This is a genomic window from Methylobacterium sp. EM32, assembly GCF_040593685.1.
In the GTDB taxonomy this organism is placed as follows: Bacteria; Pseudomonadota; Alphaproteobacteria; order Rhizobiales; family Beijerinckiaceae; genus Methylobacterium.
On the sequence record NZ_JBEXZS010000192.1, the window covers coordinates 1 to 54,572 of the forward strand.

At 70.9% G+C, this 54,572-nt stretch carries 47 protein-coding genes and 1 pseudogene; 24 read left to right on the plus strand and 24 right to left on the minus strand.

The features are described 5' to 3' along the window. Nucleotides 1-163 precede the first annotated feature (163 nt). The 6 genes from ABZT49_RS25220 (at nucleotide 164) to ABZT49_RS25245 (ending at nucleotide 7,399) form a co-directional block, all read left to right on the plus strand. Entirely contained in the window at nucleotides 164-1,399 is a 1,236-nt protein-coding gene (locus ABZT49_RS25220; RefSeq protein ID WP_355290075.1) for a GTP-binding protein, read from the plus strand. Between the two features lie 261 nt (nucleotides 1,400-1,660). Next, nucleotides 1,661-2,725 carry a molybdopterin-binding protein gene (locus tag ABZT49_RS25225; RefSeq protein ID WP_355290077.1) on the plus strand — a complete coding sequence of 355 codons (1,065 nt, stop codon included), beginning with the start codon at nucleotides 1,661-1,663 and terminating at the stop codon, nucleotides 2,723-2,725. Then, nucleotides 2,722-4,695, plus strand: a complete 1,974-nt coding sequence (locus ABZT49_RS25230; protein ID WP_355290079.1) for a molybdopterin biosynthesis protein — start codon at nucleotides 2,722-2,724, stop codon at nucleotides 4,693-4,695. The genes ABZT49_RS25225 and ABZT49_RS25230 overlap by 4 nt, the downstream gene beginning before the upstream one ends. A gap of 2 nt (nucleotides 4,696-4,697) precedes the next feature. Continuing rightward, nucleotides 4,698-5,261, plus strand: a complete 564-nt coding sequence (mobB, locus tag ABZT49_RS25235; protein ID WP_355290081.1) for a molybdopterin-guanine dinucleotide biosynthesis protein B — start codon at nucleotides 4,698-4,700, stop codon at nucleotides 5,259-5,261. Further along, nucleotides 5,245-6,498: a gephyrin-like molybdotransferase Glp gene (gene glp, locus ABZT49_RS25240; protein WP_355290083.1), complete on the plus strand. Its 1,254-nt coding sequence runs from the start codon at nucleotides 5,245-5,247 to the stop codon at nucleotides 6,496-6,498. Before mobB ends, glp begins: the two co-directional genes overlap by 17 nt. A 118-nt stretch (nucleotides 6,499-6,616) precedes the next feature. Continuing rightward, nucleotides 6,617-7,399 (plus strand): transporter substrate-binding domain-containing protein, encoded by a 783-nt coding sequence (locus tag ABZT49_RS25245; protein WP_355290085.1) that lies wholly within the window; start codon nucleotides 6,617-6,619, stop codon nucleotides 7,397-7,399. A 118-nt stretch (nucleotides 7,400-7,517) separates the two neighbouring features. Here the strand turns inward: ABZT49_RS25245 and ABZT49_RS25250 are convergent, their stop codons facing one another. The 5 genes from ABZT49_RS25250 to ABZT49_RS25270 form a co-directional block, all read right to left on the minus strand. Then, nucleotides 7,518-8,003 (minus strand): hypothetical protein, encoded by a 486-nt coding sequence (locus ABZT49_RS25250; RefSeq protein ID WP_355290086.1) that lies wholly within the window; start codon nucleotides 8,001-8,003, stop codon nucleotides 7,518-7,520. A gap of 108 nt (nucleotides 8,004-8,111) precedes the next feature. After that, nucleotides 8,112-8,906 (minus strand): pentapeptide repeat-containing protein, encoded by a 795-nt coding sequence (locus ABZT49_RS25255; protein ID WP_355290088.1) that lies wholly within the window; start codon nucleotides 8,904-8,906, stop codon nucleotides 8,112-8,114. Nucleotides 8,907-9,057: 151 nt separating this feature from the next. Beyond that, nucleotides 9,058-12,246 carry an efflux RND transporter permease subunit gene (locus ABZT49_RS25260; protein WP_355290090.1) on the minus strand — a complete coding sequence of 1,063 codons (3,189 nt, stop codon included), beginning with the start codon at nucleotides 12,244-12,246 and terminating at the stop codon, nucleotides 9,058-9,060. 14 nt (nucleotides 12,247-12,260) lie between these two features. After that, nucleotides 12,261-13,463, minus strand: a complete 1,203-nt coding sequence (locus ABZT49_RS25265) for an efflux RND transporter periplasmic adaptor subunit (RefSeq protein ID WP_355290092.1) — start codon at nucleotides 13,461-13,463, stop codon at nucleotides 12,261-12,263. A 252-nt stretch (nucleotides 13,464-13,715) separates the two neighbouring features. Next, nucleotides 13,716-14,102 (minus strand): hypothetical protein, encoded by a 387-nt coding sequence (locus ABZT49_RS25270; protein ID WP_355290094.1) that lies wholly within the window; start codon nucleotides 14,100-14,102, stop codon nucleotides 13,716-13,718. Between the two features lie 142 nt (nucleotides 14,103-14,244). Between ABZT49_RS25270 and pcaF the strand changes: the two genes are divergently transcribed. The 3 genes from pcaF (at nucleotide 14,245) to ABZT49_RS25285 (ending at nucleotide 17,947) form a co-directional block, all read left to right on the plus strand. Further along, a complete protein-coding gene (gene pcaF / locus ABZT49_RS25275) occupies nucleotides 14,245-15,459 on the plus strand; it encodes a 3-oxoadipyl-CoA thiolase (RefSeq protein WP_355290096.1) in 1,215 nt (404 codons plus the stop codon). 376 nt (nucleotides 15,460-15,835) lie between these two features. Next, complete coding sequence (locus ABZT49_RS25280) at nucleotides 15,836-16,777, plus strand: helix-turn-helix transcriptional regulator (protein ID WP_355290098.1); 942 nt, start codon at nucleotides 15,836-15,838, stop codon at nucleotides 16,775-16,777. Nucleotides 16,778-16,894: 117 nt separating this feature from the next. After that, entirely contained in the window at nucleotides 16,895-17,947 is a 1,053-nt protein-coding gene (locus tag ABZT49_RS25285; RefSeq protein WP_355290100.1) for a KpsF/GutQ family sugar-phosphate isomerase, read from the plus strand. 409 nt (nucleotides 17,948-18,356) lie between these two features. Here the strand turns inward: ABZT49_RS25285 and ABZT49_RS25290 are convergent. The 6 genes and pseudogenes from ABZT49_RS25290 to ABZT49_RS25315 form a co-directional block, all read right to left on the minus strand. Further along, a pseudogene (locus ABZT49_RS25290) lies at nucleotides 18,357-18,500 on the minus strand (nuclear transport factor 2 family protein); the annotation flags it as partial. 86 nt (nucleotides 18,501-18,586) lie between these two features. Beyond that, entirely contained in the window at nucleotides 18,587-19,165 is a 579-nt protein-coding gene (locus tag ABZT49_RS25295) for an NAD(P)H-dependent oxidoreductase (protein ID WP_355290102.1), read from the minus strand. 57 nt (nucleotides 19,166-19,222) lie between these two features. After that, nucleotides 19,223-20,548: a TRAP transporter large permease subunit gene (locus tag ABZT49_RS25300; protein ID WP_355290104.1), complete on the minus strand. Its 1,326-nt coding sequence runs from the start codon at nucleotides 20,546-20,548 to the stop codon at nucleotides 19,223-19,225. Then, nucleotides 20,545-21,144, minus strand: a complete 600-nt coding sequence (locus tag ABZT49_RS25305) for a TRAP transporter small permease (protein WP_355290106.1) — start codon at nucleotides 21,142-21,144, stop codon at nucleotides 20,545-20,547. The genes ABZT49_RS25300 and ABZT49_RS25305 overlap by 4 nt, the downstream gene beginning before the upstream one ends. A gap of 40 nt (nucleotides 21,145-21,184) precedes the next feature. Next, nucleotides 21,185-21,346, minus strand: a complete 162-nt coding sequence (locus ABZT49_RS25310) for a hypothetical protein (protein ID WP_355290108.1) — start codon at nucleotides 21,344-21,346, stop codon at nucleotides 21,185-21,187. After that, nucleotides 21,330-21,977 carry a glutathione S-transferase family protein gene (locus ABZT49_RS25315; protein ID WP_355290110.1) on the minus strand — a complete coding sequence of 216 codons (648 nt, stop codon included), beginning with the start codon at nucleotides 21,975-21,977 and terminating at the stop codon, nucleotides 21,330-21,332. Before ABZT49_RS25315 ends, ABZT49_RS25310 begins: the two co-directional genes overlap by 17 nt. A 184-nt stretch (nucleotides 21,978-22,161) precedes the next feature. Between ABZT49_RS25315 and modA the strand changes: the two genes are divergently transcribed. Further along, on the plus strand, nucleotides 22,162-22,944 hold the full coding sequence (modA, locus tag ABZT49_RS25320; RefSeq protein ID WP_355290111.1) for a molybdate ABC transporter substrate-binding protein: 783 nt from the start codon (nucleotides 22,162-22,164) through the stop codon (nucleotides 22,942-22,944). A gap of 57 nt (nucleotides 22,945-23,001) precedes the next feature. Here the strand turns inward: modA and ABZT49_RS25325 are convergent, their stop codons facing one another. Beyond that, entirely contained in the window at nucleotides 23,002-24,003 is a 1,002-nt protein-coding gene (locus tag ABZT49_RS25325; RefSeq protein WP_355290113.1) for a 4-hydroxyproline epimerase, read from the minus strand. 315 nt (nucleotides 24,004-24,318) lie between these two features. Between ABZT49_RS25325 and ABZT49_RS25330 the strand changes: the two genes are divergently transcribed. From ABZT49_RS25330 to ABZT49_RS25345, 4 genes are all read left to right on the plus strand, one after another. After that, nucleotides 24,319-25,029 (plus strand): carbonic anhydrase, encoded by a 711-nt coding sequence (locus tag ABZT49_RS25330; RefSeq protein ID WP_355290157.1) that lies wholly within the window; start codon nucleotides 24,319-24,321, stop codon nucleotides 25,027-25,029. A 170-nt stretch (nucleotides 25,030-25,199) separates the two neighbouring features. Beyond that, nucleotides 25,200-25,466 carry a hypothetical protein gene (locus ABZT49_RS25335; RefSeq protein ID WP_355290115.1) on the plus strand — a complete coding sequence of 89 codons (267 nt, stop codon included), beginning with the start codon at nucleotides 25,200-25,202 and terminating at the stop codon, nucleotides 25,464-25,466. Nucleotides 25,467-25,675: 209 nt separating this feature from the next. Continuing rightward, nucleotides 25,676-26,947 carry a multidrug effflux MFS transporter gene (locus tag ABZT49_RS25340; protein ID WP_355290117.1) on the plus strand — a complete coding sequence of 424 codons (1,272 nt, stop codon included), beginning with the start codon at nucleotides 25,676-25,678 and terminating at the stop codon, nucleotides 26,945-26,947. Between the two features lie 147 nt (nucleotides 26,948-27,094). After that, nucleotides 27,095-27,625 (plus strand): DoxX family protein, encoded by a 531-nt coding sequence (locus ABZT49_RS25345; RefSeq protein ID WP_355290119.1) that lies wholly within the window; start codon nucleotides 27,095-27,097, stop codon nucleotides 27,623-27,625. A gap of 52 nt (nucleotides 27,626-27,677) precedes the next feature. On the opposite strand, the gene ABZT49_RS25350 is transcribed toward ABZT49_RS25345, so the two are convergent. Next, nucleotides 27,678-28,844: a PAS domain-containing protein gene (locus ABZT49_RS25350; protein WP_355290120.1), complete on the minus strand. Its 1,167-nt coding sequence runs from the start codon at nucleotides 28,842-28,844 to the stop codon at nucleotides 27,678-27,680. Between the two features lie 393 nt (nucleotides 28,845-29,237). Continuing rightward, nucleotides 29,238-29,951 (minus strand): response regulator transcription factor, encoded by a 714-nt coding sequence (locus ABZT49_RS25355; protein ID WP_355290122.1) that lies wholly within the window; start codon nucleotides 29,949-29,951, stop codon nucleotides 29,238-29,240. A 309-nt stretch (nucleotides 29,952-30,260) separates the two neighbouring features. Here ABZT49_RS25355 and ABZT49_RS25360 point away from each other — a divergent pair, with 309 nt between their 5' ends. The 4 genes from ABZT49_RS25360 (at nucleotide 30,261) to ABZT49_RS25375 (ending at nucleotide 34,617) form a co-directional block, all read left to right on the plus strand. Further along, nucleotides 30,261-31,358, plus strand: coding sequence for an extracellular solute-binding protein (locus ABZT49_RS25360; RefSeq protein ID WP_355290124.1), 1,098 nt, complete (start codon nucleotides 30,261-30,263; stop codon nucleotides 31,356-31,358). 136 nt (nucleotides 31,359-31,494) lie between these two features. Beyond that, nucleotides 31,495-32,406 carry an alginate O-acetyltransferase AlgX-related protein gene (locus ABZT49_RS25365; protein WP_355290126.1) on the plus strand — a complete coding sequence of 304 codons (912 nt, stop codon included), beginning with the start codon at nucleotides 31,495-31,497 and terminating at the stop codon, nucleotides 32,404-32,406. A 368-nt stretch (nucleotides 32,407-32,774) separates the two neighbouring features. Further along, on the plus strand, nucleotides 32,775-34,160 hold the full coding sequence (locus tag ABZT49_RS25370; protein ID WP_355290128.1) for an MATE family efflux transporter: 1,386 nt from the start codon (nucleotides 32,775-32,777) through the stop codon (nucleotides 34,158-34,160). Between the two features lies 1 nt (nucleotide 34,161). Continuing rightward, nucleotides 34,162-34,617 carry a MaoC family dehydratase gene (locus ABZT49_RS25375; RefSeq protein WP_355290130.1) on the plus strand — a complete coding sequence of 152 codons (456 nt, stop codon included), beginning with the start codon at nucleotides 34,162-34,164 and terminating at the stop codon, nucleotides 34,615-34,617. A gap of 262 nt (nucleotides 34,618-34,879) precedes the next feature. On the opposite strand, the gene ABZT49_RS25380 is transcribed toward ABZT49_RS25375, so the two are convergent. Continuing rightward, nucleotides 34,880-35,434 carry a sugar O-acetyltransferase gene (locus ABZT49_RS25380; protein ID WP_355290132.1) on the minus strand — a complete coding sequence of 185 codons (555 nt, stop codon included), beginning with the start codon at nucleotides 35,432-35,434 and terminating at the stop codon, nucleotides 34,880-34,882. Between the two features lie 86 nt (nucleotides 35,435-35,520). Between ABZT49_RS25380 and ABZT49_RS25385 the strand changes: the two genes are divergently transcribed. The 5 genes from ABZT49_RS25385 (at nucleotide 35,521) to ABZT49_RS25405 (ending at nucleotide 44,272) form a co-directional block, all read left to right on the plus strand. Continuing rightward, nucleotides 35,521-36,078 carry a TetR family transcriptional regulator gene (locus tag ABZT49_RS25385; protein ID WP_355290134.1) on the plus strand — a complete coding sequence of 186 codons (558 nt, stop codon included), beginning with the start codon at nucleotides 35,521-35,523 and terminating at the stop codon, nucleotides 36,076-36,078. A gap of 62 nt (nucleotides 36,079-36,140) precedes the next feature. Further along, nucleotides 36,141-37,979 carry a molecular chaperone HtpG gene (gene htpG / locus ABZT49_RS25390; protein ID WP_355290135.1) on the plus strand — a complete coding sequence of 613 codons (1,839 nt, stop codon included), beginning with the start codon at nucleotides 36,141-36,143 and terminating at the stop codon, nucleotides 37,977-37,979. Nucleotides 37,980-38,607: 628 nt separating this feature from the next. Next, a complete protein-coding gene (locus tag ABZT49_RS25395; protein WP_355290136.1) occupies nucleotides 38,608-39,582 on the plus strand; it encodes a CoA ester lyase in 975 nt (324 codons plus the stop codon). 282 nt (nucleotides 39,583-39,864) lie between these two features. Next, the gene (locus ABZT49_RS25400) at nucleotides 39,865-41,091 is read left to right on the plus strand and encodes an efflux RND transporter periplasmic adaptor subunit (RefSeq protein WP_355290138.1); all 1,227 of its coding nucleotides are present in this window, start codon (nucleotides 39,865-39,867) and stop codon (nucleotides 41,089-41,091) included. A 1-nt stretch (nucleotide 41,092) separates the two neighbouring features. Further along, nucleotides 41,093-44,272 carry a multidrug efflux RND transporter permease subunit gene (locus ABZT49_RS25405; protein ID WP_355290140.1) on the plus strand — a complete coding sequence of 1,060 codons (3,180 nt, stop codon included), beginning with the start codon at nucleotides 41,093-41,095 and terminating at the stop codon, nucleotides 44,270-44,272. A 12-nt stretch (nucleotides 44,273-44,284) separates the two neighbouring features. Here the strand turns inward: ABZT49_RS25405 and ABZT49_RS25410 are convergent, their stop codons facing one another. The 9 genes from ABZT49_RS25410 to ABZT49_RS25450 all read right to left on the minus strand — a co-directional run bounded on the left by ABZT49_RS25410 (nucleotide 44,285) and on the right by ABZT49_RS25450 (nucleotide 52,593). After that, nucleotides 44,285-45,757 (minus strand): PAS domain S-box protein, encoded by a 1,473-nt coding sequence (locus ABZT49_RS25410; RefSeq protein ID WP_355290142.1) that lies wholly within the window; start codon nucleotides 45,755-45,757, stop codon nucleotides 44,285-44,287. A 252-nt stretch (nucleotides 45,758-46,009) separates the two neighbouring features. Beyond that, nucleotides 46,010-46,411, minus strand: a complete 402-nt coding sequence (locus tag ABZT49_RS25415) for a transposase (protein ID WP_355290144.1) — start codon at nucleotides 46,409-46,411, stop codon at nucleotides 46,010-46,012. An 898-nt stretch (nucleotides 46,412-47,309) separates the two neighbouring features. Continuing rightward, a complete protein-coding gene (locus ABZT49_RS25420) occupies nucleotides 47,310-48,257 on the minus strand; it encodes a class I SAM-dependent methyltransferase (protein ID WP_355290146.1) in 948 nt (315 codons plus the stop codon). Nucleotides 48,258-48,369: 112 nt separating this feature from the next. After that, a complete protein-coding gene (locus ABZT49_RS25425; protein ID WP_355290147.1) occupies nucleotides 48,370-48,918 on the minus strand; it encodes an alpha/beta hydrolase in 549 nt (182 codons plus the stop codon). 57 nt (nucleotides 48,919-48,975) lie between these two features. Further along, nucleotides 48,976-50,067 carry a UV damage endonuclease UvsE gene (locus ABZT49_RS25430; protein WP_355290149.1) on the minus strand — a complete coding sequence of 364 codons (1,092 nt, stop codon included), beginning with the start codon at nucleotides 50,065-50,067 and terminating at the stop codon, nucleotides 48,976-48,978. A gap of 118 nt (nucleotides 50,068-50,185) precedes the next feature. Next, nucleotides 50,186-51,022 carry a hypothetical protein gene (locus ABZT49_RS25435; RefSeq protein ID WP_355290151.1) on the minus strand — a complete coding sequence of 279 codons (837 nt, stop codon included), beginning with the start codon at nucleotides 51,020-51,022 and terminating at the stop codon, nucleotides 50,186-50,188. 109 nt (nucleotides 51,023-51,131) lie between these two features. Continuing rightward, nucleotides 51,132-51,530 carry a DUF3618 domain-containing protein gene (locus tag ABZT49_RS25440; RefSeq protein WP_355290153.1) on the minus strand — a complete coding sequence of 133 codons (399 nt, stop codon included), beginning with the start codon at nucleotides 51,528-51,530 and terminating at the stop codon, nucleotides 51,132-51,134. Continuing rightward, entirely contained in the window at nucleotides 51,527-51,952 is a 426-nt protein-coding gene (locus tag ABZT49_RS25445; protein WP_109974023.1) for a phage holin family protein, read from the minus strand. Before ABZT49_RS25445 ends, ABZT49_RS25440 begins: the two co-directional genes overlap by 4 nt. Nucleotides 51,953-51,966: 14 nt before the next feature. Next, nucleotides 51,967-52,593 carry a hypothetical protein gene (locus ABZT49_RS25450; protein ID WP_355290155.1) on the minus strand — a complete coding sequence of 209 codons (627 nt, stop codon included), beginning with the start codon at nucleotides 52,591-52,593 and terminating at the stop codon, nucleotides 51,967-51,969. 414 nt (nucleotides 52,594-53,007) lie between these two features. Between ABZT49_RS25450 and ABZT49_RS25455 the strand changes: the two genes are divergently transcribed. Then, complete coding sequence (locus tag ABZT49_RS25455) at nucleotides 53,008-54,426, plus strand: trehalose-6-phosphate synthase (RefSeq protein ID WP_093568457.1); 1,419 nt, start codon at nucleotides 53,008-53,010, stop codon at nucleotides 54,424-54,426. Nucleotides 54,427-54,572: the final 146 nt, after the last annotated feature.

The window sequence follows — 54,572 nt, forward strand, 5'->3', positions numbered from 1 at the left end:
GGCGAGGGCGAGGCGGAGGAGAGCGGGCATGCGGCACAGTCCGGGCGGGGAGCCCCCCGGATCTACGCGCCCGGGTCCCGGGCCGGGAAGGGGCCGGAACGCCACGGGCCCGACGCCTTGACAGAATATGCAATGTTATATTGTTACAAGCATGGAGGTGCCCATGCCCGACGTTCTCCCACAAGCTTCCCGCTCACAGGATTCCCGCCTGCCCGTCACCGTCCTGTCCGGCTTCCTCGGCGCCGGCAAGACGACGCTGCTCAACCACGTGCTGGCCAACCGCGAGGGCCGGCGGGTCGCCGTCATCGTCAACGACATGAGCGAGGTGAACATCGATGCCGACTTGGTCCGGGCCGGCGAGGCCGGCCTGTCGCGCACCGACGAGCGCCTGGTCGAGCTGACCAACGGCTGCATCTGCTGCACCCTGCGCGACGACCTGATGCGAGAGGTGCGCCGCCTCGCCGAGGAGGGACGCTTCGACGCGCTCCTGATCGAGAGCACCGGCATCTCCGAGCCGCTGCCCGTCGCCAGCACCTTCTCGTTCCGCGGCGAGGACGGGCTGTCCCTGTCCGACGTCGCCCGCCTCGACGCGATGGTGACGGTGGTCGACGCCGTGAACCTGCTGCGCGACTACGGTTCGCACGACTTCCTGCGCGACCGCGGCGAGATTGCGGGCGAGGAGGATGCGCGCACCCTGGTCGACCTCCTGGTCGAGCAGATCGAGTTCGCCGACGTGGTGGTGATCAACAAGGCCGACGACGTCGGCCCCGGGCAGCGCGACCTCGTGCGCAAGGTGGTGCGCGGCCTCAACGGCGATGCCCGGATCGTCGAGGCCGGGTTCGGCCGGGTCGCCCTCGACACCGTTCTGGAGACCGGGCTGTTCAGCGAGGAGAAGGCCCAGGCCCATCCGCTCTGGTACAAGGAATTGTACGGCGCCGCCGAGCACGTGCCCGAGACCGAGGAGTACGGGATCGGCTCCTTCGTCTACCGGGCGCGCCGGCCGTTCCACCCGGCGCGCTTCGATGCCTTCACCAAGGCGACTTGGCCCGGGCTGATCCGGGCCAAGGGCCATTTCTGGCTCGCGACCCGGCCGGACTGGGTCGGGGAGCTGTCGCTCGCCGGCGCCGCCGCGCGGGTGGCGCCGCTCGGCCGCTGGTGGGCCGCGGTGCCGCGCTCGCGCTGGCCCGACCATCCCGACTGGCGTGACGTGCTCGCCCGCCACTGGAGCGAGGTGTGGGGCGACCGGCGCCAGGAACTCGTCTTCATCGGCGCCGGGCTCGACGAGGCGGCGATCCGGCAAGCCCTCGATGCCTGCCTCGTCGGACCGGAGGGCGGACCCGTGACGGCGGATAGGACGCTGCCCGATCCCTTTCCGGCTTGGCCTCAGCGCGCGGCCTGAGGTTTCGTCGCGCCCACGCTCGGGGACCGGCGTCCCGTAAGGCGTGGGCCGACCACGCCGCCGGACCGGCAGCCGGCGGCCCGCCGCGACATTTTCTCCGCCGTCTCCCGCTCCCGCAGCCGAAACCTTGATCCCGGCCGGCGCTTGCCGCATCGGCTCTCCCTCCCGGGATCAGGACCTACGCATGGCCTTGCCTCATATGGCTTCGCCTCATCACCCGGTCGCCCGCCGGTGACGCCGCGGGCGTCCACGACCGCGCTGATGCCGCTCGCCGAGGCGCTGGCGGCGCTCGCCGCCCTGGTGCGTCCGGTCGCGGCCGCCGACGCGAGCCCGGCCAATGCGGTCGGCGCCGTGGCGGCGCAGGATGTCGTGGTCGGGGCGGGCCGGCCGGCGGAGCGGCGAGCGCTCCGGGACGGCTGGGCGGTGGCGGCGGCGGCAATCGTCGGCGCCTCGCCCTACGCGCCGGTGCGGCTCGGGCGCCCCCCGGCCTGGGTCGAGGCCGGCGCGGCCCTGCCCGCCGGCACCGACGCGCTGCTGCCGCCCGATTCCCTCGGCGCCGATCCGCGGGAGATCGAGGTGGAGGCCGCGATCGGGGAGGGGACGCGGGCGCCCGGCACCGAGATGCCGCCGGGCACACGGCTGCTCGCTTCGGGCAAGCGGGTGAGCGCGCTATGCGGTCTCGCCCTCGCCGCCGCAGGGTTCGACCGGGTGTCCGTGCGCCGGCCGCGCCTGCGGCTGCTGGCGGCGGCGCCCGACACCCTGTCGCCGCTGCTCGCCGCCTGGATCGCCGCCCGCGGCGGAGTCACCGAGGCGGCGGCGCGACCGGCGGAGGTCGGTGATCTCGCCGCCGCCCTCCTGGCGCCGGGGACCGACGCCGTGATCGTCATCGGCGGCACCGGGCCCGGGCGGAGCGACGCCAGCGCCGCGGCGCTCGCGCGGGCCGGGCGGCTCCACGCCCACGGCATCGCCCTGCGGCCGGGCGAGAGCGCCGGCTTCGGCGAGGCGGCGGGGCGGCCGGTTCTGCTGCTGCCGGGCCGGCCGGACGCGGCCCTCGCCGCCTGGCTGGCGCTGGGCCGGCCGCTGCTGGCGGCGCTCGCCGGGGCCGGTCCCGATGCGACGCTCACGCTCCCCCTCACCCGCAAGGTGGCGTCCGTCATCGGCTTGACCGAGGTGGTGTTCCTGCGTCGCACGATCGCCAGTGCCGAGCCGCTCGGCGGGGCCGAGATCCCGCTCCATCGCTTAGGCCGGGCCGATGCCGCCCTGCTGGTGCCGCCGGCCCACGAGGGCTATCCCGCCGGGACCCCCGTCGAGGTGCTGCCGCTTTGACTGAATTCACCGCCGATTCCTTCCTCGCCCGTCTCGCCGCCGCCTCACGCCAGGAGCAGTTCCTGGCGGTGGTGAGCCGGGACGAGGCGATGGCGCGCTGGCGCGCGGCCGTGCCGCACGCGCCCCTAGCGCCCGAGACGGTTCCGCTGCACGAGGCGCTCGGCCGGGTGCTCGCCGCCGACATCGCCTCGCCGATCGACGTGCCGCCCTTCGACCGCGCCCTGGTGGACGGCTTCGCCCTGCGCAGCGCCGACACGGAAGGGGCGAGCGAGGCGGAGCCGCGCCGCCTCGTCCTGAACGCCGAGATCCTGGCCTGCGGCGTCGCCCCCACGCTCACAGTCGGCCCCGGCACCGCGACGCCGATCGCCACCGGCGGCGTGCTGCCCCGCGGCGCCGACGCGGTGGTGATGATCGAGGCGACCGAGTTCGAGGACGGGCCGGCACCCGGAATCGCCGTGAGCCAGCCGGCGGGGCCGGGCCGGTTCGTCGGCTATGCCGGCGCCGACATGGCCCGCGGCGAGACGGTGTTGCGCGCCGCCACCCTGGTCACCGCCCGCGAGATCGGCATCCTGGCGGCCTGCGGCCTCGCCGAGGTCGCGGTTTTGCGCCGGCCCCGGGTCGCAGTGCTCTCCACCGGCGACGAGCTGGTGGCGCCGGGGTCGAGCCTCGCGCCGGCGACGCTCTACGATTCGAACGGCGCCATCGTGGCGGCGAGCGTGGCCGAGAACGGCGGCGTCGCGGTGCCGGGCGGCATCGTGCCGGACGACGAGGCCGCGCTCGAAGCGGCGCTGAAGCGAGCCCTCGCCGCCTCCGACCTCGTCGTCCTGTCGGGGGGCACCTCGAAGGGGGCGGGCGACGTCTCGCACCGCATCCTGTCGCGGCTCGGCGAGCCCGGCATCCTGGTCCACGGCGTGGCGCTGAAGCCCGGCAAGCCGCTCTGCCTGGCGAAGGCCGGCGACGTGCCGGTGGTGGTGCTGCCGGGCTTCCCGACCTCGGCGATGTTCACCTTCCACGAATTCGTGGTGCCGCTGATCCGCGCCCTCGCCGGCCTGCCGGCCCGGGAGGAGGAGAGCGTGGAGGCGCGCCTGCCGCAGCGCCTGCCCTCCGAGCTCGGCCGCACCGAATACGTGATGGCGGCGCTCTCCCGCGGCAGCGACGGCCTGGTGGCTTTGCCGCTCGCCAAGGGCTCCGGCGCGGTCACGGCCTTCTCGCAGGCCGACGGGTTCTTCGCGGTGCCGGCGACCCAGGCCGGGATCGAGGCGGGCGAAACGGTGCGGGTCTCCCGGATCGGCCGGGCGGCGCGGCCGCCGGACCTGACGATCGTCGGCAGCCACTGCCTCGGCCTCGACCGGCTGGTCGGGCACCTGGCGGGACGCGGCGTCTCGGCCCGCACCCTCTGGGTCGGATCGGCCGGAGGACTCGCCTCCCTGCGCCGGGGGGAATGCGACCTCGCGGCGATGCACCTCCTCGACCCCGAGACCGGGCGCTACAACGCGCCCTACCTCACCCCCGGCCTCGCCCTGGCCCCGGGCTGGCGCCGGCTCCAGGGCGTGGTCTTCCGGAAGGGCGATCGCCGCTTCGAGGGGGCGTCGGCGCAAGACGCGGTGGGCGGGATCCTCGCGGACGATTCGGCCGTGATGGTCAACCGCAACACCGGCGCGGGCACCCGGGCGCTGGTCGAGGGCCTTCTCGACGGCGCCCGTCCCGCCGGCTACTGGAACCAGCCGCGCTCGCACAACGCCGTCGCGGCGGCGGTGGCGCAGGGCCGGGCCGATTGGGGCGTGGCGATCTCGACGGTGGCTGAAGCCTACGGCCTCGGCTTCCTCGCCCTCACCGAGGAGCACTACGACTTCGCCTACCGCGAAAACCGCCGCGACGAGCCAGCCCTGGCGGCGTTCCTCTCCCTCCTCGACGACCAAGCCCTCGCCGCCGCCCTCGCCGGGCTCGGCTTTGCCCGGGCGGGAGCGTGACGATGCGGGTCATCGGGCTCGCCGGCTGGTCGGGGGCGGGCAAGACGACGCTGCTCGTGCGGCTGATCCCGGTGCTCCGGGCCCGGGGCCTGCGCGTGGCGACGCTCAAGCATGCCCACCACGCCTTCGACGTCGACCAGCCGGGCAAGGATTCGTACCGTCACCGCGAGGCCGGCGCCTGCGAGGTGATCGTGTCCTCGAGCCGCCGCACCGTGCAGATCCGCGAGGTCGCGGAGGAGGCGCGCCTTCCCGACCTCCTGCGCCGGCTCGGGCCTTGCGACCTCGCGGTGATCGAGGGCTTCAAGCGCGAGGCGCATCCGAAGCTCGAGGTCTACCGCCACGCCAATGGCCGCCCGCCGCTCCATCCGGACGATGCCCGTATCGTCGCGGTGGCGAGCGACCATCCCTTCCCAGAAGCCGGCCGGCCGGTCGTGCCCCTCGACGCGGTGGAGGCGGTCGCCGATATCGTGCTGGCGCGGTCGGAGCCCCTCGACGCGGTGCTGGAGAGGCTCGAATCCCAGAGGGTCGAATCTCGGAAGGTTGAATCTGATGGCGCAGCTGACTGACGACTGCTTCGCCTTCGGCGGTCCCTTGCTCTCGGTGGACGAGGCCGCCGCCCTCGTGGCCGAGCGGCTGCCGGTGCTCGCCGGGATCGAGACCGTGCCGCTGATCGAGGCCGACGGGCGCATCGCCGGCGCGGACGTCCGCGCCGGCCTCGACCTGCCGCCCTTCGACAATTCCGCCGTCGACGGCTACGCTGTGCGGTTTTCCGACCTCGCGGCCGGGGCCGAGACCGTGCTGCCGGTGCGCGGACGCCTGCCCGCCGGCGCCGCGCCGGGGCGCGATGCGCTGGCGGGCTCCGCGCTGCGGATCTTCACCGGCGCGCCGATGCCGCCGGGGGCCGATACGGTGTTCATGCAGGAGGACGTGCGGCGCGAGGGCGACGCGGTCGCGCTGCCCACGGGCCTCAAACCCGGCGCCAACCGGCGGCGCGCCGGCGAGGACGTGGCGAGCGGCAGCCTCGTGATCCCCGCCGGCCGCCGCCTGACCCCGCCCGACCTGGCGCTCGCCGCCGCCACCGGCCACGCGGCGCTCGCGGTGCGCCGCCGCCTGCGGGTCGCGGTGTTCTCGACCGGCGACGAGCTGGCTGAGCCGGGCGCCCCTTTACGGCCGGGGGCGATCCACGATTCGAACCGCGTGCTGCTCGTCGCGCTCCTGCGCCGCCTCGGCGCCGCGGTGACCGATCTCGGCATCCTGCGCGACGACCCCGCCCTCCTGCCCGGGCGCCTGCGGGCGGCGGCCGACGGCCACGACCTCATCCTCACCTCCGGCGGCGTCTCGACCGGCGAGGAGGACCACGTCAAGGCGGCGGTGGAGGCGGTCGGCCGGCTGGTGTTCTGGCGCCTCGCGATCAAGCCGGGCCGCCCCGTCGCGATGGGTCTCATCGGCGACGCCGCCTTCGTCGGCCTGCCGGGCAACCCGGTCGCGGTCTACGTCACGCTGCTCGTCGTGGTCCGCCCGCTGCTCGCCCGCCTCGGCGGCGGCGTCCTCGACGCCCCGCCGAGCGAGCCCGCCCGCGCCGCCTTCCGCTACGCCAAGAAGGCCGGGCGGCGGGAATACGTCCGCGTCTCCCTGCGGCGGGGCGCCGACGGGGCGGTGGAGGCGGTGAAGTTCCCGCGCGACGGCGCCGGGATCCTGTCCTCGCTCACCGGCAGCGACGGGCTCGCCGAGCTTCCCGAGGCCGTGACGGGGGTGGAGGAGGGGGACCGGGTCGAAGTCTTTCGCCATCCGCTGCTGTGGTGAGACGGACGACCTGCGGATCGTGCCGGATCCGCGACACGATCGCCTGGACGACCAACCGGTCCCATGCTTACGCTTCCGCCTTCAGTGGCGCGTCGGACGCGGGGTCAGGTTCATGGGCATGGGTTCGTTGACGCACCGGCTGGTGACAGGTGCGATGGTGGCGCTCGCGGCGACGTCGGCGCTCGCGGCCGACGAGCCCTCGCGGCTGGACCAGGTCATTGAGCGCAAGGTCCTGAATATCTGCACCACCGGCGATTACCGCCCGTTCTCCTACCGCCCGGACGGCGCCAACGACTTCGTCGGCATCGACATCGATCTCGGCCGCTCGCTCGCCAAGTCGCTCGATGCGGAAGCCGTCTTCGTCCAGACCAAGTGGTCGAACCTGCTCGCCGACTTCAAGGCCAAGTGCGACGTCGCGATGAGCGGCATCTCGGTGACGCTACCGCGCCAGCGCGAGGTCTTCTTCAGCGAGATGTACCTCGTCAACGGGAAGGCGCCGATCGTGCGCTGCGACGAGGTCGCGAAGTACCAGACGACGGAGGCCATCAACCAGCCTTCGACCCGGGTCGTGGTGAATCCCGGCGGGACGAACGAGAAATTCGCCCGCGCCAACCTCGCCAAGGCGCAGATCCAGCTCTTCCCCGACAACCGCGTCATCTGGCAGGAGATCGCGCAAGGCCGCGCCGACGTGATGGTCGCCGAGTCGGTCGAGGTGAAGCTCCAGCAGACGCTGCATCCGGGCCTGTGCGCGGTGAACCCCGACCAGCCGCTGCAATACGGCGAGATGGGCTTCCTGCTGCCGCGCGGCGATGCGGTGTTCAAGGCCTATGTCGACCAGTGGCTGCACCTGACGAAGGCGTCGGGGGAGTTCGAGCGGATCTTCAACGCCAACATGAAGTGAGGGGTGGCGGAGCGTCCGGAGCCGGCAATCGGCCCGGCCGCTCCGCCGATGCCGTCCCGGAAGACGGTCCCCGCCCGCGCCGGAGCCTCTGACGGTCCGGCCCGTGAACCGGATTGAGTCAATCCTTGGCGTCGGGTTGTTCCCCGATCGCCGAAGTATCCAGTTTTCTGCGACCCGCCGGGCCCTGGGTTGACTGAGTCATGCAGTCGTCCCGTCGCCACTCTCTCGCCGGCGGGCAGTCCCGCAGGATCAGGGTCCTTCTGTCCTGCGAGAAGGCGTAGACACACTGCCAGACGTCTTTGGATTCGCCATCGATCGTCAGGTACCGACCGTCCGCGCGCCAGAGCATTTCGTAATCCCAGCCGTCACCTGCGTCGGACGTGATGCCGGTGATCGTTCGGCGCCGATCGAAGCACCAGGTGGATGACGAGACCTGCCACCGCACGCGATCGGGATGCCGTGTTTCACTCTTCCAACATCCATAGAACAAGCGCTTCGGACGATACTGAGACGATATCTCGGACGCGGCGGATCGTACCGGCGAGGCAAGATCGCAAATCGCCAATGCCACTAAAGCAACTGACACAAGCCAGACATTCGGCATTACGATCATCCTGACCTCGCGCAATCTGAGCGCGCCTTGGAGTCCGTGATACCTGTAATCCGTCCCATGATCGATCCTGTCCAGCCGTCCGGCTACTCGGCCCTCCGGCTACTCGGCCCTCCGGCCGATCGCCCGCTCCGCGTTGATTCGTTCCGCCCATCCGCGAGCCGTGTCCTCGCCCTTCAGATCGAGGAGCCGCGCCGCAGCGACGTCGGCGTTCCGGAAATCCGCCCCCGCCACGGTCGCACCCGTCAGGTTCGCCCCTGACAGGTCGGCGCCCATCAGCACCGCGTCGGTGAGGTCGGCGCCGCGCAGGTCGGAATAGTCGAGCCGGGCGCGGCCGAGATCGGCGCCGCGCAGGTTCGCACCCGAGAGGTTCACCGAAGCGAACACCGTGCGCATCAGGCCCATCGACTGGTTCTTGATGTCGGCCCCGCCCTTCAGGCCGGCGAGGTTCGCGCCGCTCAGGTTGGCGTTGCGAAAATCGCCGATCGGGATCGCGCGGCTGAGGTCGGCGCCGCTCAGGTTGGCCTCGCGGGCGGTGATCCCGAACATCCCGGCACCGACGAGCTTGGCGCCGGAGAGGTCTGCCTTGAGGAACCAGGATTGCTCGAGATTGGCCCCGCTGAGGTCGGTGCCGCGCAAGGAAGCCCGGTTCAGGCGGGCGGTGCGCAGGTTGGCGCCCTTGAGATCGAGCCCGGAGAGGTCGAGGCCGGACAGGGCCTTGCCCGAGAGGTCGACCGGCCCGCCCTTCGCGATCAGCGCCTCGATGTCGGCGCGGCTCATCTCGGCCCGGGTCATCGCCGGCGAGGCCATGTCGGCGCCGAGCAGCATGTCCTGCTCGGCGGCGGCCGGGCCCGCCGCCAGGACGGCGAGGGCCAGAGCCAGGGCAAGGCGGCGCATCGTTTCACTCCCGTCGGGGCAGGGCGCCGATCGATCGAGCGCCCGTCTGTTGCCCGCAATAGAGCATCAGGCATTCCCCGGGGCGAGGGCCACCAACGGCCAAAGGCCCGCGCGGGCCGGCCCGGAGGAGCCGACCCGCGCGGGGTCTCGATCAGTGACCGTGCGCCGGCTCACGAGCCGGTGCGTGCTCCCGCGCCGGTGCGGGCTCCGGCGCCTGCACCGCCCCCGCCTCGTTCTCCGCCCGCACCCGGCGGCGCTGGAAGAACCGCATCGCGACGACGAAGAAGACCGGGACCAGGATCACCGCCAGCACGGTGGCGGAGATCATCCCGCCCATCACGCCGGTGCCGATCGCCTGCTGGCTCTTCGAGGCCGCGCCGGTCGCGATGGCGAGCGGCACGACGCCGAAGATGAAGGCGAGCGAGGTCATCACGATCGGCCGGAAGCGCAGGCGCGAGGCCTCGACCGTCGCCGGTACCAGCTTCGTCCCGGGCTTCCACAATTCGCGGGCGAACTCGATGATCAGGATCGCGTTCTTCGCCGACAGGCCGATGATCGTGATGAGGCCGATCTTGAAGTAGACGTCGTTCGGCATCTCGCGGATCAGCACGCCGGCGACCGAGCCGATCACGCCGAGCGGGATGACCAGCATCACCGCGAGCGGGATCGACCAGCTCTCGTAGAGTGCGGCGAGGCACAGGAACACGATCAGCACCGAGAGGGCCAGCAGCAGGGTCGCCTGCGAGCCGGCCTGCTTCTCCTGCAGCGACTGCCCGGTCCAGGTATAGCCGAAGCCCTTCGGCAGCTGGGTCATCAGCCGCTCCATCTCGGCGATCGCCTCGCCGGAGGTGAAGCCCGCCGCCGGCTCGCCGGTGAAGCGGACCGACTGGTAGCCGTTGAAGCCGATGATCTGGGCCGGGCCGACGCTCCATTTCAGGTCGGCGAAGGACGACATCGGCACCATCGTGCCGAGGTGGTTCTTCACGCTGTAGTTCAGGAGGTCGGTGGCGTTCAGGCGCTGGCCGTCCTCGGCCTGGACGATCACCCGCTGCATCTTGCCCCGGTTGGGGAAGTCGTTGGTATAGACCGAGCCGAGGTTGACCTGGATCGTGTCGTTGATGTCGGCGAACGAGACGCCAAGCGCCGCCGCCTTCTCGCGGTCGATCACCAGTTCCGCCTGCGGCGCGGGCGGCAGGCCCTCGACGTAGACGTTCTTGAGGATCGGGCTCTTGCGGGCGAGGGCCAGCAACTGCTCCTGCGCCGCCATCAGGGCGGCGTAGCCCTTCTGAGCCCGGTCCTGGAGGCGGAAGCTGAAGCCCGAGGCATTGCCGAGGTTGTCGATCGGCGGCGGCTCCAGCGCCTGGATCACCGCGTCGCGGTAGCTCGCCATCGCCTTGTTGGTGCCGACGACCAGGGCCGCGGCCGACTGGTCCTTGCCGCGCTCCGACCAGGGCTTGAGCGTGACGAAGGCCTGCGAGGTCATCTGGCCCTGCCCCGAGAACGAGAAGCCGTTGACGATCGTAACGGTCGCCACGCCCGGCTGGGCCATCAGGTGCTCCTCGGTCTTCTTCACCGCCGCGAGCGTGCGGTTGAACGAGGAGCCCGGCGGGGTCTGGATGTCGACGGTGAAGAAGCCCTGGTCCTCGACCGGCAGGAAGCCCTCGGGCAGGCGCACGAAGGCGTAGGCGACGCCCGCGACCAGGATCAGGTAGACCACCATCATCCGGCCGGACTTGGCGACCGCCCAGGCGACGCCGCGGCCGTAGCGCGCGGTCTCGCGGTCGACGATCCGGTTGAACCAGCCGAAGAAGCCGCGTTTCGCGTGGTGGTGGCCGGGCTCGACGGGCTTCAGCAGCGTGGCGCAGAGGGCCGGGGTGAGCGAGAGCGCCAGGAAGGCCGAGAAGGCGATCGAGGTCACCATCGCGATCGAGAACTGGCGGTAGATGATGCCGACCGAGCCGGGGAAGAACGCCATCGGGATGAACACCGCGACGAGCACCAGCGTGATGCCGATGATCGCGCCGGTGATCTGGCCCATCGCCTTGCGGGTCGCCTCCTTCGGGGAGAGACCCTCCTCGGACATGATCCGCTCGACGTTCTCGACCACCACGATCGCGTCGTCGACCAGGATGCCGATGGCGAGCACCATGCCGAACATGGTGAGCACGTTGATCGAGAACCCGGCGAGCAGCATGATCGTGCAGGTACCGAGCAAGGCGATCGGCACCACGATCGTCGGGATCAGGGTGTAGCGGATGTTCTGCAGGAACAGGAACATCACGATGAACACCAGCACCACCGCCTCGACGAGGGTGTGCAGCACCTTCGAGATCGAGGCCTCGACGGCCGGCGTGATGTCGTAGGGGATGTCCCACTTCACCGTGTCGGGGAAGAACTGGGACAATTCCACCATCTTGGCGCGGATCGCCTTAGCGGTGTCGAGCGCGTTGCCGTCGGGGGCGAGCGTCACCGAGATGCCGGCCGCCGGCCCGCCGTTGAGCCTCGTGGTGAACTTGTAGTCCTCGCCGCCGAGCTCGATCCGGGCGACGTCGCGCAGCCGCACGGTCGAGCCGTCGGGATTGGCCCGCAGCACGATCGCGCCGAATTCCTCCGGCGCCCGCATCTGGCCCTTCACGACGATCGGGAAGTTGACCTTGTGGACCTCCGGGCTCGGCTGGGCGCCGACGGCGCCCGAGGCGATCTGGACGTTCTGGCGCGTGATCGCCTGGGTCACGTCGGAGGCGTTGAGCGACAGGCCGCGCAGCTTGTCGGGATCGATCCAGACCCGGAGCGAGCGCTCGGTCGAGTACAGGGTGGCGCGCCCGACCCCCGGGATGCGGCGGATCTCGTTGATGACGTTGCGGATGAGGAAGTCGCCGAGCGCGACCTCGTCCATCGACCCGTCCTTGGAGACCAGCGTGATGATGTTGAGGGTCGCCGCCGAGGCCTCCTCGACCAGGATGCCCTGCTGGCGTACCTCCGCCGGCAACCGCGCCTCGACGCGCTTGAGGCGGTTCTGCACCTCGACGCCGGCATAGCCCGGATCGGTGCCGGGTTCGAAATTGGCGGTGATCTCGATGACGCCGAACGAGTCGCTCGCCGATTCGAAGCTCTGGATGTTGGCCGCGCCGTTCAGCTCATCCTCGATGAGGCGCGTCGTGCCGGTATAGAGGTCCTCGACCGAGGCGCCTGGGAAGGCGGTCGAGAGGGCGATCGAGGGCGGCGCGATGATCGGGTACTGCGCCACCGGCAGCATCGGGATCGTCAGGACGCCGCCGAGACAGATGAACAGCGCGACGACCCAGGCGAAGATCGGCCGGTCGATGAAGAAGCTTGCCAAGGTGCGGTCCTCCCTCAGCGCTGCTCGGTCGAGGCCGGCTGGGGCGTGTGCCCCGCGCCGGCCGCCGCCACGGTGGTGGTCTCGAACGGCACGGCCGCGACCTTGGTGCCGGCGACGATCTTCTGGAAGCCCTCGGCGACGACCCGGTCGCCGGCCTTCAGCCCCTCGCGGATCACCCACTGGCCCTCGACGACGGGACCGACCTCGACCGGCTGGAGCACCACCTTCTCGCCCTCGCCGACGAGCCAGACCTGGGCGCGGCCGTCGTTGGAGCGGTGCACCGCCTGCTGCGGCACCGCGATGGCGTCGGAATCGATGCCCTGCTTGATCCGGGCGCGCACGTACATGCCGGGGAAGAGCTCGCCGTGCGGGTTCGGCACCACGGCGCGGAGCGTCACCTGGCCGGTGCTCGGATCGGCGGTGACGTCGGAGAACAAGAGCCGGCCGGGCTCGGGATAGAGCGAGCCGTCGTCCATGATCACGCGCACGCTCGCGACGTCGGCCGCGAGGCGGTCGAGCTCGCCGCTGGCGAGGTCCCGGCGCAGCTTGTTCAATTCGCCGACCGACTGGGTGATGTCGACGTAGATCGGGTCGAGCTGCTGGACGGTCGCCAGGTTGCTGGCGCCGCCCTGCTCGACGAGCGCCCCTTCGGTCACGAGCGCCCGGCCGATGCGGCCCGAGATCGGGGCCCGCACGTCCGTGTAGCCGAGGTTGAGCTGGGCGCGGTCGCGGGCCGCCTTGGCGCCGGCGACTTCGGCCTCGGCCTGCTTCTGGCCCGCGAAGGCGGCGTCGTACTGGGCCTGGCTCGCGGTCTGGCGCGAGAGCAGGGTCTCCAGGCGCTCGGCCTGCTGGCGGGCGAGCACGAGGGCGGCCTCGGCCTTGGCGAGCGTCGCCTCGGCGCTGGCGAGATCGGCGCGGAACGGCATCGGGTCGATCTTGTAGAGGACGTCGCCCTCCTTGACCTGGCTGCCCTGCTCGAAGGTGCGCTTGATCACGAGGCCGGCGACGCGGGCGCGCACCTCGGCGATGCGGGTCGGCGCGGCCCGGCCCGGCAGGTCGCGCTCGTAGGGAATCGGCTGGTGCTTGACCGTGACGATCGAGACTTCCGGCGGGGCGGTCGGGGCCGCGGGGGCGGCGGCCTGCTCGGCCGGCTTGCAGGCGGCGAGCCCGAGGAAGAGGGCGGTCGCTCCGAGGAGGATGCGGCGGCGTTGGGTCACGGGCGGTCTTTCCTGCGCGGTTTTCGGGAAGCGGGCGCACCGGCGCCGCGGGGCTTCCCGCGAGGGATTTTGGCAATGGATCCGGGCGAGGGATCGGAAGCGCACGGTGGCGCGCGGCTCGGATCGACCGAATCAGGTGTCGGGACTCTACAGGATCGCGCGCCGGTTCCGCTGCCGGTCGGGCACGCGGCATCGGTCAGCGTCGGAGGCTCGCAGGGTTCCGAGGCGGAGATGTGACGGGCCGTCAGGCCGTCAGACGAGAACCTTGGGCGGGCGCTCGGGCAGGGGGGCGCCGGCCTGGACCAGGGCGCCGAGGCGGCGCGGCGGCAGCAGCGTGGCGGCGGGGTCGGCCGGGCCGTCGGTCGGGCAGGCGAGGGTCGCGCTCGCCGCGCCGCTGTCGTCCGGGCGGGGATTGTCGACGCTGCCCGCCGTCAGGGTGCAGGCCGGGCTCTTGACCCAGTGCGCGTGCAGGCTCGCCATCGGCGAGGCGCCGTGGCCGGCGCGCAGGACCGGCTCCGGACGGCCGCCCGCGGCATCCGCCGCCGACATCGCCAGGAGGGCGAAGCCGAGGCCGAGAAGGGCGGTCGCGCAGAAACGCGCGAGAGATGTCCAGAGACGACCGGTCACGGAGCGAGACAATGGGGGTTCCGACTGCACCGCACAAGGCGCCGCGACATTCTGTCAGAGCCCTGACGGGGCCCGGCCGGGCGGGTGCGGGGACTTGATCCAACCGGCGCGCCGCCGTACCGATTTTTCGAAACAACGACCGGGAGAGAAGCCCATGAGCGCCGCGCGGGACGTCTACATCTGCGATTACGTGCGCACGCCGATCGGCCGCTACGGCGGCGCGCTCGCGAAGGTGCGGGCGGACGACCTCGCGGCCGCGCCACTCGCCGAGCTCGCGCGCCGCAACCCGGCCCTGAAGGAGGCGGTGGAGGAGGTGTTTCTCGGCTGCGCCAACCAGGCCGGCGAGGACAACCGCAACGTCGCCCGGATGGCGCTGCTGCTCGCCGATTACCCCGCGCACGTGCCGGGCCTGACCCTGAACCGGCTCTGCGCCTCGGGCCTGGACGCGGTCGGGGCGGCGGCGCGGGCGATCCGCGCCGGCGACCTCGACCTCGCGGTGGCCGGCGGCGTCGAATCGATGACCCGGGCGCCGTTCGTGATGGGCAAGAGCGAGGGCGCGTTCCAGCGCCAGGCCGAGATCCACGACACCACGATCGGCTGGCGCTTCATCAACCCGGTGCTCAAGCACCAGTACGGCGTCGATTCGATGCCGGAAACCGCCGAGAACGTCGCCGAGGATTACCAGGTCGGCCGCGCCGACCAGGACGCCTTCGCGCTGCGCTCGCAACAGCGCGCCATCCGCGCGCAGGGCGACGGGACCTTCGCCCGGGAAATCGTCGCGGTCGAAATCCCCGACCGCAAGGGCAACCACATCAAGGTCGATCGCGACGAGCACCCGCGGGCCGACACAACCGCCGAGGGCCTCGCCAAGCTGAAACCCTTCGTGAAGAAGGACGGCACGGTGACCGCCGGCAACGCGTCCGGCGTCAACGACGGCGCCGCCGCCCTGGTGCTGGCATCGCGCGAGGCCGCCGAGCGCCACGGCCTCACCCCCATCGCCCGGGTGCTCGGCCTCGCCTCGGCCGGCGTGCCGCCCCGCGTGATGGGCATCGGGCCGATTCCGGCGGTGGAGAAGCTCTGCGCGCGCCTCGGCCTCAAGCCGTCCGATTTCGACGCCGTCGAGCTCAACGAGGCCTTCGCCTCGCAGGCGCTCGCCTGCCTGCGTGGCCTCGGGCTGCCGGACGATGCCGACCACGTGAACCCGCATGGCGGCGCCATCGCGCTCGGCCACCCGCTCGGGATGTCGGGGGCGCGCATCGCCGGCAGCGTCGCGCTCCAGCTCGCCCGGACCGGCGGGCGGCTCGGCCTCGCCACGATGTGCGTCGGCGTCGGCCAGGGCGTAGCCCTGGCGGTCGAGCGCGTTGGCTGAGCAGGCCGCCGCGACGGGGCGCCGCATGGGGGCCCCGCCGCCGCATGACGAAAGGCCGGGGGCGCCGCACGGCGCCCCGCCACGCCGCGGAAAAAGCTGGGGGCGGCAGCCGAAACGCCGCGCTCGTTACGGTCATCCCGCACTGCACCATGGCACGGGCGCCCGGCATGGGGTAAGCAGTCCCTTCTTGCCCGTCCCCTTGTCCGTCCCGAGGAACCGCCTGGACGACGCGCCCGCCCTCCGGCGGGACGATCGCCGGCAGACGATCCCATGACACGCTCCCACCTCATCTCCGGCCCCGCCCTCCCGCCGCCAGGACGAAGCCACTCCTTCCGAAGCCGCCGCTTCGTCCTCCGGTCCCGGTGAGTCTCAAGCGATGCCCAGCAGACAAGGACCGCGCCCGGGCGCGGACGAGCTTCCGGCCGGCGCCTCCCAGGCGGACGATCCGGAATCGGAATTCCTCACCGTCCTCGGCCAGCGCGTCCGCACCATGCGGGCGGTGCGGGCGATGTCGCGCAAGATGCTGTCGCAGACCTCCGGCCTGTCCGAGCGCTACATCGCGCAGCTCGAGGGCGGGCAAGGCAACGTCTCGATCATCCTGCTGCGCCGGGTCGCCCTCGCCATGGGCGTGCGGCTCGAGGACCTGATCGCCGCGGTCGAGAGCCCGCCGGACTGGCCGGTGGTGCGCGACCTCCTGGAGAAGGCCTCGGCGGACCAGATCGCCGAGGCCAAGCGCGCGCTCTCGGGCGCGGCCGCCCCCGGCGACGCCCCGACGCAGCGCGTGGCGCTGATCGGCCTGCGCGGCGCCGGCAAGTCGACCCTCGGGCGGATCCTCGCCGAGCGGATGGGCTGGACCTTCGTCGAGCTCAACCGCGAGATCGAGCGCGAGAACGGCCTGTCGGTCGCCGAGATCTTCGCGATCTACGGCCAGGAGACCTATCGCCGCCTGGAGCAGGGGGCTTTGCGCCGCCTCGCCGAGCGGCCGGGCCCGATGGTGCTGGCGACCGGCGGCGGCATCGTCGCCGAGCCGGTCACCTTCGACCTGCTGCTGTCGTCGTTCTTCACCGTCTGGCTCAAGGCGCGGCCGGAGGAGCACATCCACCGGGTGCGCGAGCAGGCCGCCAAGGGCATCGCCCCGACGCGGATGCCCGACAGCGACAACGCCTTGCGGGAGATCCGCGGCATCCTGATGAGCCGCGAGCCGCTCTACGCCCGGGCCCGGGCGGTGGTCGACACCGCCGACCACACGGTGGCCGAGACCGCCGGCGAGTTGACCGGCCTCGTGGAGAACTACCTCGGCGGGCGGCGCGGCGCCTGAGGCGCCGGCGCCGCCACGGCTTAAAAACACCGAGCGGCGGCGCCGGCACACGTATTCTGGCCGCAAATGAGTCGGCAGGCTCCGGGCCGCAGGATCACGTCGCGATCGAGGAGCACGATGGAGAGTTCGAACCGGGCCGAGAGCTACGCGGCGCGAGAGGACGCGCACGAGGGTGCGGCGGCGCAGGTGGTCGAGGCGGCGCATTTCTCCGCCATCCGCAGCGTCCGCACCGAGGCCGAGGCGCTGCTGACCCTCGCCCGCTCCCTCGACCACGAGCTGAAGGCCGGGTTCGGCGCCGCGGTCGCGGCGATCCACGCCATTCCGGGCCGGGTGATCGTGTCGGGCATCGGCAAGAGCGGCCATATCGGGCGCAAGATCGCCTCGACGCTCGCCTCCACCGGCACCCCGGCCTCGTTCATCCACCCGAGCGAGGCCAGCCACGGCGACCTCGGGATGATCACCCAGCAGGACATCGTCATCGCCCTGTCCTGGTCCGGCGAGACGGCCGAGCTCGGCGACCTGATCAGCTTCTCCAAGCGCTTCGCCGTCACGCTGATCGGCATGACCTCGAACCCGGGCAGCACCCTCGGCCAGGCCGCCGACATCCTGCTGCCGCTGCCGCTCGTCAAGGAAGCCTGCCCGCACAACCTCGCGCCGACCTCGTCGAGCGTGATCCAGCTCGCGCTCGGCGACGCGCTCGCGGTGGCGCTGCTCGAGCGCCGCGGCTTCTCGGCCAGCGACTTCAAGCTGTTCCACCCCGGCGGCAAGCTCGCGGCCCGGCTCAAGACCGTGACCCAGCTGATGCATGCCGGCGAGGAGATGCCGCTGGTGCCCCGGGGCCTGCGCGTTTCGGAGGCACTGATCGCCGTGATGGGCAAGCGCTTCGGCTGCGCCGGCATCGTCGACGAGGCGGGGCGGCTCGTCGGCATGATCACCGACGGCGACGTGCGCCGCCACATGAGCACCGGCGCCGGCCACAGCGACCTCCTCGCCCGCCGGGTCGAGGAGATCATGACGCCGTCGCCGATCACCACCAGCCCTGGCACCTTCGCCAGCGCCGCCCTGGAGCTGATGAACCGCAGCCAGATCACCGCCCTGTTCGCGGTGGAGCGCGGGCGCCCGGTGGGGATCCTGCACATCCACGATATCTTGCGGGCGGGGGTGGTGTAGGGGGCGAACGGCCTTCACCGAAAGATTCTACACCCTCCGTGTCATTCCGGGGCCGCGCAGCGGATCCCGGAATGACACGGAGGGTGTCAACTCCTTGAATTGCTGTCCAACAAACAGCGATGACCAGCCCGGAACCGGTTATCGCGGCAGCAGGCGCGCAAGCGTCTTGACCCCGACCCAGCCCCAGTAGACCCGGTGATGGGCGATGAGCCCGTCGGCGAGGTCGATCATCTCCATCAGGTCGATCTGGTCGCCGTCCGGCGTCCGGCGCGGGCATTCCCACGCCAGCTGCTGCCCCGCGGAGGACGGTTCCCGTGCGGTACCAGCGGCCGAGCCCGTTCTGCGGCGACCGGAAGCCGTCCTCGAAAAAGTCCCGGATCGCCGCCCGGCCGGTGAGGATCCCGCTGCCGCCCTCCGGCCGGGACGCCCAGACCAGCGGGCTCTCGAAGACGGCATCCTCGGCGTAGAGCGCCGTCAGTCCCTCGATGTCGCGGTGCACGACGCTGTCGTGCCACTGCCGATGGATGTGGCGGATGGCGGCGTCCGGGCTCATGGTCGATCCTCTCCGGCACCGGAAATGGGCCGGTGCCGGACGCTAGCCCCGGGGGCGCCGCGGATGCTTCGGTTCCCGCCGAAGCGTCAATACGGCACCCCGCCCCGCCGCTTCTCCCGCAGCGCCTCGGCGTACCAGGTCAGCTCGTCGAGGAACCGCCCGGTCGGGCGCTCCAGCCAGGGCAGGAGGGGCCGGCCCTCCTCGTCGAGCGCCTTGTGCACCTCGGGGATCGGCAGCAGCGAGGGGATGCTCGGGGTGCCGAGCTCGCCCAGCATGGCGCGCAGCTGCATCGCCGCGCGCACGCCGCCGTAGCGGCCGGCGGAGTAGCAGACGATCGCCGAGGGCCGCCAGAAATACTCCTCCAGGAAGTGGTCGAGGGTGTTCGACAGGGCCGGCGGGATGCTATGGTTGTACTCCGCCGAGACGACCACGAAGGCGTCCGACCGGCGCAGGAGCGCCGCCAGCCGCTCCAGGGCGTCGGGCGCCTCGCCCTTCGGGTATTCCTTGTACATCCGCTCCAGAAGCGGCAGGCCGAGCTCGGCCGGATCGACCAGCGGCGCCTCGTGGCCGCGGGAGGCGAGGGCGCCCGCAACGTAGCGGGCGGCGCGCAGCCCGTTGCGCCCCTGGCGCACCGAGCCGAGGATCACCGGGATCACGAGGGTCATGGTGGAACTCCGGACGGATCTGACACCGCCCGGAGCCTACAGCGTCCCGGCAGGATCTCACATCATTCCGAGCATCCGCGGCAGCCACAGGGAAATCGCCGGGACGTAGGTCACGACGACGAGGAACATCAGCATGGTCAGGAGCCAGGGCCAGACCGCGATGGTCAGTTCCGTGATGCCCATGCGGGTGATGCCCGAGGCGACGTAGAGGTTGAGGCCGACCGGCGGGTGGCACATGCCGACCTCCATGTTGACCACGATCAGGATACCGAAATGCACCGGGTCGATGCCGAGCTTGGCGGCGATCGGGAACAGGATCGGCGCCATGATCAGCACGATGGAGGAGGGCTCCATCACGTTGCCGGCGAGGAGCAGCAGCAGGTTGACGATGAGCAGGAACACCACCCAGTTCAGGCCGGCCCCGGTGATCCAGCTCGCCATCTGTTGCGGGATCTGCTCGCTCGTCATCAGGAACGAGAACAAAACCGCGTTGGTGATGATGTAGAGCAGCATCGCGCTCATGTTGGCCGAATCGAGCAGCACCCGCGGCACGTCGCGCCAGGTGAGATCCCGATAGACGAACAGCGCGATCACGAAGGCGTAGACGGCGCTGACGGCCGCAGCCTCGGTCGGGGTGAAGGCGCCGCTATAGATGCCGCCCAGCACCAGCACGATCAGCAGGAGGCCCCAGACCGACTTGCGGAACGCGACCCAGCGCTCGCGCCAGCTCGCCTTCGGCATCCGCGGGTAGCCGAATTTGCGCGCCCGGTACCAGGTGGTGAGGCCGAGCAGAGCCGCCAGCATCAGGCCCGGGATCACGCCGGCGACGAAGAGCGTCGAGATCGAGGCCGAGGAGACCCGCTGGCCGTCGGGCCCGGTCACCACCGCGCCGCTGGTCGCCACCGAGTACATCACCATGACGATCGAGGGCGGGATCAGGATGCCGAGCGCGCCCGAGGTGGTGATGACGCCGGCGCCGAAGCGCTTGGGGAACCCTTGCGCCACCATGGCGGGCAGGATGATCGAGCCGATCGCCACGACGGTGGCCGGGCTCGATCCCGAGATGGCGGCGAACAGCGCGCAAGCCATGACGCCGGCGAGCCCCAGGCCCCCGTGCCAGTGGCCGATCATCGCGGTGGCGAAGTTGATCATCCGCCGGGCGACGCCGCCATGGGTGAGGAAGTTGCCCGACAGGATGAAGAACGGGATCGCCATAATCTCGAAATTCTCGATCCCGGTGAACAGCTTGAGCGCCACCGCCTCGATCGGCACGGTGGTCATGGTGAACAGGAAAGTGAGCACCGACAGGCCGAGCGCGATCGAGATCGGCATGCCGGTGAGCATCAGGGCGATAAGCAGCCCGAAGATGATGGCGGCATTCATCGGGCACGGCCTCCGGTGCGGGCTTCCTGAGCGAGGTCTTGCGCGGCGTGCGGGCTCTCGACCACGCCCTCGACATGGCCCGGATCGTGGTGCGGCAGTTCCCCGGTGCGCCAGAAGCTCCAGGCCACCTGGAGGAAGCGGAAGCACATCAGGAAGGAGCCGAGCGGGATCGCCAGGTAGACGACCCAGCTCGGGATCTCAAGGTCGGGGGTGGTCTGGTCGGTATCGACGAGGCCGTAGACGAAGCGCGCGCCCATCGTGCCGACGATGGCGGTGAACAGCGCGCCGGCGAGAAGGCTGAACAGCACGATCCGGTCGCGCCAGGCGGGCGGCAGCTGGTTCACCGCCACGTCGACGCCGACATGGATGCCGGTGCGCACCCCGTAGGCCGCGCCGAACTTCGCCATCCAGACGAACATGTAGATGCACAGCTCCTGGGCCCAGGAGAGGTGGATCGCGGTGGTGATCGGATAGAGCGCGTCGATGCCGGACGCGTAGCGGTGCACGACGGCGACGAAGATCAGCAGCGTCGCGCCGGCCATCAGGCTCGCGATCAGGATCTCCTCGAGGCGGTCGAGGATGCGCAGGGGGTGCATGGGGTCTCCCGGGACTATTCTTCTCTTGAGCGGGGCGGCGTCAGGATTCCCCACCGCCGGGCCAGGGAAAGCGGATGGTGCGGTCGCGCAGGCCGGCCAGCACCACCTCGACGCCGCCGGACTTCACCATCCATTCGAGGCGGTGGTCGCGGTATTCCCGCCGGCGCCCGCCGGTGGTGTAGAGGTCAGCGGCCTCGGCCATCCGGGCCGCGGCTGCGTCGAATTCCCGGAACGTCTCGGCCACCGCGGGGCGCTCGCGGATCCGCGCGTGCCAGCGGGCGAGGGGGGCTGCCCTCGGCGGGTCCGAGCCCGTAATGCACCGAGCGGTTGACCATCGGGGCCGCCGCCGCGTCGGCCCAGCCGAACCGCTCGCCCCCGAACCAGTCGGCCTCGCCGAGCCGGCCGGTCAGCCAGTCCTGCAAAGTCTTCGTCTGCGCCGCGGCCTCGGCGCGCAGGTGGTCGGCCAGCGCCCCGGTGGCGCGGCGGAACCACAGGATCTCGCCGAACCCCCAGTTCACCGCCTCGTACTGGGTGTCGCAGACCTCCTCGGTCATGCGGGCGAAGGCGCGGGCGGCGGGATCGCGCGGCAGCAGCGGCGGGTCGGGCCAGCGTTCCTCGATGTATTCGAGGATCACGGTCGATTCGAACAGGCTCACCCCGCCATCGATCAGCACCGGCACCTCGGTGCGGGGATTGGCCTTCGCGAACGCACCGTCGCTCCGCCCGGTGCCGAAAGTCTCCGGCACTTCGGCCCTGAAGGCCACGCCCTTCTCGCGCAGGGCGATCTTGACCTTCTGTGCATAGGACGAGAGCGGATGCTCGTAGAGCAGCATGGTGTCGGTTCCCCCCGGACCGTCTCGTTCGTTTGGGGGGAGTGTCGCACGCGCCGGAGGTCCGGGCGAACCCGACGATGGTTGGTGACCGGATAAAAAGATCGGTCCGCGATCCGGGGCTGGCCGATGTTGTGACGGGCGGCATATAACGCGGGCAACCGTTACGCGCCGAGGGTCCATCGCCATGCGCCGCACGATCCGGACCGCCTGCCTGCTCCTCGCCGCCACGCTCGCCCTCCCGGCTGCGGCGGCCGAACCCACGACGGTATTCGCGGCGGCGAGCCTGAAGAACGCCCTCGACGAAGCCGGCAAGGCCTTCACGGCCGAGAGCGGCCTCCCGGTCCGGGCGAGCTACGCCGCCTCCTCGGCGCTGGCGCGCCAGATCGAGCAGGGCGCGCCCGCCGACCTCTTCGCCTCGGCCGACCTCGAATGGATGGACTACCTCGCCGCCCGCAAGCTGATCCGGCCCGGGACCCGGGTGAACCTGCTCGCCAACCGCCTGGTCGTGGTGGCGCCAAAGGACGCGACTGTGTCCGAGGCGGCGTTCACGCCGGAGTGGTTCACCCGGGCGCTCGGGCCCGACGGGCGGCTCGCCACCGGCGAGGTCAGTTCGGTGCCGATCGGCAAATACGCCAAGGCGGCGTTCGAGAAGCTCGGCCTGTGGGCGCAGGTGCAGCCGCGGCTGGCGCAAGCCGACAACGTGCGGGCGGCGCTGGCCCTGGTCTCCCGCGGCGAGGCGCCCCTCGGCGTCGTCTACGAGAGCGACGCCAAGTCGGATCCGGGCGTGAAGGTGGTGGGGGTGTTTCCGGCGGACAGCCATCCGCCGGTGGTCTACCCCTTCGCGGTTACGGCCGAGGCCAAGGGCGAGGGCGGCGCGCGCTTCCTTACCTATCTCCGGAGCAAGGCGGCCCGGAGCTTCTTCGAGGCGCAGGGCTTCACGATGATCGGGGAGGGGGCGTCGCAGTAGGCCGTCCCAGCCGTCTTCACGCCAGCTGGAAGCCGCAGCAGGGCGTCCCGCCCGCCTTCAGGCCAGTTGGAAGCCGAAGGCGAGGGGGTCGCGCTCGTCGACCAGGATGGTGTTGTGCCCGATCACCCGGGCCCAGCCGCCGATGCTCGGGCGGATGGCGGGGCGACCGCCCACCTCGGCGTCGCTCTCGACCCGGCCGTGGAACAGCGTGCCGATGATGCTCTCGTGCACGAAGTCGTCGCCGACGCGCAGTAGGCCCTTGGCGACCCGCTGCGCCATGCGGGCGGAGGTGCCGGTGCCGCAGGGCGAGCGGTCGATGCCTTTGTCGCCGTAGAACACGGCGTTGCGGGCATGGGCCTGCGGGTGCTTCGGACGGTCGGCCCACATCACGTGGCTCAGGCCCTGGATGCGCGGATCCTCCGGATGGACCGGGGCGACCGCCCGCTGCACCGCCTCGCGCACGCGCGGGCTCCAGGTCAGGATGTCGGCGGAACTCATGCCGTCGAGGCCGGCCCAGCCCGGTTGCGGCTCGACGATGGCGTAGAAGTTGCCCCCGTAGGACACGTCGACCGTGAGGGGTCCGAGCCCGGGCACCTCGACCCGGACCTCCGCCGCGTGCAGGTAGCTCGGAATGTTGTAGAGCCGGACCTCTTCGATGAAGCGGCCGTTGCGGCGATACTCCACCTCGACCTTGCCGGCCGGGACCTCGAGCGACAGGCGCCCCTCGACGCGCGGCACGACGAAGCCCTGCTCCAGCGCCACCGTGACGGTGCCGATCGTGCCGTGGCCGCACATCGGCAGGCAGCCCGAGACCTCGATGAACAGCACCCCGAGCTCGCAATCCTCCCGCGACGGCGGATAGAGGATCGAGCCGGACATCGCGTCGTGGCCGCGCGGCTCGAACATCAGGGCCCGGCGCACCCAGTCGTGCTCGGCGACGAAGATCTGCCGCTTCTCGCCCATCGGGACGTTGGGCAGGACCGGCGCCCCGCCGGCGACCACCCGCACCGGGTTGCCGCAGGTATGGGCGTCGACGCAGAGGAAGGTATGCGGGTGCATGGCGGGCAGGGTCTCCGGGAGATCGGGTCCGGATTCGGGGTCCGGGCCCGGACGGCCCTTCGTCGCAGAAATCAGTGCGCCGTCATAGCGCGCACAGCCATCCGGGCGGCTCGCGCGTTGACGGAGGGAAGCCCCGGCGCGCCGGCCACGCACGAGGACCAAAGTCTCATCCCGCCTCCACGCCGGGCCAGATGACGCACAGGGAGAGGCGTGACCCAGGGCAACCCGCGGCCCCCCCGCGACGTTCTCGGCACCATGGCGCGGCCCTCGAACGGGCCCGCGCGGTTGCGGCCGAGAGAGAGGAGGTTGCCGATGATGGACAACATCGTCCAGGGGTTCACCCAGTTCCGCGAGCAGGTGTTTCCGAGCCAGCGCTCGGTCTATCAGCGCCTCGTCCATGACGGCCAGAAGCCGAAGGCGCTGGTGATCTCCTGCGCCGATTCCCGCGTCGTGCCGGAGCTGATCACTCAGGCGGGCCCGGGCGAATTGTTCGTCACCCGCAACGTCGGCAACATCGTGCCGCCCTTCGCCACCATGATGGGCGGCGTGACCGCGGCGGTCGAGTACGCCGTGATGGCGCTCGGCGTCCGGGACATCGTGGTCTGCGGCCACTCGGATTGCGGCGCGATGAAGGGCCTGCTCACCCCGGGCCTCGCCGAGAAGATGCCGAGCGTCGCGGCGTGGCTGCGCCACGGCGAGGCGGCCCGCAAGATCGTCTGCGACGCCTATCCGGACGACATCGACGACAAGCGCCGCCTCCACGCCCTGGCGATGGAGAACGTGCTCGCCCAGCTCAACCACCTGCGCACCCATCCGGCGGTGGCGAGCGCGCTCGCCTCGGGCCAGCTCACCCTGCACGGCTGGCTGTTCGAGATCGAGACCGGGCACCTGCTGGTCTATGACGGCGAGGCTGGGCGCTTCGTGGTCCTGGCCGAGGAGGAGGCGCTGCCGGTGGCCGAGGCCGCGAACGCGCCCCGGCTCGCCGCGGCGGGCCTCGCCACGCCAGAGACCCGGGCGGCCGAGTAATACCGTCGCGCCTTCGAGCAGCTTGTTCGAAGGCGCGAGGCAAGCCCGAACGGGCGTCGGCGCCGATGCGCCGGACGCGTTCGCATCGACGTGTCGAGGCGGACGCGCGAGTGTATGAGGCCGCAGATGGCGGATTGACAGGCGAGGGGCGGCGGGTGAGGACCCCCGGCATGGCCGAGACCCGACCCGACCGCTCCCGCGACGCCGCCTTCGCGTGGATCGCCGCCATCGCCACCCTGGCGACGATCCTCGTCGCGAATGTCGCGCCGGCCCGGGGGCCGGCGCCCCGACCGGCCGTCACGTCGCCGGCCGAGGATCCCGGCTGCCGCGAATGGACCGATTCCTGCCGCGTCTGCACCCGCGGCGCCGACGGGGTGAACTGCTCGACCCCCGGCTTCGCCTGCCAGCGCGAGGCTCTGCGCTGCACTGCCCGCTGAGCCGGCGGAGGGCGGGCCGCGCTCGCGCCACCACCGCAGCCGCCGCGTCCTCCGCCAGGGTGTAGCGGGTCCGGCGGTCCCCGCCCGCTCCCGCCGAGTGCCGCCGCATCGCTGCCATGCCCCGGCCCGCCTTGCGGGTGGGGGCGACCTTCGGCACTGCTCGGGCTCGGTCGGCCTCCCTTCCCGCGCGCCGGCCTTTCGGGATGATCATGGCGAGCAGCGCGAGCGACGGGGCGAGACCCGTCGAGACAGGCCGGGCCGAAACGGGCTGGGCCGGGCCCGGCTTCGTCGAATTCGTGGCCCTGATGGCGCTGATGATGGGCCTGACCGCGGTCACCATCGACAGCTTCCTGCCGGCCTTCCCGGCGATCCAGCGCGACTTCGCGGTCCAGGATCCCAACCGGCTGCAGCTCCTGGTCTACGTCTACATGCTGGGCTTCGGCACCGCCCAGCTCCTCTACGGCCCGGTCTCGGACGGGACCGGGCGGCGCCCGGCCCTGATCGTCGGCATCGGCATCTACCTCGCCGGCAGCGTGCTCGCGATGCTGGCGCCGAGCTTCGAGGTGCTGCTGCTGGCCCGCGCCATCCAGGGCGTCGGGGGCGCGGCGGGCCGCGTGCTCGCGGTGGCGATCGTGCGCGACCGCTACGAGGGCCGCGACATGGCCCGGGTGATGTCGTTCTGCATGATGGTCTTCCTCATCGTGCCGATCCTCGCCCCCTCGATGGGCGGCGCCGTGCTCGTCGTCGGCCACTGGCGCCTGATCTTCGGCATGATGCTGGCGCTCGCCCTCGTCACCCTGGCCTGGTTCGCCACCCGCCTGCCCGAGACCCTGCACCCGGCCTTCCGCCGCCCCGTCTCGGCCCGGGCGATCGGGTCGGGCATCGGCGTCACGGTGCGCACCCGCGCGTCGTTCGGCTACGCGACCGCGCTAGGCCTCACCACCGGCTGCATCATGGGCTATGTCGGCTCGGCGCAGGCGGTCTTCGACACCGGCCTCTACCATCTCGGGCCGCTGTTTCCGGTCGCCTTCGCGCTGATCGCCGGGGCGATGGGCGTCGCGACGCTGATCAACGCGCGCCTGGTGCGCCGGCTCGGCATGCGGCGGTTGGCGCATGCGGGCACGCTCGGGCTGTTCCTCGCCGCCTGCCTCCAGCTCGCGCTGATCCTCGCCTTCGCGGGCACGCCGCCGCTGTGGCTCCTGATCGTCACCCTGGCGGCGTGCCAGTTCCTGATGAGCTTCGCGATGCCGAACTTCAACGCCCTGGCGATGGAGCCGCTCGCGGCGATCGCCGGGACCGCGTCGTCGTTCATCGGCTTCTACACCACGCTGCTCGCGGCGTTCTGCGGCCTCCTCGTCGGCCAGTCCTTCGACGGCACCGTCACCCCGCTCGCTATCGGCTACTTCGCCTTGAGCGGCCTCGCCCTCGCGATGGTGCTGTGGACCGAGCGCGGCCGGCTGTTCGGAAGCGGGGCCCGGTAGAGCCGCCTTAACCGGTCCCGCGCCACCGTCCCGGCATCACTCAGCAGCGTTGCACGAGGCAACGCTGCTTCGTTTCCTGTTCTTGCATCATTTTCGCCGCCGAACCGGTGACCACTTCGGCGAATGATGCATAGGAGGTGGTTCGGGATGGCTGCGCGCAACGACGGAATCCTGCTCGCCGGGCGGCTGCTCCTGGCCTCGTCCCTGCTGCCGGCGGCGATCGGGCGGGCGCTCAACCCCTCGGGCTTCGCCCTGACGCTCGCCGGCACCGGCATGCCCTACCCGAACGCGGTCGCGACCGCCTCGGTGGTGATCGGCCTCTTCGGGCCGCTGCTCCTCGCGCTCGGCCTCGTGCCGCGCCTCGTCGGCCTCGGCCTCGCCCTCCACGCGGTGGTGGCGGGGCTGCTGCTGCACCGGTTCTGGGAGTTCTCCGGCGCCGTCGCCCGGGTCGAGCAGGAGCTGTTCCTGGCCCAGCTCGGCCTCGCCGCCGGCTTCGTGCTCTACGCCGTCACCGGTCCGGGCCACTGGAGCTGGCAGGGCTGGTGGCACGGGGCCGAGCGCGGCGCGATGCCGGCCGCCAAGGCCGCGAAGGAACCTGCCAGGGAGACCGCGGCCAAGCCGCCCCGCAAGCGCGCCGCCGCGCCCCGCGGACCCCGCCCGGCCAAAGCCGCGGCCTGAGGCCGCCCATCAGAGCCCGCGGGCTGAACCCTCGACTTGGAGGTCGGTCGCGTCAGGCCGACATCCGCTGCTCGCCGGCGCGGCGCGGGCTGACGTATCGGCTGGAGACGTCGCAGGCGACCCCGATCAGCCGGGGGCGGCCGTCGGGCGCCGTCACCAGGCTGCCGCGGGCGGAGATCCAGCGCACGTGACCATCGGGGTTGGCGACGCGGTACTGCGCATCGTAGGTGCCCTCGCCGCGCAGGGCCGGTTCGAGGCTGGCGAGGACGGCCGGCAGGTCCTCCGGCAGGATCATCGCCAGGAACTCGTCGAGCGGTCCGCTCGTCTGGCCCATCAGGCTCTCGCCGAATTCCGAGCAGGTGACCTCCCGGGTCGCCGGATCGACGTCCCAGGTCATCATCTCGGCCGCCGCGACGGCGAGGCGCAGCCGCTCCTCGCTGGTGCGCAGGGCCTCGGCGGCGCGGACCTGCTCGTCGATGTCGGCCATGGTGCCGACCCACTCGCGGATCGCCCCCTCGGCGTTCTCGAGCGGCACGGCGCGGCCGAGCATCCAGCGATACTGGCCGTTGCGGTGGCGCACCCGGTAGGTCGCATCGAGCGGGGTTCCGCTCTGGCAGCAGGCCCGCCACAGGGTCTCGACGCCGGCGCGGTCGGCCGGATGCAGGGTGGAGAGCCAGCCGAAGCCCTGGAGCTCGGTGTCGCACAAGCCGGTCCGCGCGCTCAGGCCGAAGGTCTGGATCAGCTGGCCGTCGGGGTTCGAGCGCCATTCCACCGCCGCGCTCGCTTCCACGAGGGCGCGGTAGCGCTGCTCGCTCTCGTGCGCGCCTCCCATCACCGGCGGCGGCGGACCGGCGGGCGCGGGCGATCCCGCGACCGGCACGATCTGCCGGAAGCTCGGCTCGTAGCGGCCCAGCGGCAGGTCGATGCGCACGTCGAGCGGGCAGGCGGGGTCGGCGTAGATCTGCTGCAGCACCTGCCGCAGGCGCCGGGCCTCGACCCGCACGATGGCGTCCGTCGCCGGGTCGAAGCTGGTCGAGCGGCCGAGGGCGTCGGTCGCGATGGTGTAGGATTTCAGCAGGCTGCCGCGCCCGGCCAGGCTCTCGCGCACCACGTAGGCGAGGAAGGCCGAGAGCTGCGGCGATTTCCTCAGCGGCGGCAGGTTCAGCAGGGCGTCGAGGGCAGCGTGGATGTTCTCGGTCCCGATCGCTTCCCGATCCATCGCTCGTACCCACCGTGCCCCGCCACGCGGCCTATCGGGATTCTCCCGCAACGCGTCCGCGCTCCGTTGCGCTGCAATCGAGGGTCAATCGATGATGCGAGCGCTTCCCGCCGGCCGATCCGCCACACCATAAGCTGATAAAGCAGCCATTCGCAGTGTCAAGACGTGAACGGTTCCAAGGTAATGACCTAGGGGCAGCATCGGCCAACTAACTGTCGGCCGTCGACCTGGCGATGACAGGCGACCGGGTTGAATTCGTTTACCACGCCGCCTTCCATGCGGGAGAATAAGAGGAGCGGCACGGCGGAAGTATTGCACGATATTTCCACCGCGGACGTCGCATCGAGATCGCCGCGCGATGGCGGCGGCACCCGGTTCGATCGGCCACGGACCTCAATCGGCCAGCAGCCGCGCCCCGACGACCGCCGCCGCGGCCCGGTTCTGCACCCCGAGGCTGCGCAGGAGCGCCGCCATGTGGACCTTGACGGTGCCCTCGCCGAGCTGGAGCCGCCGGGCGATCTCCTTGTTCGAGCGTCCCTCGACCAGGAGCGCCAGCACGTCGCGCTGGCGCGGCGTCAGGTCGGGGATGCGCGGCTGGCGCCCGTCCTGGCGCCCCTCGGGCCGCCAGTCCGGCCGGCCGTCGAAGGCGGGGCTGCGCGCCTCCAAAGCCGGGCGCGGGCCGGCGCCGTCGAGCACCGCCAGGGAGGCCGGCACGAAGATCTGCCCGTCGAGGATCATGCCCACCGCCCGGGTCAGCTCGGCCGAGCCGATGCCCTTCGGCACGTAGCCGTGGACGCCGACCTCGAGGGCGGTGAGGATCTTGTTGCGCTCGGTCGAGGCCGAGACCACCGCCACCTTCACCGCCGGGAAGCACTCGCGCACCGCGCTCAGGCTCCCGGGCCCCTCCATGCCGGGCATCGCGAGGTCGAACAGCGCCAGGGTCACGGCCCCCCGGCGCGTCGAGAGCTGGTCGAGGGCGGCGTCGAGGGACCCGGTCTCGACGACCTCGGCGAAGCCGAAGCTGCGGGTGAGGATCGCCACCACGGCGAGGCGGAAGAAATCGTCGTCATCCGCGATCAGGGCGACTGGCGGAGTCGGTTGGGTCATACCGTGGCGTCTCTGGAAACGGTCCGTGCGGCAATCATCCTAGAGCAAGTTGGGGGCGCGTGGGTACCCTCCCGGCACGGAACAACTGGCAATATCAACGACCTATCGCACGGTCCGCCCCGAGCTGCGAGTTGCGGCAAGATGATGCCGGAGTTCCGACGGCGGTCTCCCGCACGCGGGAGGGCGGGGAAGGGCCAGGGCCGCGGCCTGCGGCGCGTCACCGCATCGTCGTCCGAGGATTCTACGCTGAGGGATGCATGCGCCGAGACCGGAGTCGAGGCAAGGATCGAGCAGGGAGGGGGGAGCGCGATGCGCAGGCCGGCATCGTCGAGCAGCCGACGAGCGAGCGGGAGCGGAGGATGGCGCGCGGCCGTCCGACGGCTCCGCGCGGGGCGCGCGACCGCCGGCATCGTCGCCTGCTTCATCGCGTTCCCGGCACCCGCCGCCGCGGCGGAGCGTACCCGGCTCGTCACCTACACCGCCCTCGAGCCCGAGCAGCTCGACCCGATCCGCCGGGCGATCGAGGCGGCGGTACCGGAGGTCGAGATCGCCTGGCAGCGTGCCTCGACCGGCATCATCACCGACCGCGTGCTCGCCGAGCGTGCGGCGCCGCAGGCCGACCTCCTCCTCGGCCTCGCGGCCACCAGCCTGCTGCAATTCGAGGCCGCCGGCCTCCTCGATCCCTACCGGCCCGCCGGGGTCGAGGCGCTGCGGCCGTTCTTCCGCGACCCGAACCCGCCCTACAGCTGGACCGGCATGGACGCCTATCTGGGCGTCATCTGCTTCAACACCGAGGTGGCGGGCCGGGACCGGATCACGCGGCCGAGCTTCTGGCGCGACCTGCTCGGCCCGGCCCTGAAGGGGCGGATCGTGATGCCGGACCCGGCGGCCTCCGGCACCGGCTACCTCCTGGTCGCGGGCTGGCTCCAGACCCTCGGGGAGGAGGCCGGCTGGGCCTACATGGACGCGCTGAACGAGAACGTCTCCGCCTACCTGCCGAGCGGCTCGGGCCCGTGCGAGGAGACCGCCGCGGGGCGCGCCGCCGCCGGCCTCTCCCTCGACATGCGGGCCGCCGCCGAGAAGGCGGCGGGCGCCCCCCTCGACATCGTGGTGCCGGTCGACGGCACCGGCTGGGAGGCGGAGGGCTTCGCGGTCGTGGCCGGCCGGCCGCACCTGGCGCTCGCCCGGCGGGTGGCGGACTGGGCGGCGAGCCGCGAGGCCAACACGCTCTACGCCCGCAGCTTCGCCATCGTGGCCTATCCGGGCGTCTCCAGCCCGGGCCCGCTCTACCCGCCCCATGCCGAGGCGCGGATGATCCGCAACGACCTCGAGTGGATGGCCCGCAACCGACCCCGCATCCTGGCCGAGTGGCGCCGCCGCTACGGCGCCAAGATTCGCCGGCCCTGACCCGCCGGCGCTGATCGGCTCTCGCCGGCCGGCGAGGGCGGATCCGGCGCCCCGGTCACCTTTCCTTTTCCGCTCCGCCGTAGCAGACCCCTCGGGTGGCGGATCTCCCCTCGCGGGGCCGCGAGCAGGGAAACGGATGTATCACGCGGGCAAGGACGGCTGGCTCTTCCTCACCGGGGGCACCAACGAGGTCGCGGACCAGTACCGGCGGATCCGCCCGATGGACCGGGTGCTGCGCTTGTGGCGCCGGCAGATCCACCGGCGCATCCGCCGCGGCCAGGGCCTCGGCAGCCGCTACCTGCACCTGGTGGTGCCCGAGAAGCTCAGCATCTACGAGGACCGCTTCGACGGGCTGACCCTCGACCCGCGCCTCGGGCCGGCCCGCCGCCTCGGCACCCTGATGCGCTGGTCCTGGCCGGGGCGCCGGGCCTGGATCGATCTCGTCGGGCCGATGCGGGCCCGGCGGGACGAGACTCTGCACTACCGGACCGACACGCACTGGAACATCCACGGCTGCCTGCTCGCCTACCGGCTGGTCTGCCGGACCTGCGGCGCCACCCCGCGCACCGACTTCCTGGCCCGGCCGTTCCACGAATTCGACGCCGTGCTCGACATCGGCAACAAGCTCGACGCGCCGCCCCTCGAGACCGTGCGCAACTACCAGCTCTTCCGCGATGCCGAGCGGGTCGGCGGCGGCCGCCTCATCGACGCCTACGCCGCCGCCGGCCGCCTCGGCGAGCTGCATAGCGGCGCCCACGCGATCTACCGCAACGCCTCCCCGGAGGCCGATCCCCGCACCCTGGTGCTGTTCGGCGATTCCTGCGCCAACTTCTCACCCAACGGCCTGACCGCGATGCTGGCCGAGACCTTTCGCGAGGTCCACTTCATCTGGTCGTCGAACCTCGACTGGGGCTACGTCGAGCGGATCCTGCCCGACCTCGTGCTCTGCGAGCAGGTCGAGCGCTTCCTGCCGCGGGTGCCGGAGGACGATTTCGACCTTGCTTCCGCCGAGGCGGAGCGGCTGGCGGCTCTGGGGGGCTCAGCATAGATCACGGAAGCCCACGGCGATCCGCTGGCCTCGCCTGTACGCCGACGCGGCGCCGTACCAGGATGGCTTCGACGATAGCCCGCCGGTCGGTGACCCTGCGCCGTCGAAGAGATCTTGCGTGCCAAGCAGGCCATCGCGACCGCGAATGCAATCCTCTTTCCCGGACTTCCTTCCACTTCGTTCAAGTCGTCCGGGAAAGGGGCCGAGCTTGGACGAAGCGATGGATCCACCGGTAGGCCACCGTCCCGCATCGTGCCCGGACGCAAGGAGTTCACCACCTTCCGGCTTGACGAGAAACTTGCATATGCCACTAATTGCGCAGCGCCGGACCCGCCGGCCGCGCTGACCTGAACGAGGAGTGCCGCCCGATGGACGCGCGCACCCACCGCCTGCTCCACGCCCCGATCGGGCCGACGCTCCTGCGCCTCGCCGCACCGAACGTCGTCGTGATGCTGGTCCAGGCCCTGGTCGGGCTGATCGAGACCGCGTTCGTCGCCGGGCTCGGCACCGACGCGCTCGCCGGCATGGCGCTGGTCTTTCCCGTGCTGATGCTCGTGCAGATGATCTCCGCCGGCGCCATGGGCGGCGGCATCCTGTCGGCGGTGGCTCGCGCGCTCGGGGCCGGGCGGCGGGCGGAGGCCGACCGGCTGCCGTGGTACGCCGCCGCCATCGCCATCGTCCTCGGCCTCCTCACGACGGTTCTCGACCTCGCCTTCGGGCCGTCGCTCTACCGGGCGATGGGGGGCGAGGGCGCCTCGCTCCAGGCGGCCACGACCTATGGCGGCGTGGTCTTCTGCGGCGCGGTGCTGGTCTGGCTGTTCAACGCGCTCGCGGCGGTGATCCGCGGCACCGGCAACATGGCGCTGCCGGCGATCGTCATCAGCGTCGGCGCCGCCGTGCTGGTACCGCTCTCTCCCGCCCTCATCTACGGAGTCGGGCCGGTGCCCGGCCTCGGCATCGTCGGCGGCGGCGTCGCGGTGCTGGCCTATTACGCCGCCGGCTCGGTGGTGTTCGCCCATCACCTCTGGGCCGGGCGCGGCCTGCTGCGCCCCGCTCCCCGGCCGCCGCGCCTCGCCTGGGCGCCCCTGCGCGACATCCTGCGGATCGGCGCCGTCTCGTCGATCGTCAGCGCCACCACCAACGTCACCATCGCCGCCGCCACCGCCTTCGCGGGGGCCGCCGGGCCGGCGGCGGTGGCGGGCTACGGCACGGGAGCGCGGCTCGAATACCTGCTGGTGCCCCTGGTCTTCGGCCTCGGCGCGCCGATCGGCGCGATGGTCGGCACCTGCATCGGCGCCGGCGACCGGGCCCGCGCCCTCAAGGTGGCCTGGACCGGGGCGGCGATCGCCGGGGCGCTGACGGAGGCCATCGGCCTGGCCGCCGCCGTCTGGCCGCTGCCGTTCCTGGGCCTGTTCGGCCACGACCCGCAGATGCTCGCCACCGGCAGCCGCTACCTCCACCTCGTCGGGCCGTTCTACGGATTTTCCGGCATCGGGCTCGCCCTCTACTTCGCCTCGCAGGGCGCCGGCCGGGTCGGCTGGCCGCTCGTGGCAGGGCTCGCCCGCATGGCGGTGTCGATCGGCGGCGGCGTCCTGGCCTTGCACCTTGGCCTTGGGCTCGACGGGGTCTTCCTTGCGCTTGGACTAGGGCTCGCCGCCCTCGGGCTCATCAATGCCGGGGCGGTCGCCGCCGGGGCGTGGTTTCGCGGGGAGCGGGCGCCGACGCCCGTCCTCGCCGCAGCGGGAGGGGAGTAGGATGACGCGGGAGCTGTTCCTCGACGATCTGGTGCCGGGCCAGGTCTACCGCTCGGGCGAGACGACCGTGACCGAGGCCGACATCGTCCGCTTCGCCAAGGACTTCGACCCGCAGCCCTTCCACCTCGACGCCGAGCGGGCCAGGGCAACCTTCTTTAACGGCCTCGCGGCGAGTGGCTGGCACACCGCGTCGCTCACCATGCGGCTCCTTGTCGACGGCGAGATGCGGCTCGCCGGCGGCATCATCGGGGCCGGCATGGACGAGCTGCGCTGGCCCAAGCCCCTGCGCCCGGGCGACACGATCCGGCTCGAGAGCGAGGTGATCGAGGTGCGCCCCTCACGCTCGCGGCCGAGCCAGGGCCTGGCGAAGGTGCGCACCACGACGTTGAACCAGCACGGCGAGGCGGTGCAGGTGCTGGTGGCGAATTTGCTGGTGGTGCGGCGGCCGGAGGGGTGAGGAACTGACCGGATCGTTCGCCGGTCGCTTTTCCCGACGATCGTGCCATCCTCCGCGTCATTCCGGGGCCGCGCAGCGGAGCCCGGAATCCAGAACCGCAGGTGCTCCCGAAAAGAGCGGAGCGCTCTCAGCTTCGTTCTGTGCCACCTGAGTGTCTGGATCCCGGGCTCTCGCCTTCGGCGAGCCCCGGGATGACCCTGTGAGGTGGGGACGTTGCGTCGATTCTCGACCTACTCGATGCCGGATAAATCTTCGCGACGGATCAGCCCGCCACCCGCACCCGCGCCGGATTGCCGACCGCGACGCCCCCCGCCGGCACGTCGCGGGTGACCACGCTGCCCGCCCCGATGATCGCGTCGTCGCCGATCGTCACGCCCGGCAGGATCATCGCGCCGCCGCCGATCCAGACATTCGCCCCGATCACGACCGGCCGGCCGAATTCGAGCATCTGCTTGCGCTTCGCCGGATCGCGGGGGTGGTCGGCGGTGAGGATCTGCACGCCCGGCCCGATCTGCGTCATGTCGCCGATCGTCACCTGCACCACGTCGAGGATGCAGCAGTTGAAGTTGAGGAAGACACCGCGGCCGAGGCTGATGTTGTAGCCGTAATCGCAGAAGAAGGGCGGGCGGATGTTGCAGCCCTCGCCGACCCGAGCGAAAGCCTCCGCCATCAGCGCCTGCCGCTCCGGCTGGCTCAACGTATTGCTGGCGTTGTAGCGATCCATCCATTCCGAGATGCGCCGGTTGTCGGCCGCGAGCTCCGGATCGTCGGCGATATAGAGCTCGCCGGCGAGCATCTTCTGCTTCTGGCTCGTCATGGTCCCTCGCTGTCGGTTGGCTTTCGGCCGCGATGCGTACATATGTACATATCGCCGCCGAAAGCCAGCCCGCTCGTGAGACCCGCTTGCCCGCCCCGACCCGCCGCTACGATCCCGACCGCCGCGCCCGCATCCTGCGGGCGGCCCTCGACACGATCGCCATGCACGGCGTCGCCGGCACCACCCACCGGCGGATCGCCGCAGCGGCCGATGTGCCGCTCGGCTCGATGACCTACCATTTCGCGAGCCTCGACGATCTCCTGACCGAGGCCTTCACCCTGCTCGCCGACGACGTGTCGGCCCGGTTCACCGAGCGGCTGGCGGCAGCCGGAACCCGTGCGGAGGCCTGCGAGGCCGTCGTCGACCTCGTCGTCGACGACGGCTGGGCCACGCCCCGCAACCTGCTCCTGAGCTACGAGCTCTACGCCTACGCCGCCCGGGTTCCGGCCCTCAGACGCGTGATGCAGGGCTGGATGGGCAAGAGCCGCGCGGCCCTGGAGCAGCATTTTTCGCCCGCGACCGCGCGGGTCCTCGACGCGATGATCGAGGGCCTGTCGATCCACCGCTCGGTCGATCTCGCGCCGGCCGGCCGCGACGAGGTCCGGGCGATCGTCACCCGCCTGACCGCGCCCCCGCTTCCTTGAAAAGCGGGCGCCCGCCCCGCATATCCGCCCGCGACGATTTGTTCCCAACGGAGAACCGACACGTGAGCGAGACTGTGGAGCGGCATTCGTTCGGCGCCGAGGTCGGGCGCCTCCTGGACCTCGTGGTCCACGCCCTCTACTCCGAGCGCGAGATTTTTCTCCGCGAGCTCGTCGCCAACGCCGCCGACGCGGTCGACCGGCGCCGGTTCGGGGCGCTGACCGATTCCGCCCTGGCGCTGCCGGCGGACGCCAAGGTGCGGATCAACCCCGACAAGGCGGCCCGGACCCTGACCATCTCGGATCCCGGGATCGGCATGGGCAAGGACGAGCTGGCGCAGAATCTCGGCACCATCGCGCGCTCCGGCACCCGGGCCTTCAGCCAGTCGCTCGCCGACGCCAAGCCCGAGGAGCGCCCGAGCCTGATCGGCCAGTTCGGCGTCGGCTTCTACTCCGCCTTCATGGTGGCGGACCGGGTCGAGGTCACCTCGCGCAAGGCCGGCTCGGACGAGGCCTGGACCTGGGCGTCGGAGGGGCAGGGCGAGTACACCCTGGCGCCCGCCACGCGCGCTGAGCCCGGGACCGACATCGTGCTCCACATGAAGGCCGATGCCGAGGAGTATCTCGAGCCGCTGCGCCTCGAGACCATCGTGCGCAAGTGGGCCGACCACATCACCGTGCCGGTGACGCTCCTGCGCGACGGCGAGGAGGTGCCAGGCACCAAGGGCACGGCGCTTTGGCGCAAGCCGAAGTCCGAGGTGACCGAGGAGGAGTACACCGAGTTCTACCGCCAGGTCGCGCACGCCTTCGACAAGCCCTGGGCGACCCTGCACTGGCGGGCGGAAGGCCAGCTCGAGTTTACCGCCCTCTTGTTCGTCCCGGGCATGAAGCCCTTCATGGCGGTCGAGGAGGAGCGCGAGAGCAAGGTGCGCCTGCACGTGCGCCGGATGTTCATCACCGACGAGGCCGGGCTGCTGCCGTCCTGGCTGCGCTTCGTCAAGGGCGTGGTCGACACCGAGGACCTGCCGCTCAACGTCTCGCGCGAGATGCTGCAGGCCACGCCGGTGCTGGCCCGCATCCGCCGCGCGGTGACCGGCAAGGTGCTCTCGGAGCTGAAGACCCGCGCGAAGGACGCGGAGAGCTACGCCACCTTCTGGCAGGCCTTCGGGCCGGTGCTGAAGGAGGGCCTGTGGGAGGATGCCGAGCACCGCCAGGACATCGCCAGCCTGCTGCGCTTCCGCTCCTCGACGGTCGAGGGCTGGACCTCGCTCGCCGACTACGTCTCGCGGATGAAGCCGAACCAGGAGGCGATCTACATCCTGGTCGGCGACGACACCGAGGCGCTGAAGCGCTCGGCCCAGATCGAAGGCTTCTCCGCCCGCGGCCTCGAGGTGCTGCTGCTCTCCGACCACGTCGACGCGTTCTGGCCCGAGCGGATGGACACGTTCGAGGGCAAGCCGATCCGCAGCATCACGCAAGGGGGCGACGACCTCTCGGCCTTCGAGCCGGAGGTCGCCGAGGGCGACGCCCCGGCCGACCTCGCCGAGCTGCTGCCGAAGCTGAAGGAGGCGCTCAAGGACGACGTCTCCGACGTCAAGGCGAGCCATCGCCTCGTCGACAGCGCGGTCCTGCTCTCGGCTCCGGCCTTCGGGCCCGACCTGCAGATGCAGCGCCTCCTGCGCCGCGCCGGCCGCGGCGCCGGCGGCATGGGCGGCCAGCCGGTGCTGGAGCTGAACCCGCGCCACAAGCTGATCCGCCGCATCGCCGAGCGGGCGGCGGCGGGCGAGGATGTGGGGGAGGCGGCCCAGACACTGGTCGACCTCGCCCATGTCCAGGGCGGCGACCCGCCGCGCGACCCGGTCGCCTTCGCCCGGCGGGTGGCGGCGGCTCTGGCGCAGGGCTGAGACCGGCCGATTGCGAAGTGGGAGGAGGTGGGGAGCCTCCTCTCTCGGAATTCGGGTGATTGAGACTCTGAAGGAATCCAAACCAACAGGGTCATTCCGGGGCCGCGCAGCGGAGCCCGGAATCCAGAACCGCGGATGGTTCAGAATAAATCTTGGACCGTCCCGCCTTCTTCTGGACCACTTGAGTTTCTGGATTCCGGGCTCCGCTGCGCGGCCCCGGAATGACCCTGTGTGTTTCAATAGCGTTGAAATAGAATGAAGGAGTTGCTGATCTAAACCCAGGCAACGGCTTCTCCTCTCGCACGACACACGGCCGTGGCGTGAGACTCGCCGAATCGTCTCTCCTACCTGCGACCTCCTCCCACCCCGACCCGATCGCCCTGGCCTATTGGGGCATTCCGGCATCCGGTCGAAGCGGCTATCCTTCGCTTGCAAGTACTGCCTGGACACCGTTCCCACCAGGATAGCCCGGTCACCATGACCGGATGCATCCCGGACGGCAGGAGATGCATCCGCACCAGCATTGTCCCCGACTAGCCCGTCCACGAGCGGGACGAGGGGAGCCCCCACCTTCTGGTATGGTGTCTTCCGCAAAGGAATTCCGAACAACCGCCAGCGAGGAACCCCGATGAGCTTCACTCTCGTCCAGCAAGCCACGCCGCGCCTGCACCGCTCCGAGCTGGCGGTGCCGGGCTCGAACCCGACCTTCATGGAGAAGTCGGCGAAATCCGCCGCCGACGTCATCTTCCTCGACCTCGAGGACGCGGTCGCGCCCGACGACAAGGAGCAGGCGCGCAAGAACATCGTCCAGGCCCTCAACGACATCGATTGGGGGGACAGGACGATGATGATCCGCATCAACGGCCTCGACACCCACTACATGTATCGCGACGTGATCGACATCGTGGAGGCCTGCCCGCGCCTCGACATGATCCTGATCCCGAAGGTCGGCGTACCGCAGGACGTCTACGCCATCGACGTGCTGGTGACGCAGATCGAGCAGGCGAAGCGCCGCGAGAAGACGATCGGCTTCGAGGTGCTGATCGAGACGGCGCTCGGCATGGCCAATGTCGAGGCGATCGCCCAATCCTCGAAGCGCCTGGAGGCGATGTCCTTCGGCGTCGCCGACTACGCCGCCTCCTTGCGCGCCCGCTCGACCGTGATCGGCGGGGTGAATCCGGATTATTCCGTCCTGACCGACAAGGACGAGGCCGGCGGGCGCCAGACCCACTGGCAGGATCCCTGGCTGTTCGCCCAGAACCGGATGCTGGTCGCCTGCCGCGCCTACGGGTTGCGGCCGATCGACGGGCCGTTCGGCGATTTCTCCGATCCGGACGGCTACCGCTCGGCGGCGCGGCGCTGCGCGGCCCTCGGCTTCGAGGGCAAATGGGCGATCCACCCCTCGCAGATCGACCTCGCCAACGAGGTCTTCACCCCGAGCGAGGCCGAGGTGAACAAGGCGCGGCGGATCCTCGCGGCGATGGAGGAGGCGGCCAAGGCCGGCCGCGGCGCCGTCTCCCTCGATGGGCGGCTCATCGACATCGCGTCGATCCGCATGGCCGAGGCGCTGATCGGCAAGGCCGACGCCATGGCCCGCGCCTGAGAGGTTCCTCCGGCGGCATCGATCGCATGCCGCCGACCGATATCGCTCGACGCCGTCCCGGGGCTCGCCGTCGGGGAGAACCTGGGATGACGGGGAGGGTGTGATGGCCCGCGTTGGCGGGACGGCAGGCCTGCCCGCCGCGCAGAAACGACGCACGGTCCTCGCATACTGCAGAAACAGTCCAATGTCATACGCCTGAAGCATGCTGGTCCGGTCGACCGCCTCGGCGGCTTCGGACATCTGTCTTAGGGCCGGCTCCGGACTTGTGGAAGCGCGCGACCGATGAGATCAGAACAGGGCGCTGGACCAAGGAAGCGCCGGCGCGGTGGATGGCTGCTGGCCCTCGTGATCGTGGCCGGCGCCGGCGGCGCCTATGCGTGGCAGAGCCGCCAGCACGCCGAGAGCGCGAAGCCCGCCGCGCGGGCGCCGGCCGCGGTGCCGGTGACCGTCGTGCAGGTCGAGCAGGGCCCGTTCGCGGTGGTGCTCGGCAGCCTCGGCACGGTGCAGGCCTACAACACCGTTCAGGTGCGCAGCCGGGTCGACGGCGAGATCCTGAAGATCGGCTTTCGCGAGGGCCAGGTGGTCAAGAAGGGTGACCTGCTGGCCCAGGTCGATCCGCGCCAGTACCAGGCCGCCCTCGACCAGGCCAAGGCCAAGAAGGCCCAGGACGAGGCCAACGTGAAGAACGCCAAGGCGGATCTCGAGCGCTACACCAAGCTCGGCGACTACGCCTCGCGCCAGCAGACCGACACGCAGGCCGCCACGGTGAACCAGCTCACCGCCCAGATCGCCGCCGACCAAGCGGCGATCGACAACGCGGCGACGCAACTCTCCTACGCGACGATCCAGGCGCCGATCGACGGCGTCACGGGCTTCCGCCAGATCGACGTCGGCAACATCGTCAACGCCGCGCAACAGACCGCGATCGTCACCATCACCCAGGTCGAGCCGATCTTCGTGGTCTACACCGCGCCCGAGGAGCAGCTGCGCGAGGTGACGAAGGCGCTCGCCGCCGGCCCGGTACCGGTCGAGGCCTGGAGCACCGACGGAATGACCCGGCTGTCGGAGGGCCGCCTCGATCTCGTCAACAACCAGGTCGACACCGCCACCGGCACGGTGCGGCTCAAGGCCTCCTTCGCCAACAAGGACCACGCCCTGTGGCCGGGCCTGTCGGTCTCGACGAAGATGCGCACGGGCACGATCCCCGACGCCATCACGGTGCCCGACGACGCGGTGCAGCACGGGCCGAAGGGGCTCTACGCCTTCGTGGTCGACGACCAGAAAAAGGCCCACATGCAGCCGATCAGCGTCGGCCGCTCCACCGACGGCCGCACCCGGGTGACGAAGGGGCTGACTCCCGGCCAGACCGTGATCTGGCGCGGCCAGTCGCGGGTGCAGGAGGGAGCATTGGTCGCCGAGGCCAAGCCGGCGGCAGCCGAGGGCAAGCCGGCAGCCCAGGAAGCGCGCCAAGCGGACAACGCCGCCCTGGCCTCGAGCGAGGCGCGCTGACATGCAGTTCGGATCCGGACAGGAGAATGCCGCACGGACCGGCATCTCCGGCACCTTCATCCGCTTTCCCGTCGCGACCTCGCTCATCATGGCGGGGATCCTGTTCATCGGCATCGTCGCCTACCCGCTGCTCGGCGTGGCGCCGCTGCCGCAGGTCGACTTCCCGACGATCCAGGTGACGGCGCAGCTGCCCGGCGGCAGCCCTGAGACGATGGCGTCGTCCGTGGCCCAGCCGCTGGAGCGCCAGTTCGCCCAGATTCCCGGCGTCAGCCAAATGACCTCGACGAGCGCGCTCGGCATCTCGTCGATCACGGTGCAGTTCGACCTCAACCGCAACATCGACGCGGCGTCGAACGACATTCAGGCGGCGATCAACGCCGCCGGCGGGCAACTCCCGAAGACGCTGCCGAGCCCGCCGACCTACCGCAAGGTGAACCCGGCCGATTCGCCGATCCTGCTGCTCTCGGTCACCTCCGACACCCTGCCGCTGATCGAGGTCGACGACGCCGCCGACGTGCAATTGGCGCAGCGCATCAGCCAGGTCTCGGGCGTCGGCCAGGTGCTGATCGGCGGCCAGCAGAAACCGGCGGTGCGGGTGCAGATCGACCCCGCGAAGCTCGTCGCCAAGGACCTGTCGCTCGAGGACGTGCGCACCCAGCTCTCGATCACCACGGTGAACAGCCCGAAGGGCAGCTTCGACGGGGCGACCCGCAGCTACACCGTCTACGCCAACGACCAGCTGACGCTCGCCAAGGACTGGAACGACGTCATCATCGCCTACCGCAACGGCGCGCCGTTGCGGGTGCGCGACATCGGCACGGCGGTGGCGGGGCCGGAGGACACCAAGCAGGCGGCCTGGGCCAACGGCCAGCGCGGCGTGTTCCTGGTGATCTTCAAGCAGCCCGGCGCGAATGTCATCGACACGGTGGACCGGATCAAGGCCGAGCTGCCGCGCATCACCGCCTCGCTGCCGGCGGGCGTGAAGGTCCAGACGCTCAGCGACCGCACCCAGACCATCCGCGCTTCGGTCGAGGACGTGCAGTTCACGCTGCTCATCACCATCGCGCTGGTGGTGGCGGTGATCTTCGTCTTCCTGCGCTCGGTCTGGGCGACCATCATCCCGAGCGTGACGGTGCCGCTGGCGCTGCTCGGCGCCTGCGCGCTGATGTGGATGGCCGGCTACACCCTCGACAACCTGTCGCTGATGGCGCTCACCATAGCGGTCGGCTTCGTCGTCGACGACGCGATCGTGGTCCTGGAGAACATCGCCCGCTACGTCGAGGAGGGGATGAAGCCGATGCAGGCGGCGCTCAAGGGCGCCGGCGAGATCGGCTTCACCATCGTGTCGATCTCGGTTTCGCTGATCGCGGTGCTGATCCCGCTGCTGCTCATGGGCGGCATCATCGGCCGCCTCTTTCGCGAGTTCGCCGTGGTCCTGTCGATGACGATCGGCGTCTCGGCCTTCGTGTCGCTGTCGCTGACCCCGATGATGGCCTCGCGCTTCCTGAAGGAGCACAACGCCGAGCATCACGGAAAACTCTACCGCTGGAGCGAGCGCGTCTTCGACGGCATGCTGCACGCCTACGAGTCGGCCCTCGACGTGGCGCTCCGCCACCACGTCGTCACCTTCCTGACCTTCCTCGGCACGGTGGCGCTCACCGGCTACCTGTTCGTCGTCATCCCGAAGGGCTTCTTTCCGCAGCAGGATACCGGCCTCATCGTCGGCATCACCGAGGGCGGGCAGGACATCTCGTTCTCCGCCATGGAGGACCGCCAGCGCGCGGTCGGCGCGGTGATCCAGGCCGATCCGGACGTGGCGAGCGTCGCGATGTCGATCGGCGGCAGCGGCCAGGCGCTCAATTCCGGCCGGATGTTCATCACCCTGAAGCCCCGGGACGAGCGCGAGGCCAACGCCTTCCAGATCATCGAGCGCCTGCGGCCGAAGCTCGGCCGGCTGGAAGGCGTGAAGGTCTTCCTCCAAGCCTCGCAGGACGTGCGGACGGGGGGACGCGCCTCGCGCACCCAGTTCGAGTACACGCTCCAGGATCCGAATCTCGACGAATTGAACACCTGGTCGCCGCGGCTCCTCGACAAGCTCAAGACCCTGCCGGAGTTGCGCGACGTCGCCACCGACCAGCAGACCAGCGGCACGACCCTGACCCTGTCGATCAACCGCGACGCCGCCTCGCGCTTCGGCATCACGCCGCAACTGATCGACGACACGCTCTACGACGCGATCGGCCAGCGCCAAGTGGCGCAGTACTTCACCCAGCTCAACAGCTACCACGTGGTGATGGAGATCCTGCCGGCGCTCCAGGGTAACCCGGATTCGCTGCACAACATCTACGTGAAGTCGCCGACGACCGGCGGCCAGGTGCCGCTCGCCGCCTTCGCCACCTGGACCACCGAGCCGGTGCGCCCTCTCTCGATCAGCCACCAGGGCCAGTTCCCCTCGGTGACGATCAGCTTCAATCTCGCCCCCAATGTCGCGCTCGGCCAGGCGACGAATGCGATCGACGCCGCCGCCAAGGAGATCGGCGTGCCGGCGACGCTGGCCACCGGCTTCCAGGGCACCGCGCAGGCGTTCCAGCAATCGCTCTCGACGGTACCGCTGCTGATCCTCGCCGCGCTGGTGGTGGTCTACCTGATCCTGGGCATCCTCTACGAGAGCTACATCCATCCGCTGACGATCCTCTCGACCCTGCCATCGGCCGGCGTCGGCGCGCTCGCGATGCTGCTGTGGTTCGGCTACGATTTCAGCCTGATCGCGCTCATCGGCATCATCTTGCTGATCGGCATCGTGAAGAAGAACGGCATCATGCTGGTCGACTTCGCGATCGTCGCCGAGCGCCACGAGGGCATCGGGCCCGAAGAAGCGATCCGCAAGGCGGCGCTGCTTCGCTTCCGCCCGATCCTGATGACCACGATGGCGGCCTTGCTCGGCGGGATCCCGCTGATGTTCGGCACCGGCACCGGCTCGGAGATCCGACAGCCGCTCGGCTACGCCATGGTCGGCGGCCTCGCGGTGAGCCAGGTGCTGACGCTGTTCACCACCCCGGTGATCTACATCTACCTCGACAAGCTCGCGACCTTCCTGTCCGGCGGCTCGCACGGGCCGCAGGGCGAGGAGGAGGCGCCGGAGGAGGAGGCGCCGCCGCAGTTGCGCGAGGCGGCGGAGTAGCGGCGCCCTCCCTTACCCAGCCTGATGGGTCGAGACCGGCAGCGCCATGGTGCAGTGGACGCCGTCCGCCCGCAGCGCGTAGGTCGTCTCGGCGCCGAGCTGGTAGGGGAGCACCCGCTCGATCAGCTCGCGGCCTGACCCGTTCTCCCGCGGGGCGGCCGGCATCGCGACGTGGCGCTCGCGCCAGTCGACATGGAGCCAGGGCTCCGGCCGGCGCGCCAGGCGCCAGCGGATGTCGAGCCGCCCGCCGGCTTGTGAGAACGCCCCGTACTTGATCGCGTTGGTGGCGAGCTCGTGCAGGGCGAGGGCGAAGGTCTGCACCGTGGAGGAGCGCAAGGAGACGCCCGTCGGCCCGTCCAGGGTGACGCGGCCGGCATCGCCGTTCAGGGCCGCGAGCTCGATGCGCAGCAGCTCGTCGAAGGTGACGCGCTCCCCCTCCGCCAGGCGCGACAGCAGGTCCTGGACGCGGGCGAGGGCGGCCAGCCGGTCGCCGAAGCGGGCGCTGAAATCGGCGAGGTCGGTCGAGCGCGCCATGATCTTGTCGGCGAGCGCGCGGAGCACGCCGAGGAGGTTGCGGGTCCGGTGCTGCAGCTCGGCGAACAGGGCCTGCTGGCGCTCCTGCAGGACGCGCAGGTCCTGGATGTCGATGGCCGCGCCGAACCAGTGGGTGATGGCCCCGTCTACGCCGCGGATCGGCACCTGCCGCACCAGGTGCCAGCGATGGGCGCCGTCGGTCCGGCGGATGCGCTGCTGGCGCTCGACGGGCGTGCCGGTCGCGTAGGCCTGGGCGAAGGCGGCGCGGGTCGCCTCGACGTCGTCGGGATGGATCGCGTCGAGCCAGCCGTCATTCTGGAGGGCGGCGCGATCCCGGCCGGTATAGGACCACCAGCGATGGTTGATGGCGGTGTTGTTGCCTTCGGCGTCGCACCACCACAGGATGGCCGGGACGAGCTCGACCGTCATCCGCAGGCGCTCCTCACTGTCGCGCAGGGCCCGCTCGGCCTCCTCGCGCCGCCGGTCGGTGAGGATGCGCCCGGTCGTCTCGGTGGCGATGATCAGGACGCCGCCGACCGATCCGTCCGCCAGCAGGATCGGATCGAAGCTGAAGTTGAACCAGGCATCCTCGATCCGGCCGGCGCGGTCGAGCGGCAGGCGACGGTCCCGGACCTGGGCGGCGCCTTGGCCCGCGATGACGCCCGCGAGCATCGGCCCGATCTCGGTCCAGATCTCCGGAAAGACCTCGCGCGCCGGCCGGCCGAGGGCGACTGCGTGCTTCGCGCCGACGAGCCGGCGCCACGCGTCGTTGAAGACGAGGGCGAGGTCGGGGCCCCAGTAGAGGCCGATCGGGGTCGCGGCCGGAAGGATGAGGTCGATGGCGGCCCGCAACGGCGGCGGCCAGAACTCGACCGGCCCGAGCGGCGTCGCGGACCACTCGTGGTCCCGGATGCGCCGAGCCATCTCGCCGTCGCCGGACGGCCAGGTCACCACGGCATCACCGTAACGGTCCGATCATGGCGACGCCCCCTCCCGCCCCGCTCGCTGCGCCGGACGGCCTATCCGCTCGTCGAGTGCTGGCCAACGATCTCCGGGCAATGCTCCCGGTCCCCGTCTACCCTGCCCGGGTTCGGGCCTTCACGTCCGGCTTCTGCGTCGGGCCTTCACCGGAGCGGGTCCGATCAGGGGCAGGACCCCGTCCCACCGGGGGGTGCCCGTCAGCGCGGCGCACGAGGCGCAACGTCAGGCGACCGCCGCCCGCTTCTGCAGGCTCAGCAGCATGTTGGCGATCTGGCGCACCTGCAATTCACTGTCCTGCAGCTCCTTCTTGCGGGCGCCGCCAAAGGCGAACTCGTCGTGGTCGATGCCCGGGACCGGCAGGCCGGCTTCCTCGAAATACTGCTCGAGGCGGGTGAGGAGCTGCCCCCAGACGCCGAGGCGCGACCAGCGGATGAAGGTCTGGGCCGCCATCCACCACGGCCCGTAATGGGCGGGAACGGCGCGCCAGTTGGTATCGTGCCAGTGGCGCCAGAGTATCGCGTCGATGGTCCGCTTGAGATCGTGAGGCTGCGTCTTGCCGCGAGGCCTGCAGCCTTCGAGCAAGGGCACGAGTACCGCCCACTGCGCCTCCGTCAACATAAACATCCCCTCGCTCGTGGTTCCGCCGGGAATCATATTACCAAGGGTAATCTGCGACTTCAATCGGCCTACCCACCTTCGGTTGCGTTTTGTTGACTCGCCGCAACATGGGAAACGGCAGGGAACGTTTGTGTTCGAACATGCCGTGCGCGGCCCATTGCATCATATTACTTTTCAGAATAGATATTTCGGTATGTAACTACTCTTTGATCAATAAAAAATTGATTCAAGCATAGGGGCGCCGGAAATGGCGATCGGGCAAGCGGATCGCGCCGCAAAGCTGCCGCCGGGGACGTGATATCACCGATCGGCATCGCTCCCGCGCGATGCCTTTATTTTTTCGAAGCCGACGAACGATGAAAGTTGTCGCCCAGCCTGACGATGCTCTTGGAATCAATTCTTGCTGCATTGCAGCAAATCAAACGGGTGATACGGCCTGTTAGTCCTTGACACCGGCAGCAGAGCGAATCGTGCGATGCCTGACGATGCGCCGGGACCGGCGCATCGTGACACTCGTCGCGTAGGCGGGAGGCAAGAATGCAACACGAGGAAGGCGGGGCACGCCCGATCAACATCGATAGAACGGTGCACGACGCATCCGGGCCGGAAGCGAACAGAGGCTCCTTGCGTTGCGCCCGGCCGATTGCTTCGGGCAGCCACGGCCTGATCGCTGTCGCGACGCTCCGACGATCACCTCTCTTGAGTGCGGGCCCGCCGCGATCGGGCGCCGTCGTGGCCGAGCCCTCGACGCGGTGGACCTGTCGGACGGCGCTCGCCTCGTCGAAGGGCGGCAGCGGCGGGCGGGACATGGGCATTCCATGGGCATTCGCCGCGGGATGGGACGAGGAGCGATCGGCGCCTCCGTCGAAGCCACCCGCCGACGCGAGGCCGGATGCCGCGCCCGCTACTCCTTGTGCGCGAACAGGTAGGTGCCGCTCGCCAGTTCCATGTTCTTCTGGTCGCCGAGCTGCGTCACGTAGGGCTCCTGGAGGAGCGAGAGCGGGTCGGCGGTGAAGTCGGAGAGGCGGCGCGACAGGAAGCGCTTGCGCACGTCCGGCGGCAGGCCGGCGGCCCAGGACTGGACGATCCAGGTCAGGCTCCAGATCGGCAGCAGCGAGGCCGGCACGTATTGGTGGTCGATCGCGAGCTGGCCGGCAAACAGGTTGCGCAGGCCCTCGCCGGTCATGTTGTAGTAATGGTGCGGGTAGCCGTGCAGCGGCTGCAGGAACGGCACCGCGCAGACCAGCCGCCCGCCGGGCTTGAGCACCCGGGCGATCTCGCGGGCGCAAGCGAAGGGATCGCGGACATGCTCCAGCACCGCGATCGAGATGACCCCGTCGAAGCTCTCGTCACGGAACGGCAGCACCTCGCCGATGCCGAGCACGTCGGTGGTGTCGTAATCGGCGATCTCGAGATTGACGACGTTGGCGTAGTAGCGGTCGCGCCGGCCGGCGCCGCAATCGAGGATCAGCCCGTCGGGATGAGCGGCGATCAGCTCCTGGACGTGGCCGTCATAGGCGTTCTGCGAGACGTTCGGGCTGTCCTCGGCGCCCGACAGGGCGCGCAGCTCCTCGCTCAGGTAATCGTACTTCTCGCCGACGCGGCGATGGGGCAGGTCGTCCCGCATCAGCGGCGCCAGCCGCGCGAGCTTGTCCGCCCGCATGGCGTCCAGCCCCTCGGGCAGGCGGCTCTGGCGCCGGCCCTGGCGCAGGCCGTGACGCTCGAAATGCGCCCGGCCGCTGGCGAGCCGTCCCTCGCGCACCGCGAGGTGGAGGTCCGGATTGGCCGCGAGGTAGTCGGCCTCGCGGAAGGTCGCCGCCGTCGCCGGCTCGACCATGTCGAGATAGTGCACCACGGGCGGCCCTGAGCAGGTTTCGCAAAAGTGGTCGCCGGTTTTGCATTAAAAACCTGCGACAAAATAAGACGCTAAGTAGACCTGCGTTGGCTTGCCAACGCAGGTCTACTTAGAGGCCGCGGAGGAAGCCGGCGAAGCGCATCAGCCCCTCCGGCCAGGGCCCGTGCCCGCTCTCGGAATTCAGGTGTCCCGACTCGCCGGCATCGACGAGCTCGGCCCCCCAGGCGGCGGCGAAGTCTTCGGCCCGGTCATAGGCGGTGTAGGGGTCGGTGCGGCTCGTCACCAAGACCGACCGGAAGGGTAGGGGCGCGCGGGGGATCGGCGCGAAGGCGCGCAACATCGCCGGCGTGTCCGGCCGCTCGACGTCGGGCAGCGCGACCAGGAAGGCACCGGCGACGCTGCCCTGGGGCAGGTAGGGCGCCGCCTGCACGCAGGAGATCACCCCGAGACTGTGGGCGACCAGCACCGCCGGCCGGTTCGCCGCCTGCACCGCCGCGATCACCGCGTCGCGCCACGCCTCCGGCTCGGGGTGTTCCCAGCTCTCCTGGGTCACCCGGCGGGCGGTCGAGAGCCGCTCCTGCCAGCGGCTCTGCCAGTGGTCGGGCCCGGAATTGGTGTAGCCCGGGACGACGAGGATGTCGCAATCGGCCGATCTCATGCCGCACCGTTACAGCGAGGAGGCCGCAGCGTCGAGGGCCGTGCCGACTGGGCCTGCCTACTCCGCTGCGACCGCGGCCGGCGCGGTACCGAGGAGGCCGGGTCCGACATGCAGCGCCAGCCCGGTCGAGGCGAGGTTCTTGAGCTTGGCCTCGACCTCGATGTCGCACCAGGCGAGGTGGCGGGCGACCAAGTTGTTGAGCGCCCGGTTCCACATCATGTCGGAATGCGCGGCGAGGTCGCGGCCGTTGAGGCCCGATCCGATGAGCGCGGCGAAATCCGGCAGGGCGTCGGCGTCGTGGCCGGGCAGCACGTCCTCGCGCGAGACGCTGACATGGCCGACCGGGCGCACCCCGCGCCAGGAGTCGATCACCCGGGCGATCCGCGGGTCGTCCGGCTCGATGTAGCCGCCGCGGCTGTGGATCCAGTGGTGATGCAGGTCGAGCACCACCGGCACCCGGTCAGCGAGGCGCAGGACCTCGTCGAGGCCGAAGGCCGATTCGTCGTTCTCGACCGTGACGAGGTCACGGGCGTCCTGCGAGACCCGGTCCAGGTTCTCTCGAAACGCATCGACCCCGGGGTCGCGGGCCCCGACATGGATGTTGACGTGGGCGCCGTGCGGGTGCCAGCCGCCGCCATAGCCCATCATCGCCATCACCTCGGCGTGGTAGTCGAGCTCGGCGATGCCGTTCTCGAGCGCCGCCGGGTTGCGGCTCGCCAGGATGCAGAACGGGCCCGGATGCATGCTGAGCCGGACGCCACCCGCCCGCGCCGCCTCGCCGACCGCCGCGAGACCCGCCTCGATGGTGCGGCGGAACTCCGGGTCGGCGTAGAGATCGCGCACCTCCGGGTGGGTGTAGCCCGGCAGGATCGAGCTCGCGAGGCGCAGCAGCCGCTCCAGCGGCGGCCGCGCCGCCACCCAGGCGACCTGGCGCCCCATCGCCGCGAGATTGTGCGTCACCACCGCGACCAGCTTCTCGCGCGCCGCGGCCGGATCGAGCTTGCGCAGATGCGCGATCGTCACCGTGGTGACGTTCATCACCATCGCGGCTTCCTTCGCCGCCTTCAGGGTCTTGTGCCGGCCGGGCGGCTCGTCCGGGATGAACTTGCAGCAGAAGCCGAGGCGGGGGGAGGAAGCGGCGGAGATCATGGCCAACAACGCGGCGCGAGCCGGCGCGGGTCCACGCGATATCGATGCGAAGTCGGAGGGCGCCCAAGAAAAAGGCCGGCCCCGAGGGGCCGGCCCGTCGCGTCCGGCAGTGCCGGGCTCAGTGCGTCTGCCGACCCGGCTCGCCGGTCCCGGTCGGGCTGTGTCCCGGCTGGGCCTGTCCGGGCTGGTTCTTGCGCAGCTCGTCCGAGGCGGCGTTGGCGGCGGCGACGGCGGCGTCCTGGGCCTGGTCGAGGGCGGTCTCGACGAACTGGCGCCCGCGCTCGGTCGCCTCGCGGGCGTAGCGCAGGCCCTGGTCGCGGACCTCGTCGGCGTAGGGGCCGACCGTCCGGTCCTCCTGGCGGGTGCGCGGCAGCAGCGCGCCGAGCAGCATGCCGGCGGCGAGGCCGACGACGCCGACCAGCACCGGGTTCTCGGTGACGAAGCGCTCGACGGCGTTCTGGCCCTGCGCCAGACGCTCGCTGCCGCGGTCGCGCAGGTCGGCGTAACGCTGCGAGCCGGTCTCGATCCGGTCACTGGCCCAGTCGCGGGCCCGGTCCAGGGTCTCCGCGCTGCGGCCGCCGACGGCGCCGTAGGCCTGGCTCGCCTGGGCGTGGGCACGGTCGACCGCCTCGTTGGCGCCCTGCCGCAGCCGGTCGGCGGCGGCGTCCGCCTTGGCGCGCAGCTGGTCGGCGGTCTGGCTGATGCGCTCGCCGATCGCCGAGGCGGCGTCGCTCACCCGCTCGGAGGCTTCGCTCATCCTATCGGAGGCTTGGTCGGCGGCGTCCTTCACGCTGTCCTTCACCGTGTGGCCGGCCTCGTGGGCCGCGGATTGCGCGGCGTCGAGGTTCTGGCGGACGGTGTCGTGGTCCTGGTGCAGGTTGCGCTCGGGCCCGGTGGCGGGGGTATGGGCCGACGGCGCGCCCGGATTGGCCGGATTGATGGTGTGCTCTGCCATGACTCAGGTACTCCCTGGCAGGCCTTGCGACGGCGGGGCTTGAGCCGCCGGGGCCTGTGACCAATCGAAGGTTCGAGGGACGGGCGCCGGCTTGCAGGCCGGCGCCGCCTTACATCCGCATGCCGCCGGCGACGCGGTCCGCCGCCGGGTGGGCGGTCGGCCGGTCGGGGTCGTAGACCCGGGCGGTCCCGGTATTCAGCACCGGCACGGCCTCTGCCCCGTTCATCGTGGCGTCGAGGTGCTGGCGGCGCTGCGTGTCCCGAGCGACGCGGTGGATCAGCCAGCCCACCCCGGCGACGATCAGCATGACCGGGACGGGGTTGCGCCGCACCGCCGCCAGCGCCCCGTCGTAGAGGCCGCTCATCGACGGGTTCTGCCGCACCGTGCCGAGCATCTCGTCGACGATGCTGGCCGGAGAGAGCCGGCCCTGGATCTGGTCGATGGTCCGGTCGAGCCGGGCCCGGGTCTCCTCGATGTCGTGCTCGAGCTCGTTGATCGACTGGGTCATCCCGACACCCTCTCGGACAGGACCCTCGCATCCTGGCGCACCTGGCGCGTCGTGCGGGTCGGCGTCAGCGTGGACAGGGACATGGCGCTGCGGCCCCACAGGGCGAGCCCGATGCCGATCGCCAGGAACACCGCCCCGACGATCAGGGCGGCGAGCGCCTCGGAATTCACCACCGTGGCGAGCCACTTCACCAGGGCGTCGGTGAGCACCAGGAGGGCGACGACGGCGAAGACCGCCGCCCCGACCATCATGCCGAGCCCGAGGAACAGCGACCTCAGGTTGTTCGACATCTCGGTGCGGAAGAGGGCGATCTCCTTGCGGGCGAGGTCGGTGGTCTCGCGCAGGGCATCGCCGAGGAGCCCCTGGATGCTCCCGGGGGCTCCGGTGCCGCCGATCGGGCGGCCGTCAGTGGGGTCGGCCATCGCGGCTCCTCCCGTCAGGCGGAGTAGCGCGGGCCGGACGCGCCGGTCCGGTACGGATCGGGCCGGGCGGTCTCCGGCTCGCTATGGGCGCCCGGCACGTCCCGGTGGCGGGACGCGTACGGGTCGTAGGAGGTGCCGCGCCCCCGGTCCGCGCCGACTTCGGGCCCGCGCGCGAAGGCCTCGCGGCCGTCGAGGACGTGGGCGGGATGCGCCGAGGCGCGGATGAAGCGGGCGGCGAGGAAGCCGGTGAGGAAGGTCGCCACCGCGACGGCCGCCGGCCGGCGCCGGGCCACCGATTCGATCTCGCCGTAGAAGTCCTCGAAGCTGCGCTCGCGGATCGAGCCGGAGAGCTGCTCCAGGCCGTCGGCGGCGCTGTCGAAGAACGCCTTCACGTTCGGCTGCTGGTCGAGCTTGCCGCCGGAATCGCGCAGGGCCTGGGCGAGGTCGGAGACCGACTGGGCGGCGTCGCCCTTGCGGCGGTCGACGTAGCCGTGGACCTGCTCGCGGGCCGACTCGACGAGGCTGAAGCCGCGCTCCATCGCGACGTCGCCGAGCTGGCGCACGTCCGACCGCAGGTCGTTCCAATCTCCCGGGCGCTCCTCACCGGTCCGGTGCTGTCCGTTGTCGTAACCCGCGCTCATCAGGCAACTCCGTTCTCGGTGGCGCGGCGGGCAGGCCGGACCGGCCACCGCGCCGACCACATGCGACGATATTGCGGGTAACAGCAGCCAAGGCGCCCGGTTCCGGCCTCATCCAAGGAGGAATCGCGGCGGGATTCCTGTGGAGCGCCGGGCACAGCCCGTACGGGTACGAACCCCGCCCGATTCGCCGAAAGGGTTGACCAAATCGCACGGATCGCGCTTGCTGCCGGTGCGTTTTGTCCCTCGGGGGCGGATGGGCGAAGGCGACGTCCCCGCCCCACAGGGCTTCCCTCCGATCGCGCGGCGATCGAAGGGAAGCCCGGCTCTTTAATTTTGCCGCATTTTCTTCGACGAAACGGTGCCCAGGTCGTCGGAAAATGCTCTAGGTCCGTGAAGCCGGAGTCCATACCCGCCGTGTCACGCCTCATCATCGTGTCGAATCGCGTCGCCGTCCCGGAATCGGGCTCCAAGGCGGTCGCGGCCGGCGGGCTCGCCGTCGCCCTCAAGGAGGCGTTCACCGCCTACAAGGGGCTGTGGTTCGGCTGGAGCGGCAAGATCACCGACAACCCGTCCTCCGAGCCGGTCATCGCCGACCGGGGGAGGGTGCAATATGCGGTGATGGACCTCTCGCCCCAGGACCACCGCGAGTATTACAGCGGCTTCGCCAACCGGGCGCTCTGGCCGATCATGCATTACCGCCTCGGCCTGGCGGCGTTCTCGCGGGCCGACTATGCCGGCTACCAGCGCGTCAACCGGATCTTTGCCCAGGCGCTCGCCGGTCTGATCGAGCCCGGCGACCTGATCTGGGTCCACGACTACCACCTGATCCCGCTCGCCTCGGAGCTCCGGGGCCTCGGCGTCTCGAACCCGATCGGCTACTTCCACCACATCCCGTGGCCGTCGGGCGAGGTGTTCAACACCCTGCCGGCCTCGACCGAGCTGCTGCGCGCGGTCTCCGACTACGACCTGATCGGCCTCCAGACCGACAGCGACGTCCACAACCTGTCGCGCAACCTCGTCGACGAGCTGCGGGCGATCCCGCTCGGCGGCGGCTCGCTGATGGTCGACGGGCGCCGCACCCGCATCCGCAGCTTCCCGATCGGCATCGATGTCGACGGCTTCCGCCAGGCCGCCGAGCGCGCCGGCATGAACCGCACCGTGCGCGACACGGTGGCGGGCCTGCGCACCCGCAAGCTCCTCATCGGCGTCGACCGGCTCGACTACTCGAAGGGCGTGCCCGAGCGCATGGAGGCGGTCGAGCGCTTCTTCGCCTCGAATCCCGACCAGCGCGGCAACGTCGTCTTCCTGCAGATCGCCCCGAAATCGCGCACCGAGGTGCCCGAATACGAGCAGCTCAGCCGCGACGTGAACGAGGTTCTGGGCAACATCAACGGGTCGCTGGGCGAGCCGTCCTGGACGCCGATCCAGTACGTCACCAAGGCCTATCCCCGCGCGGTGCTGGCCGGGCTCTACCGCGCGGCGCGGGTCGGCGTCGTCACGCCGATGCGCGACGGCATGAACCTCGTCGCCAAGGAATACGTCGCCGCCCAGAGCGAGGACGATCCGGGCGTGCTGGTGCTGTCGAAATTCGCCGGCGCGGCCCGGCAGCTGCCGGAAGCGCTGCTGGTCAACCCCTACGACCGGTTCGAGGTGGCGGAGGCGATCCGCGCCGCCCTCTACATGCCCAAGGCCGAGCGCGTGGAGCGCTGGAAGCCGATGTTCGAGCGCATGGCGCGCGAGGACGTGGATTGGTGGGCGAGGAGCTATCTCGGCGAGCTGGAAGGTTTTCGGACCGTCGAGCGCGAGCCGCCAGCGGCGGCGGAGGCGCGGTAAGGTTTTTTTGGCGCGTCGGTCGCGCGCACGCACCCTCCCCCGCAGAGGCTAGCGGATTCACACTTCTCCCTTTGAGAGCTAACCCATTGCAAGGACAGGCGCTTCCCCTCCCCCTTGTGGGGAGGGGAAGCGCCTGTCCTTGCAAT

Bases quoted from the DNA above. Each gene is read 5' to 3' on its own strand.
- ABZT49_RS25220 (WP_355290075.1), top strand. From the start codon at position 164: ATGCCCGACGTTCTCCCACAAGCTTCCCGCTCACAGGATTCCCGCCTG.
- ABZT49_RS25225 (WP_355290077.1), top strand. From the start codon at position 1,661: ATGCCGCTCGCCGAGGCGCTGGCGGCGCTCGCCGCCCTGGTGCGTCCG.
- mobB (WP_355290081.1), top strand. From the start codon at position 4,698: ATGCGGGTCATCGGGCTCGCCGGCTGGTCGGGGGCGGGCAAGACGACG.
- glp (WP_355290083.1), top strand. From the start codon at position 5,245: ATGGCGCAGCTGACTGACGACTGCTTCGCCTTCGGCGGTCCCTTGCTC.
- ABZT49_RS25245 (WP_355290085.1), top strand. From the start codon at position 6,617: ATGGGTTCGTTGACGCACCGGCTGGTGACAGGTGCGATGGTGGCGCTC.
- ABZT49_RS25250 (WP_355290086.1), bottom strand. From the start codon at position 8,003: ATGCCGAATGTCTGGCTTGTGTCAGTTGCTTTAGTGGCATTGGCGATT.
- ABZT49_RS25255 (WP_355290088.1), bottom strand. From the start codon at position 8,906: ATGCGCCGCCTTGCCCTGGCTCTGGCCCTCGCCGTCCTGGCGGCGGGC.
- pcaF (WP_355290096.1), top strand. From the start codon at position 14,245: ATGAGCGCCGCGCGGGACGTCTACATCTGCGATTACGTGCGCACGCCG.
- ABZT49_RS25280 (WP_355290098.1), top strand. From the start codon at position 15,836: ATGCCCAGCAGACAAGGACCGCGCCCGGGCGCGGACGAGCTTCCGGCC.
- ABZT49_RS25285 (WP_355290100.1), top strand. From the start codon at position 16,895: ATGGAGAGTTCGAACCGGGCCGAGAGCTACGCGGCGCGAGAGGACGCG.
- ABZT49_RS25295 (WP_355290102.1), bottom strand. From the start codon at position 19,165: ATGACCCTCGTGATCCCGGTGATCCTCGGCTCGGTGCGCCAGGGGCGC.
- ABZT49_RS25300 (WP_355290104.1), bottom strand. From the start codon at position 20,548: ATGAATGCCGCCATCATCTTCGGGCTGCTTATCGCCCTGATGCTCACC.
- ABZT49_RS25305 (WP_355290106.1), bottom strand. From the start codon at position 21,144: ATGCACCCCCTGCGCATCCTCGACCGCCTCGAGGAGATCCTGATCGCG.
- ABZT49_RS25310 (WP_355290108.1), bottom strand. From the start codon at position 21,346: ATGGCCGAGGCCGCTGACCTCTACACCACCGGCGGGCGCCGGCGGGAA.
- ABZT49_RS25315 (WP_355290110.1), bottom strand. From the start codon at position 21,977: ATGCTGCTCTACGAGCATCCGCTCTCGTCCTATGCACAGAAGGTCAAG.
- modA (WP_355290111.1), top strand. From the start codon at position 22,162: ATGCGCCGCACGATCCGGACCGCCTGCCTGCTCCTCGCCGCCACGCTC.
- ABZT49_RS25325 (WP_355290113.1), bottom strand. From the start codon at position 24,003: ATGCACCCGCATACCTTCCTCTGCGTCGACGCCCATACCTGCGGCAAC.
- ABZT49_RS25330 (WP_355290157.1), top strand. From the start codon at position 24,319: ATGGACAACATCGTCCAGGGGTTCACCCAGTTCCGCGAGCAGGTGTTT.
- ABZT49_RS25335 (WP_355290115.1), top strand. From the start codon at position 25,200: ATGGCCGAGACCCGACCCGACCGCTCCCGCGACGCCGCCTTCGCGTGG.
- ABZT49_RS25340 (WP_355290117.1), top strand. From the start codon at position 25,676: ATGGCGAGCAGCGCGAGCGACGGGGCGAGACCCGTCGAGACAGGCCGG.
- ABZT49_RS25345 (WP_355290119.1), top strand. From the start codon at position 27,095: ATGGCTGCGCGCAACGACGGAATCCTGCTCGCCGGGCGGCTGCTCCTG.
- ABZT49_RS25350 (WP_355290120.1), bottom strand. From the start codon at position 28,844: ATGGATCGGGAAGCGATCGGGACCGAGAACATCCACGCTGCCCTCGAC.
- ABZT49_RS25355 (WP_355290122.1), bottom strand. From the start codon at position 29,951: ATGACCCAACCGACTCCGCCAGTCGCCCTGATCGCGGATGACGACGAT.
- ABZT49_RS25360 (WP_355290124.1), top strand. From the start codon at position 30,261: ATGCGCAGGCCGGCATCGTCGAGCAGCCGACGAGCGAGCGGGAGCGGA.
- ABZT49_RS25365 (WP_355290126.1), top strand. From the start codon at position 31,495: ATGTATCACGCGGGCAAGGACGGCTGGCTCTTCCTCACCGGGGGCACC.
- ABZT49_RS25370 (WP_355290128.1), top strand. From the start codon at position 32,775: ATGGACGCGCGCACCCACCGCCTGCTCCACGCCCCGATCGGGCCGACG.
- ABZT49_RS25375 (WP_355290130.1), top strand. From the start codon at position 34,162: ATGACGCGGGAGCTGTTCCTCGACGATCTGGTGCCGGGCCAGGTCTAC.
- ABZT49_RS25380 (WP_355290132.1), bottom strand. From the start codon at position 35,434: ATGACGAGCCAGAAGCAGAAGATGCTCGCCGGCGAGCTCTATATCGCC.
- ABZT49_RS25395 (WP_355290136.1), top strand. From the start codon at position 38,608: ATGAGCTTCACTCTCGTCCAGCAAGCCACGCCGCGCCTGCACCGCTCC.
- ABZT49_RS25400 (WP_355290138.1), top strand. From the start codon at position 39,865: ATGAGATCAGAACAGGGCGCTGGACCAAGGAAGCGCCGGCGCGGTGGA.
- ABZT49_RS25405 (WP_355290140.1), top strand. From the start codon at position 41,093: ATGCAGTTCGGATCCGGACAGGAGAATGCCGCACGGACCGGCATCTCC.
- ABZT49_RS25415 (WP_355290144.1), bottom strand. From the start codon at position 46,411: ATGTTTATGTTGACGGAGGCGCAGTGGGCGGTACTCGTGCCCTTGCTC.
- ABZT49_RS25425 (WP_355290147.1), bottom strand. From the start codon at position 48,918: ATGAGATCGGCCGATTGCGACATCCTCGTCGTCCCGGGCTACACCAAT.
- ABZT49_RS25430 (WP_355290149.1), bottom strand. From the start codon at position 50,067: ATGATCTCCGCCGCTTCCTCCCCCCGCCTCGGCTTCTGCTGCAAGTTC.
- ABZT49_RS25435 (WP_355290151.1), bottom strand. From the start codon at position 51,022: ATGGCAGAGCACACCATCAATCCGGCCAATCCGGGCGCGCCGTCGGCC.
- ABZT49_RS25440 (WP_355290153.1), bottom strand. From the start codon at position 51,530: ATGACCCAGTCGATCAACGAGCTCGAGCACGACATCGAGGAGACCCGG.
- ABZT49_RS25445 (WP_109974023.1), bottom strand. From the start codon at position 51,952: ATGGCCGACCCCACTGACGGCCGCCCGATCGGCGGCACCGGAGCCCCC.
- ABZT49_RS25450 (WP_355290155.1), bottom strand. From the start codon at position 52,593: ATGAGCGCGGGTTACGACAACGGACAGCACCGGACCGGTGAGGAGCGC.